This window comes from Vibrio sp. YT-16 (genome assembly GCF_033337405.1).
GTDB lineage: Bacteria > Pseudomonadota > Gammaproteobacteria > Enterobacterales > Vibrionaceae > Vibrio > Vibrio alginolyticus.
On record NZ_JAWOQQ010000005.1, the window covers coordinates 57,672 to 115,342 of the forward strand.

Below are 57,671 nucleotides of genomic sequence, written 5' to 3' on the forward strand. Positions count from 1 at the left end.
CCCATTGCGCTTAGCCACAAGACCGCATGCTCCTGAAGTGTCGAGTTAGTCATTTGCGGAAAGCGCTGTTGGAGACGAATTAAACAAGCCATGATTCCGTCCGACATCAATTGATGGGTGAAGCCAGGACGAATGCGTGTCCATTGACTCATCTCTTGTTGATAGAAGTCGAACAGTTCTCGGATTTGACGCCCCGCCTCTTTTATCAACGCTTCTGGCTCGCCATGTATATGCGCTTCGTCGGCGAATCGGTACCCAGAAACAAAACAAGGTTTGAGGTGCTGCGCTATCTCGCGAATGTTTGGCAACGTGTGGTAACCGTAAATAGAGATGAATGCGACATAAACTGGCTGCCAACAAAGTAAATCCCACGTTCTTGTCAACCAATATGCTTTTCCCGCTTCCGGATGAGCCTCCGAGATTTGCTGGTAAAGGCCTTGGATGATCGGGTTGATATCATTCTCGATATGGATAGCTTCTTGCCCTATCTCGCCGATATCACCGTGTAGGTAAGGTGTAATCTCACTCGAAGTTTGAAACAGTTGCGGGAAAAATTGCTCAGACATGATGGCTTATTGTTGGTGTAGTCATTCTGACACCTTTATACCCAAGCACCAATCGCAATGCAAACTATTATCCTTTGCGTTTTCATAACAAAGAAGCACTCTTAGGGTTAGTTATGAATGTATTTCCGAGTTCTGTGAAGCTGTAAGGTCTGGTTACGTATGCGATGAATAGCAACAAACTCTTAAACCTCTTCGCATTTAACGCTCACATGATCGCAAAAATACACAGCATAAAAACACCCTGATAAAACTGTGTTAACAGTTTCCCTGTGTAGCGTGAGTTATTGCCAATAATTGAATATTGCTGTTTCTTATCCAGCGGATTGTGAACAACATGAAGTATTTTCTTTCTGAATATCGAGACAATACAAAGAGGTAATTTGGCTATGTAGCCCTCTGTTTTGAATAAGGAAATCCACATGTTGTATCTTGAGTTTCTATTTTTGCTCGTGATGCTGTATATCGGCTCACGTTATGGTGGTATCGGCCTTGGGGTCGTATCCGGAATTGGCTTGGTGATTGAAGTCTTCATCTTTAAGATGCCGCCAACCTCTCCTCCTGTCACCGTTATGTTGATCATTTTAGCGGTGGTAACATGTGCTTCCATTCTTGAAGCCGCCGGCGGTTTGAAATACATGCTGCAAGTTGCCGAGCGTGTGCTTCGTAAGAACCCAAAACGCGTCACCCTTATTGCTCCGTTCGTGACTTACTTTATGACCTTCCTACTTGGTACAGGTCACGCGGTTTACTCTATCATGCCAATCATTGGCGACGTTGCGCTTAAAAACGGCATTCGTCCAGAGCGTCCTATGGCTGCCGCTTCTGTCGCGTCTCAAATCGCAATCACAGCCTCGCCAATTTCAGCGGCCGTAGTTTACTACTTGGCGCAACTCTCTGATATTCAACACGAGATCACTCTGCTCTCAATTTTGCTCGTTACTGTGCCTGCAACCTTATTCGGTACGTTGTTGATGTCACTTTACAGCCTAAAGCGTGGTAAAGAGCTAGACGACGATGAAGAATACCAAGAGCGTTTGAAAGATCCTGTGTGGAGAGAAAAAATCCTCAACACAACTGCAACGTCTCTTGATGAAGTACTACCAACAAGTGCTCGTAACTCTGTATTGCTGTTCATTGCATCGATCTTGGTTATCGTCGTTATCGCGATGTGGCCAGACATTCGTACCATCGTAGATGGCTCGAAGCCAATCAGCATGGCCGTTGTGATTCAAATGATGATGCTCTGCTTCGGCGGTATCATTTTGCTTGCGACCAAAACTGACCCGCGCGACGTACCAAATGGCGTGGTATTTAAATCTGGTATGGTGGCGGCGATTGCTATCTTCGGTATTGCATGGATGTCAGATACCTACTTCCAGTACGCTATGCCTCAATTTAAATCCGGCATCGTAGAGATGGTAACCAACTACCCTTGGACATTCGCGCTTGCGTTATTCATTGTGTCGGTTGTGGTGAACTCTCAAGCTGCAACGGCTCGCATGATGCTACCTGTTGGTCTCGGCTTAGGTTTGGAACCTGCGCTGCTTATCGGCTTGATGCCAGCGGTATACGGCTACTTCTTTATTCCCAACTACCCTTCAGATATCGCGACTGTGAACTTCGATACCTCGGGCACAACTAAGATTGGTAAGTGGTACTTCAACCACTCATTCATGTCTGTGGGCTTAATCGGCGTGATTGGTGCGTGTTGCTTGGGTTACTTGCTAGGGCAAATGATCATTCCTTCGTAACTAGCCAAATCAACGATAAATTAGAGGCGAGTCATTGTACATTTTCGTACAGCCTGAGTGACTCGCCTTTCTTTATTGCACTATTAACTACAGCAAGAAATCGTCATCAATCGCTACAAAATTGTCGGCACAATCAATCAGAGTTTGAGATGTAAGTTTAGGTACACCATAAACGGTCACCGTTTTATTGAAGCGCTGCTGAATTCTCTCTACTAGCAGACTAAAGTCTCCATCTCCCGAAACTAGAATCACTTCCTCAACTTCGGGAGCAATTTCAATTGCATCGAGAGTAATACCCACATCCCAATCGCCTTTCGAGCTGCCATCACGACGCTGGATGTAGGGTTTAAGCATCACCTCAAATCCAACACCACGAAGAATATGGTGGAACTGACGTTGCTTGGGATCATTGCTCGCAATAGCATAAGCACGAGCACTTACCACCTCTTTCCCTTGTGTGGCAACATACCAAAACTGGTTGTAATCAAAATTGCTTCGATACGCTTCGCGACAGGTGTAATACACATTCTGTACATCAACCAAAATGGCGATTTTTTGTTTGCTTTCCGAACTCATCTATTTCTACGCTCAATTTATTTGCTGCCTACCCTATGCCAGTTTTGGAAAAAGCACAATGAGCCAATTCCACTAAACTTAACGTATAAAAAGTTATTTGGGTTTCTAGGGGGACTGTCATGGGCGGAAAGTTACTAGTGATACTACTTTCTTGTATCTTGTCATCGACAGCATTTGGTTATCCAGCGCACTCCAAATACTGGCCACATAGAAGTGTGCTCTACTTTGCGCCGGAAAATGATGAATACGTCAAACAATTCTTGCTAGAAACACTTATGAATGAGTGTGAGTTGGAAGACAGAGATGTCGTCACACTTGTCATTACAGAACAAGGTTATACCTTTCCTGCTTGGCTTAAAGAAGAGTTCGACTTAAAAATGCTAGCTCGTCTTTATGAGGTCGAAAAAGGTTCTCATACCGCTATTTTGCTTGGTAAAGATGGTCTAGAAAAGCACCGCTGGGGCGCAGAAACAGACTGGCCGTTTATCAACAACCTCATTGATCAAATGCCTATGCGTAAGCAAGAAATGCAGAGGCAACAAAGCCCCTGTAAAATATAGTCACTTCTGAGCAGTATTACTTTGCGAACCAATCCAACTTGTTGTGAAGTTGAGTCACGCTGCCAACCACAATCAATGCTGGGCTCACGGCTTGCTCTGCCATGATCGATAGCTCGTTCAACTTTCCTTGGAACACGCGCTGCTCTGGGCTCGTACCGTTTTCAATAATGGCGCATGACATCTCAGGATCTAACCCATGAGTGATCAGCTTATCCATAATATGGCCGCTTTGCTTCAAACCCATATAGAACACAAGTGTGTTGTTGGATTGCGCTAGTGAATGCCATTCAATCTCACGACCATCTTTTTGTACATGACCAGTGATAAATTGAACGCTTTGTGCATGGTCGCGGTGTGTTAATGGAATACCAGCATAAGCCGTCGCGCCCGCCGCCGCCGTAATACCCGGAACCACTTCGTATTTGATGCCAAATTCGGCTAGCTCTTCTAGCTCTTCACCACCACGGCCAAAGATAAATGAGTCCCCACCTTTTAGGCGCACAACGCGTTTACCCTCTTGCGCTTTCTGCACCAAGATTTGGTTAATTTGATCTTGAGGCACACAGTGAAAGTCCAATTTTTTTCCTACGTAAATCATCTCTGCTGATGTATGGGCCAACTCAAGAATATCTTTTGATACCAATCGGTCGTACACAACAACTTCAGCCGCTTGAATGGCTTTTAAGCCTTTTACTGTGAGTAAATCAGGATCACCTGGACCTGCACCAACAAGAGAAACAAAGCCGCTGTTTAAAGATGAGTTAACAGTTGTCATATCAACGCCTATCGAAAATTTGGACATAAAAAGTAACACTCAAGTCATTAACTCAAGGTTAAAATCACCCCAAGGAGTTATTACTTTTTATAGCTAAATCAATACAATACTTATCGAAAGTTAAATGAGTTGAACAGCCCTACCTATCATAGGTAGGGCCAGATAAAAGCGGTTTATTTTGCGATTGCAGGCTGTGCTTTTACTTCTTCTTCAGCATTGATAGAAGGCGCAGTTTTAGCGTGAGTTAGGTACAGTGGAATACAAGTCATTACTAGACCACCAACAATGTTACCTAGGATGGTTGGGATAAGGTTGAAGTTCAACCAAGTCGCGATACCAAAATCCGCACCTAGAATCATACCTAGTGGGAATAAGAACATGTTTACTACTGTGTGCTCGAATACTAGTGCGAAGAAGATGAAGATTGGGAACCACATCATTGCTACGCGACCAGACACTGAACGTGCCGTCATGTTGCCGATAACGCCTAGACACACCATTAGGTTACAGAAGATGCCGCGTACGAAACATGTGATCCATCCGTCCATACCCATGTTTTCAAAACCAAGGCTACGCGCCGTAGAAACAGCGACAAATTTCTTCGCTACTGCGTTCAGTTCTAGAGAGAAGTTACCTGTTAGAGAGATAGCCACTAGGTAAGCAACGATCAGAGAACCGATAAGGTTACCCAAGCCTACAAGACCCCAACAACGGAAGATACGACCCCAAGTGATGCCCGGACGGTTAGCAAACTTAGCCAGAGGCGCTAGACCAAAAACACCGGTTACTAGGTCGTAACCCATCACACTTAGAATCACGAAACCAACTGGGAAGACAAGCGCACCCACGATGCCAATACCGGTTTGAACCATAGTGGTAATAGCAACGACAACGGCTAGCGATAGGATGATACCCGCCATAGTACCGCGAAGTAGCAAATCGCGAGTGCTAGTGTTGGTTTTCGCTTCACCCACGTTGATCATGGTTTGAACGAATTCTGCAGGCTTATAATCAGTAGACATGAATGTGTCCTTATCCAAAATTGAAAGTTAAAAAGTTAAAGATTGAATAGAGAAAGGCTTCCCGTTGACACCTGAACGCTGTCTACAACACCTCGCTTCCCTGTTCCCCTGAGTTGATGCTTGGAAAGCCTTTGTCTATTAAATCTAGGTTTCAGTTCATTCCCTCCCCCTAAGAGGAGGGAATGAAAACCAAGCTTACGCAGAGATTTCTACTTCGCCGTTGGTTACACGCGTTTTGTACGCTTTCACGCTAAAACGTTCGTCTTCCATGCACGCACCTGTTGTCAGGTTAAAGCGCTGCTTCTTAAGTGGGCTTGCCACCCAAAGTTCGCCTTGGTGCTCACAGATCAAACCGCGAGAAAGCACGTTTGATTGGAAGAACGGGTCTGTGTTGCTGATCGCCAGCACTTCTTCTGCTTGTGTTGGGCGAAATACCGCAACTTGCTGACCATCAACCAGTGCACAAACACCTGTGCCCGGTACGATGTCGCTGATTTGGCAAATCTTTTCAAATGACATAATCAACCTTCCCTTATGCTTCAGTGATCGCTACGTGTAGGATGTCGCCTTTCGCTTCAGGGTGCTTTTCCGTGAAGGTTGCTGGGCGGTGCTGTTCACGCTCTTGTACAAACACAACGTTGTCATCGCGCTTGTCAGAGTTGATGAAGTGCGCGAAACGAGTCAGTTGTGATTCGTCGTTGATGGTCGCAGTCCACTCACACTCGTACTCGTCTACAAGCTTCGCTACGTCTGCCTCTAGTTGAGAGTTGATACCAAGCTTGTCGTTAACAATCACTTCGCGTAGGTAGTCAACGCCACCTTCCATGTTTTCCATCCAAACTGATGTGCGTTGTAGTGGCGCAGCAGTACGGATGTAGAACATCATGAAGCGGTCGATGTACTTGATTAGTGTTTCTTTATCTAGGTCACTTGCAAGTAGGTCTGCGTGACGAGGCTTCATACCACCGTTACCACATACGTACATGTTCCAACCTGCATCAGTCGCGATAATGCCAAGGTCTTTACCTTGTGCTTCCGCACACTCACGAGTACAACCAGAAACACCGAACTTCATCTTATGAGGGGTACGAATGCCTTTGTAACGGTTCTCGATGTAAGAACCCAGACCAACAGAGTCTTGAACGCCGTAACGACACCAAGTTGAGCCCACACATGTCTTCGCCATACGAAGTGCTTTGGCGTACGCTTGACCTGTTTCGAAACCAGCGTCGATAAGCTTGCGCCAGATCTCTGGAAGATCGTCTTTTTGAGCACCAAACAGACCAATACGTTGAGCACCGGTTACTTTGGTGTATAGGTTGTATTCTGCTGCAACGTTCGCTAGCGCACCCAGTGCTTGAGGTGTTACTTCACCACCCGCCATACGTGGGATAACAGAGTAAGTACCGTCTTTTTGGATGTTACCTAGGAAGTTATCGTTCGTGTCGTGCAGCTTAACCAGTTGTGGCTTAAGAATGTGCTCACCCCAGCAAGAAGCCAAGATAGAACCAGCCAGTGGTTTACAAACTTCACAGCCGTAACCTTTACCGTATTTCTCTAGAAGCTCATCAAACGTTTTGATCTCTTCAATACGGATTAGGTGGAACAGCTCTTGGCGTGAGTATGCAAAGTGCTCACACACGTCGTTCTTCACTTCGATACCAGATTTAGCAAGCTCAGCATTTAGAACAGACGTCACTAGAGGAATACAACCACCACAGCCTGTACCTGCGCCAGTCACTGCTTTGATGTCACCCAATGTATGGTGACCATCAGCAACTGCTTGTGCGATCTTGCCTTTTGTCACGTCGAAACATGAACAGATCACTGCGCTTTCTGGTAGAGCGTCTGCACCTAATGCTGGTTTCTCAGCGCCTGCGTGTGCAGGAAGGATCAACGCATCTGGGTGTTCTGGTAGGTCGATTTCGTTCAACATAAGTTGAAGCAGGTCGCCGTAGTCAGAGGTGTCACCAACCATAACCGCGCCAAGCAGTTTCTTGTTGTCTTTAGAAACGATAAGACGTTTGTAAACTTCTTGTTCTTCGTTCTGGTAAACGTAACTCTTACAGCCTTCAGTACGACCGTTCGCGTCACCGATAGAGCCTACTTTAACGCCAAGAAGTTTCAGCTTCGCAGACATGTCAGCGCCTTCGAATTTGCTTTCTGTGTTACCTAGTAGGTGATCAACGGCAACTGTCGCCATCTTGTAGCCAGGAGCAACAAGGCCGTAGAACATTTCGTTCCAAGACGCACACTCACCAATCGCGTAGATGTTCTCATCAGAAGTCTGACAATGGTCGTTGATAGCAACACCGCCACGAGGTGCCACTTCTAGCTCCATTTGGCGTGCTAGTTTGTCTTGTGGACGAATACCTGCAGAGAATACGATGAAGTCTGTTTCTAGCTCTGAACCGTCAGCAAAACGCATAACGTTGCGTGCGTTTGTGCCTTCTGCCGCAATCTCAAGCGTGTTTTTGCTGGTGTGAACGTTCACGCCCATACGCTCGATCTTTTGACGAAGTTGGTTACCACCAGCAAGGTCAAGTTGCTCTGCCATTAGTTTAGGCGCGAACTCAACAACGTGCGTTTCTACACCCAGTGCTTTCAGTGCGCCTGCTGCCTCAAGACCTAGCAGACCACCACCGACAACAACGCCTGATTTGCTCTTCTTCGCACACGCTTCGATCGCTTTAAGATCTTCGATAGTACGGTAAACAAAACAGTCTTTGCTTTCGTGACCTTTGATAGGTGGAACAAATGGGAATGAGCCAGTAGCAAGAATCAGCTTGTCGTATTGAACTTCACGGCCAGTGCTTGAGTAAACAATGCGGTTTTCACGGTTGATGTTAATCGCGCGTTCGCCGATCAGCATGTTAATACCGTGTTTCTCGTAGAAGCCTTCTTTTACTAAAGAAAGTTCATCTGCAGTATGGTGAGAAAAGTAAGAGGAAAGGTGCACACGGTCGTATGCGACACGAGGTTCTTCACAGAAAACCGTAATGTCTATATTAGACATATCAGCTTTCTCGACTAAGTCTTCAATATAACGGTGCCCTACCATACCGTTACCGATGACTACTAGCTTCAACTTGCTCATTATAATTCCTAAGGGTTAGGTTCTTATCACTGAGCTCATTGTTAATTGTGAAAGAAAATTAATACATGATGTAAATCAATTACAATTTCAAACTACCCTAAAGGGGTAGATGAACGTATTTATCTGACTATTGCGAAATAAAAAGTAATTTATTAACGGATATTGGTAGTTTTAACAAACTGAGATAACCGAAGCCATGCTAGCAACGGACTATACCGTTTTGCTTTTATGAAGTTGGGCTGACCATCGAAACCGAGCACACCTACGATAAATCCTGCTTTTCTTCTAAACGACGCACTCACTTGACTTCACCGTTTCAAGGTGATCAGAGAACAATATCTGAAGTGATTGAAAGATTTAGAAAAATCAAGCTTCACAACAAAAATTTTTTACTAGCTAAGTCGCACTATAAAGACTAAAATCAGGTTTAGTTCATATGGAATAGCGTCCATATGATTGATACCGTAATTGACATATAGAGTGCCGTCCCATTTTTGTGAGGCGGCCTTTTATTTGGGAGTCATAAAATGTCAGAAAACAATTCTATCTACATCTCAAGCTTAGATATGAACCGAATCACGGCCTTGTTGGATAAAATGCCAAACATCGCAGCGGAGCTTGTGGAATTAGAAGCAGAGCTCGACCGAGCAACAGTTCTTGAGCCAGAGCAAATGCCAGATAACGTGGTCACGATGAACTCGACTGTAGAGTTTAAATTTTCAGGTGAAGATAGAACCATGACAAAGACACTGGTTTACCCTTCTGAACTGAAAAGCAGTGATGATATCTCTATTTTCGCGCCCGTAGGCAGTGCACTGATCGGTTTGTCTGTCGGCCAAAAACTTGAATGGCCAATGCCAAATAATCAAGTGAAGACAATTGAAATTGTCGATATCACCTACCAGCCTGAGCGTTGTGGTGCACTAAACCGCTAACCCTCAGTAGTCCCGGTGCAAAGGCCTCCATTTAAGACTTTGCACCAGGAGAGCCCCTCGCTTACCCCCTATTTCCTTCTTTGTTTTCCAAGCATTTACTTTGCAGCTCTTAAGTAACATCACCGATTCTTTATTATTTACCGCATATTCAATACTTATATCTCCAAGCTCAATCATAGAAATTGCAAAGTATTTTTCGTATATTGTCGCTCCGAAAACGACGTAAATTATGCGCAAAATGGAAGAATATCTAACTCGAATTGCCTGCTTAGAAAAAGAAAATGAAGAGCTGAAGCGGAAGAATGCGCGACTACAAGAAAAGTTGAATGCTGCACTCGACAGTAATGGACTGTGTTTGTGGGAGCAGCATATTCCTTCAGGTACTTTGACGATATTCAATATGCAGTGGGGCAAAATGCTAGGTTATCAGCCCCATGAGTTAACCGCGACGGTTGAAACGTGGAAAAACAATCTCCACCCTGAAGATTACGATCTTGCAGTGGGTGCATTTGAAGATCACCTAGCAGGCAAGACCGACCTTTATGAGGTAGTGCATCGCATGATTCATAAAGACGGCAGTGATAGCTGGGTCTACGATCGAGGGCGCATCGTCGAGTATGGTTCTGATGGCGAACCACTACGGATGATGGGTACTCATATCGATATTACAAAAGAAAAGCGTTATGAGCAGCAACTGGCCAAGTTGGCTTCGAGTGATCCATTGACTGGATTGTTAAATAGAAAAGCAATTGAGGAAAACTTTAATCATCAACCTCAAACCGAACCGTCTCAGCAGTCTGCTTTAGTGTTTGTTGATATAGATAATTTTAAAGCAGTTAACGACCAGCTAGGCCATCATACTGGCGACACCCTCCTCATCAATATCGCCAATAGCTTAACAGAGCTTGCGTCAAGCAAGTCTCAAGTTGGACGCATAGGAGGCGATGAATTTGTTATCTTAAACTGGCATTCAAGTCGAGAGGAAATATCCCAACTTTGCAATCAACTCTTAGATTCAATCATTCCAGCGATAAATCAAGACTTACATAAAGTAACGATAGGAATGAGTATCGGTGTTTGTCTCTTTAACAAAGGAAAGCAACCGTTTAATGAAGTGTATCAAAAAGCCGATCACGCAATGTATGAGATAAAGAAAAATGGCAAAAATGGAGTACAATTTTTCAACTTAAAAAGTTGATATCTCTCCATAAATCATCATGTTATGAAATCAATCATTTGCTACAACTTGAACTAACTCAAGATAAATTCTTTATATCTAAGCCAGTTACCGAAATTACCCCTAGGTACTCATAAATTTGGCACGATACAAATAAATCCCCTCCTCTCCTAGCATCAACCCAATAAGCAACTACACTCATTTAACTGATAGATTAATTGCTACTATTATGAAGGGAGTTGTTTTTGATGGATACAAAACAGATTTCTACAGCTATCATAATTTTAGTTCTTTCTGCATTAGTAGTTACTTATTTAAAGTTAACAACGGTATCAAATGCTATCCACAAACCTACAACAATCGGTATATCTAAGACGCCTCTGTCAGCCCCTTTTATCATTGCAGAGCACATAGGTGCGTTTGAAGAAAACGATTTAAACGTCGAACTTATCATGTGCTTTGGAGGGGTCGAATGTTCAAACCTACTTCTAGAAAACCATGTTAATTACGCCACTTTTTCTGAAAGCGTACTGATGTTTAAAAGCTTTGAATACAAAGATTTAGCATTAATCACTTCTTTTGCATCTTCTACGAATGATATTAAGCTGCTAACTAAAAAGCGGTCTGGCATAGAAAGTATAGATAAATTACCAGGAAAAAAGGTTGGTGTAATAAAAAAGAGCGCTAGCGAATATTACTTAGACCTGTTGCTACAGGTAAATGACATTGATTTAGAAAAAGTAGAAAAAATATCATCAACAACGCAGGTTATTATAAATCATTTAATGCAAGGAAACGTCGATGCAATATCTACTTGGGAGCCATACGGATTTATGGCCAAGAATAGAATAAATGAAGAAGTAAAGAACATAGGAATTATTGGCGTGTATAAACTTTACTTTTTGCTTGTATCAAAAGAAATACACATTGAAAAATCAGATCAAGAAGTAATGAAAATAATAAAGTCACTTCATCACTCAATTAACTGGATGGATAAAAACCCTCATTTAACAATGAAAATACTATCACAAAAACTTAACACAACAGTTGAAGAAATATCTTGGAGTTGGGATGATTATAACTTTCGATTAAATTTAACGAATTCTTTATTATTTACATTACAATCAGAAGCTAATTGGGCATTAAAACAAAACTATGTAGAAGGACAGATTCCAAATTACAGAAAAATATTTAAAGAAAGCTATATCAATTCATATTTTGATGGTCTAGATTAAAATGCATCGTTCGTTAAACCACTATTTAGCATCACTATTCAGTCTAAGCGTAATACTATGTATCAGCGTTATAGTATACATAAGCTTCATAAAAATAGAAGATTATAAAGCCAAGAAACAATTAAACCAAATAATGGACATACAAATATCATTAGAGTCATTAAGTAGTTATCTTTGGGCTTACACTCAAAATAGGGGAAAAAACAATTTCACACAATTCATGATTTCTCATAACAAATTAAACGAATTATTATCTCAAAATGAAGATGTTTTATACCTTACTAAAGACCTAAAAAAAATGAATCTCGAACTGTATTTTTTAGTTCAATACGAAAATAATCATTTACTAGACAAAGATCGCCATTATGATTCAGTCGTAAATTATAATAAATCAAATCCTGTCATACAATCCAGAATAAACATTGTATCCCAGGATATGAATAATGAAATAATATATATTTATAAAAAAATACTTAATAATAAGTCTACAAAACTACAAAATTTAAATTATTACACTCAAGCAGGTATTATTTTTATCTCTCTGGTTGTTATGCTATTATGCTTTTATATAAAAATAAAGTTCAAGAGAAGCTTTCAAAGGTTTATAAATGGAATAAAACAATTAAGCAGGTCAAATTTTGACTATAAAATCCCTTCAGAAAATCAATTCACGGAATTTGAAAATCTGTCTTGTTACTTCAATAAAATGGCGGCATTATTAAACCACACAACAATATCAAAATCAAAACTTAAAGAAGAAGTAGAGAATCAAACTTCAGTTCTAAATCGTCAAAAAGAAAGTTTGGTATTTTTGTCTGAGCACGACTCCTTAACTAATATCTACAATCGTCGAGCAATAGAAAAACATTTGATCCAGCTTACGCGTAATTTCAGAGGCAGTGAGAATAGTTTTAGTTTGTTTTTTATAGATTTAAATTTATTTAAGGATATTAACGATAGCCATGGCCATGAGGCAGGTGATGCAGTGTTAAAATCTGTAGCTAGTAGATTATCAAGTATTATCGACGAATCAGACATGGTAGGCCGCTTTGGTGGAGATGAATTTATTATTATTCATCGTTCACACACAACAGGTACGTCTCTGTCTGCATGTGCACTACGTTATATCCAAGAAATAGAAAAAGTAATTCATTTTAAAGGTAAAGAGTTATGCGTCGGAGCTAGCATTGGTATTGCACTCTATCCTGAGCATGGGTCGAATGTACATGAATTATTAACAGCGGCAGACAAGTCTATGTATCAGTCAAAACGTTCTAAAGCTAGCTCGTTCACTATTGTCGACAACAGCAGTTCGCTGTTAAAGAGGCCTATATTTTAATCTAAAGTAGCTGTGGAAACGTTCTACATGCGAATATTCAACGACATCGACCACTGTGGCCACTTACAGTAATAAAGCCGCTTTTATCACATAGCAAAAGCTAAACGCTCTCCAGGCATTGAAGAAAAATAATCCATTGTGAATGGTTAATCCTCCCCTTTTAAACGTCAACTTTCACCACCATATGATAGTTAAGATTCATTAACAGGCTATAACTATCCTATGTCTTTTCCTCGTTTATCTGTTCTGGATTTGGCACCCGTGTCCGACGGAACAAACTTCACCGAAACGTTCGAACGCTCCGTTGAATTAGCTCAATCAATCGAGTCCTGGGGCTATCATCGGTTTTGGATGGCTGAACACCATAACATGCCCGACATCGCCAGTGCCGCAACCAGTGTATTACTCAGTCATATTGGAGCGCACACGAACTCGATCCGTTTAGGTTCAGGTGGAATCATGTTACCTAACCATGCACCACTAGTTATTGCAGAGCAATTCGGAACGTTAGAGGCATTATACCCTGGTCGTATTGACCTCGGATTAGGACGCGCACCAGGCACCGACTACCAAACAATGCATGCATTAAGGCGGGAACCAGAGCATATGGATCCTGACTTTGAAGAGCTGTTGGAGGAACTTAATTTCTTTCTTGGTCCCGTATCTCGAAATCAACCAGTCGCGGCTTATCCAGGTAACAACACATCTCTGCCGATTTGGCTTCTGGGGTCGAGTACATACAGCGCACGTTTAGCAGCTAAGAGAGGCTTACCTTTCGCATTTGCTGCACACTTTGCTCCAGATGCAATGTCTCGTGCTCTAAACTTTTATCGAGATGAGTTTGTCCCATCCGAGCATTTAGCTCAACCCTATGTGATGATTTGTGCCAACGTTATCGTAGCGGATACTCAGTCACATGCAGATTTTCTCGCGACAACAGAGAAGCAAAAATTCTTAAAAATGATTCGCGGCAATCGCGAAAAACTTCGCGCACCAGTGAAAAGTATGGCACCACTATGGTCAGCACAGGAAAAGCTTCACGTTGAAACTCAATTACGTGAATCTATCCATGGTGATCAAACATATGTAAGACAGAAAATTGAGAAACTTTTGGAACGCACTGGGGCAGATGAAATTATGGTAAACACGATGGTGTTTGAACAATCTGAGAAGTTGAGATCCTACAGGTTACTATCGGAACTCATGGACAAGTAAAAGAATGGAGGCGCCTCCCGGAGTCGAACCGAGGTCCACGGATTTGCAATCCGCTGCATAGCCACTCTGCCAAGGCGCCTTTCTGATTTTTTATCTCTGTCACCAAAGATTTTGATGGTGCCCCGGGCCGGACTTGAACCGGCACAGCGCGAACGCCGAGGGATTTTAAATCCCTTGTGTCTACCAATTCCACCACCAGGGCAACGCAATCATGCGATGGGTTAGACACCATCTATCTCGCGACCTTTGCCGTGAGAACGAGGCGTACTTTAACGGATTAATTTATCTGGTCAACAAAAAATTAGTCTTTTTTATTCAAATGGTTAAAAAGACGACTCTAACGAACAAAGGGCGATCATTTTGCTTATTTGATCATCAATACGCTTTGCTTTCGTGCCTTTTAACCTTCTCATTTTATATCAATGAAGAGCCAACAAATCGCGCAAGTTAACAGTATGGGTATAAACTTAACGTGTATTTCAGAGAACAAAATAGCGCTCATCATGTTTCGAAAACCATCATTTCACTTACCCTTACATGCCGACTCCGAACTCGACTTCGTAGTGCCCCACTTCTTCCTTAGTGAATTTGATTATGCACGCTCTCTGGAGCAGGGAGTCATCGAAGACTTAGATCCTGAATTTACACATCAATATCGCGTCACACTGAGGCGCATACGCTCACTATGCTTACTACTTCGCGAACTGCTCCCTCCTTTTGAACAGCGTATTTTGAAACCTCATTTAAAAATAATGATGAAGAAAACAAATAAGCTGCGTGATTTGGACGTATTTATCTTGGGCAAAAAACAATACATTGAAATGCTCCCAAACCACAAATCGTCTCTTGAGCAGCTTTTTGGCTTTATCGAAGCCGAACGTGCTTACGAACAGGCAAAAGTTACGCGTTGGCTAGCTACGGAAGAATACACAACGCACTGCACTTTGGTCAGGAATAGTCTGCTGCGAAGTACGCAACACGAACCAGTGGATAGCAACGTACCTGCGTTACTCTTCGCAAGCCAAAAAATCTACGATCAATTTAAAAAAGTTGATAAAGCACGGCGCAAGAGCTCGGACAAAAGTCGTGACAGCGTGATTCATTCGATGCGGATAAAGTGCAAAGCGCTGCGTTATCTGTTAGAAGGGTTTTCCACGCTCTATCCTTCCCAACAGCACAAAAACAACGTGAAACAACTAAAACTATTGCAAGATAAACTCGGTGACTTTAACGACACTTCAAGTCAAATTGAATTTTTCGCACAACTCAAAGAGACAGCAAATCTCAATAAACAAGATCGTAAGGCTTTGAAAAAGCTAATTAACGTGCTTAGCGAACATCATGCACTCTCTCGCCAAACCATCTTGACGCATTTAAGCCAGTTTGAGTCTTTCATTCGCGATACCAATACACAGAATCTCTACCGACCCTAAATCAAGGTTCACGTATTTTTAATATTCATTAATTACAGTCAACCGTTAGGCTCCACTAAGAAAGATAACGTGAAACCATTAAAACGATACCAATACGAGCGCTATGCGGTGCTTTGTAATCTCGCCTACCCTCGCGTCTTCAGACAAACTCAATATGGATTCGATCCTAATGGGCAACGAGTCATTAGAAATGAACACGGTAAGATTATGATTCGCGTGCTCTGGAGTAAAAAACAGAGTGAAGTGGTCGTAGTGATTAAAGGCTCACACAGTATCAGTGATTGGTTGTTGAACTTCGCGATGTGGACGAGAAGTTGTCGAAGGTTGGGACTAAACTATCGCATTCACGCGGGTTTCTATCATCTGTTGTTCCAAGAAAGTTTACCGAGCCGGAATGAAGATCGGTTAGGGTTGACCGTGATCGAACGCCTCGAAGGTATCGTTGTACCACTTATTCTCAGGGGAAAAAGAATCACTATTACTGGCCACTCTTCAGGTGGCGCGATTGGCAGTGTTTTTGCTGACTATATTGAGAAAAAATACCCCAAAAGCATTAAACGCGTGGTCACTTTCGGACAGCCCGCTGTCGGAGATTGGACGTTTAAGAAACGCTACCGTTTGGGGCACAAAACATACAGGATTTGTTGCGACATCGACATCGTGACCTTTATGCCGCCCGTACCTTTTTTGTATTGGCATGTAGGCAAAATGCTATGGTTATATAACGGGAGAATATACGAGAACACCCCAACGCTCATACGGCTTGGGCGCTCCTTATTTAGTTGGTTAATGCGACCGTTCTCTTATCACTTTATGAGTAAATACATTCGCGACAAAGACTTTTTTGATGAACGCTGAGTTAAACATCCGAAAGGTATGACGTACAGACACCAAAAAGCCGGACTTCGCCGGCTTTACGATTAAGTGGTGATCTACAGAGAGGCGATTTCTTTTTCAAGTTGATATTTGTTATCTGTGACAATTCGCTCTAACACTTCAACACGTCGCTTCAAGTCACCAATTTGCTTGTTAAGGTTATCTTGTTCTTCTCGGCTCATCGTATTACGTTCAGATATCTCCAACGCTCTTACTTCTTTACGATGGTTCAAGATTAACTTTATTATCCCGCCCCCAAATATGGCACCGAACACAATAGCCACAACCAATACATCAGCAATAGATTCCATTCTTTATCTTCCTCTAGATTATGCTCAACTATAAGTTACTCATTTGTCGAATGAATATCAAATAACACATTGATTCATTGAAGAGTTTTATCAAGAATTGCCTACTCTGTATCAAAATCACAGGAATGGATTATTCAACGCCAACCCAAACCGAGACAGATCCGCCGTTTACTGGGAACTCAGCCCAACCATTCGCATCAGTCCAAACTTCTTCAGTTCGGATACCCAACTTGTCTACGTAGCGAGCACTTGGTTTACCCGTATACATCCACTTCGAGCCGCCAGGTCCATCACTCATGATCACGGCCATTGAATGTGGATGCTTTGCATCACCTTCTCGAGTCCAACCAATTACGTCCCAGTGGTCGAGATAAGAATGTTGTTTGCCATACGCATAATCTTTACGCAGTGTTACTAGCTCTTCAATGTAAGGCACTTTGACCATATTGATGTCATGCCCTTTATCACTGTATTGCGCGCCGTAGTAATCTGCATAAAACACGGATGGATAGCCTTCTTCACGCAATAAGATAAACGCGTAAGCGAGCGGCTTAAACCACCAATCAACCGTCGACTCCAAAGCCTGCAAAGGTTGAGTGTCATGGTTTTCTACTAAGGTTACCGCTTTGACTGAATTGTCCTTCATCAGCGTACCATCCATGATTTGACGCATATCGTAGCTACCACCCGATTTAGACGCATTGTAGAAGTTCATATGTAACGGTGCGTCGAATAGAGACATGCTGCCAGAAGTTTTGGTGATAAAGTTATGCAACTGATTAACATCGTAGTTCCAGTACTCTCCGACCGTGAATAGTTCTTTCCCTGTTTTCCAACGTAGGTGATCAATCCATTCTTGCAGGTATTGATATTTGATGTGCTTCACCGCGTCCATTCTAAACCCATCCACACCCGTCATGTTGATATACCACTCGCCCCAGTCTTTCAGCTCTTGCTTCACTTCAGGGTGATCCATGTCTAGATCAGCGTACATAAGGTAATCGTAGTTGCCTTTTTCCGAGCTAACTTCCCAATCCCATGCCTTACCCTCACCTTTGAATTTGAAGATAGCTTTTTCTTCGCCAGCATCGTCCCAATCCACGCCATCAAAGTGGTACCACGTCCAATGAAAGTTTGAGTACTTGTCGTTGCGCCCAGGGAAATCAAACTCTACCCACGCTTCAATCCATTTATCACCAAGTTCAATATTTCGGTTGTTCCAATCTACTCGCTTGGTATCAACCCAAGACTTTCCATCCGCACCGCCGCGATGGTTGAACACCACATCGCCATAAATCTGGATATTGTTTTTATGGGCAGTATTGATGGCGCTTAGGTACTGATCTTTGGTGCCATACTTGGTGCGCACCGAACCTTTTTGATCAAACTCTCCCAAATCATACATATCGTAAACACCATAACCGACGTCGTTGCTGCCACCAGCACCTTTATAGGCGGGCGGTAGCCATAACGCGGTGAAGCCGTTGTCCGATAGTGCCGGCGCGTTGTTTTCAACTTGTGTCCAGAGTGCACCGTCATTTGGCACATACCAATGGAAGTACTGCATCATGGTGCCATTTTGTGCCGCCATTACAGGCGAACTGAGCAGCAAAGTTAAGGGTAAAAGTGTAGGTTTAAGGTTGAATGTTTTCATTATTTTTCTCTCACGTTAAGGACTAGAATCCTCCTTTCTGCATATACGCACCAAGCGATGCTAACTATGACGCTAGCTAGGTTGCTGCCTGTAATACAAAAAGTCCGGATTACAATCGAAGAGAAACTATCACCAATCACACTATACAATTATTGAGTTGTCTAACATTTATAAAATCAATGATTAGCGCGTTAAAAATATTGAATGGTGATCAAAACATGGGAGACTTTAGGAAAGCGCGAAGGGTTACGAAAAGGTGGACTAAAAACGAAAAAAGCCAGTCATTTAAGACTGGCTTTCGAAATAGTGGAGGCGCCTCCCGGAGTCGAACCGAGGTCCACGGATTTGCAATCCGCTGCATAGCCACTCTGCCAAGGCGCCTTTCTGATTTTTTATCTCTGTCACCAAAGATTTTGATGGTGCCCCGGGCCGGACTTGAACCGGCACAGCGCGAACGCCGAGGGATTTTAAATCCCTTGTGTCTACCAATTCCACCACCAGGGCAACGCAATCATGCGATGGGTTAGACACCATCTGTCTCAGCGACCTTTGCCGTGAGAACGAGGCGTACTTTAACGGATTAATTTATCTGGTCAACAATAAATTTTATCTTTTTGATTTAAGTGCTTAAAAAGCGATCTGCCTAGTATATTTGGCATTCAATTAGACCAATAAGCACCCGTTCCCTTTCATTAGCTATAAAGTCATACGCATACTAGTGCCCGAAACTGCTTCGAGGTAAACACGCGACTATCAGCTATGAACGCTGATCTTTTCATCGTTGTAACATCTGTAACAATTTGATTCCCTACTCTTGGCACGACTGCGTACAGAACATCATATTTTGTTACCGATAACTTTATATCGAATGTGGTCGTACCTTTATAAAATCATTGACTTTTTTTATTTTCAAACAAAGCTCAATTCATTATCGAAAATATCAATAAATAATGGTACGTTACACGAGTTGCAGTAATTTAATGGACATATATCACATATAAGGATGTGGTTTACTTTGGCGACACAACATAAGAAAAACAAGGTATATCACTAATGTCTATCAAGAATCTTTCTATAGCGAAAAAGATATCGCTATCGTTTTTACTCATTGCCATCGTCAACATTGCATTTGGTGTGTTTTTATCTACAGAGCTCAAAAGCATCAAATCTGAGCTTTTAAACTATACCGATGATACGCTTCCTGCAATGGAAAGGGTCGATTCGATTCGAGACCACTTGTCTCGCTGGCGCCGAGCTCAATTTGCTGCGTACACTTATGAAGACGCAGACCAAGTCAAAACTAAAATTTCTAACAATATTAGAGAACGCGAAAAGATCACTAGAGAGCTCAACGCTTACGGTGAAACTATCTGGCCTGGCGAAGAGCAGCAAACTTACCAGCGTCTTATGCGTCAGTGGAAAAAGTACTTGGATACTATGGACCAGTACAATGAAGCGATGCTAGCTAACGACAAAAGCAAGGCCCACCCTATTTTGGCGAACTCTTTGTCTGCTTTCGAAGCGGTTGACTCAGAGTTAGGCGAACTAATCCGTCTCCTTAAAGAAGCTATGGACAGCAACAAAACTCATATCCTGTCCTCTGTAAATGGATTGAGTAATTCTTCAATTGCAAGTAACGTGATTATTCTACTGATCATGGTAGGCATGACATACGTGCTGACTCGGCTAATTTGTGGCCCACTTAAACTTGTTGTTGAGCAAGCAAATGCCATCGCGACAGGTGATCTATCAAGTGACATTGACCGTAAAGCAATCGGCAATGATGAGCTTGGTGAACTGGCAGACGCGACCACTAAGATGCAAGATGACTTACGTCAAGTTATCGATAATGTGATTGCTGCAGTTACTCAGTTAAGCAGCGCTGTCGAAGAGATGAACCAAATCTCCGATATTTCTGCGTCTGGTATGAAAGATCAACAGCTGCAAATTACGCACATCGCAACAGCAATGACAGAAATGAAAGCGGCCGTAGCCGATGTTGCTCGTAACACTGAAGACTCAGCGAACCAAGCTAACGAAGCAAACCGCCGCACACAACACGGTGTTCGTGAAACCCAAGGTATGGTTGACGCGATTCAAGAAGTTTCAAACGTAATTGGCGCTGCAGGCGATACCGTAGCAGAGCTTGAACAGCAATCGAATAAAATTAACGTGATCGTGGATGTTATCCGCGACATCGCCGATCAAACCAACCTACTTGCACTTAATGCAGCCATTGAAGCGGCGCGTGCTGGTGAGTCTGGTCGTGGCTTTGCCGTCGTTGCAGACGAAGTTCGAACTCTTGCCGGCCGTACGCAAGATTCAACGAGTGAAATCACTTCGATCATTGAGCAGCTACAATCACTTGCAAAAGACGCAAAATCAGCCACTGAACTTTCTAGAACCAGTATTTCAGAATGTGCAGAGCAAGGTATTCAATCAAAACAGCTGATGAGCGACATTGAGCATTCGATTTCGGACATCTCAGACATGGGTACCCAAATCGCCACGGCTTGTAACCAGCAAGACTCTGTTGCGGAAGAGCTTAACCGCAGCATTGAAAACATACATTTGGCATCTCAAGAGGTCTCGCAAGGTTCGGAGCAAACCGCACAGGCGTGCCGCGAACTAAGCCAGCTATCCATTTCTCTTAAAGATGTAATGAGCCGCTTTAAACTGAGTTAAACTCAGTGGATACCTTAGTAGATACCAAATCAATCCCGATTTGCTTAAATTGAATGTCATCACTGAGGTATATTTAGGTATATATTAAATCACTATCTTAATAAACGCTCCAAAGCACCACTTGGAGCGTTTTACTTCGTCAGGTACTTTCCCCAAGTACTCAATAACATAACCAATACAAAAAACGCGTACGGAGACTTTATGCGCTTAAATAAAACCTTACTATCACTGACTATCGCTGCTGCAATCGCGATTCCTGTAATGCAAGCTACTGCTGCTCCTCTTCAAATTAGCAATACAGCAGCAAAAGCAGAGCAAGTTCAAGGTGCTAACGCTTGGCTAGAAATAAACTTAGGTCAGTTCCGCGATAATATTGAGCAGTTTAAATCGCACATGGATGGCAAAACGAAAATCTGCGCCGTGATGAAAGCCGACGCATACGGTAATGGTATCGCAGGCCTGATGCCGACTATTATCGAGCAACAAATTCCTTGCGTTGCCGTTGCAAGTAACGCCGAAGCACAAACTGTTCGCGACAGTGGCTTTAAAGGCCAACTTATGCGTGTACGCTCAGCGGATATTGGCGAGATTGAAGCCGTAATCGACCTAAATGTCGAAGAGTTGATAGGCACAGCAGAGCAAGCTAAAGCACTGTCTAAACTAGCCGAGAAAGCTGGTAAAGAAATCAAAGTTCACCTTGCTCTGAACGACGGTGGTATGGGGCGTAATGGTGTTGATATGACGACAGAAGCGGGCAAGAAAGAAGCGCTAGAAATCGCTCAACAAGCTGGCGTTAATATTGTTGGTATCATGACTCATTTCCCTAACTACAATGCAGACGACGTGCGCCAAAAGTTAGCTTCATTCAAAGACAGTTCTGCATGGCTGATTAAAGAAGCGAATCTAAAACGCGACAACATTTTACTGCACGTAGCAAACTCTTACACCGCGCTTAATGTTCCTGAGGCGCAGCTTGATATGGTTCGTCCTGGTGGCGTTTTATACGGAGACTTACCAACTAACCCTGAGTACCCTTCTATCGTGTCTTTCAAAACACGCGTGGCATCCGTTCACCACCTGCCAAAAAATAGCACAGTCGGTTACGACAGCAGCTACACAACAAGCAAAGAAAGCTTAATGGCGAACATTCCTGTTGGTTACTCTGATGGTTATCCACGAAAAATGGGGAATACGGCAGAAGTTCTGATCAATGGCCAACGTGCAAAAGTTGCGGGCGTTGCTTCAATGAACACTACTATGGTAGATGTTACAGGTATCAAAGATGTTGAGCCTGGTTCTGAAGTTGTTTTGTTTGGCTCCCAACAAGGCAAAACGATTTCAGCTGCTGAGATGGAAAAACACGCAGAAGTCATCTTCCCTGAACTATACACGGTTTGGGGAAGCGCGAACCCTCGTGTCTACGTAAAATAAACCTATTCAGTTATTCGTAACAGAGCGAAAAAGCGAGCCTCGTGCTCGTTTTCTTTCTTATTTACTAATCTGTACTAGCTCGTGATGTTATCAATTAAACAGAGCTTACTATTTCTGTTGTTTTATTCTCCTTTAGCACTACCAAGCGCGACTCTCTACACTCTGTTTCTTAAAGCCGCTTGGATGGCTCAATTTTATATAGCACTTAGAGTTTGAAAGCCCCTCCAATTGATGTTAAACATGAAGTTTACAAAAGAATAACAAACACACTCGTATGGCACTGCCCCTTTGCCTGCTAGCTAGGTATCTCTATGACAGAAAATACTCAACATCTTCAACGCTCCTCCACTGAGTTGCACGAATTTAATCGGCTTGACGTCTGGAACGGCTTCACCCAACTTTTACCCCTCTCTATGTTCGTGGTCATATTTGGCCTCGCTTTCGGTGTTGCTGCGGTACAGACTGGACTAGATGTATTTCCCACTATGTTGATGAGCACACTGGTCTTCGCCGGTGCTTCACAATTTGCCACGTTAGAAATGTGGGGAGCAGAAGTCCCTCTCATTCCAGTTCTTATTACTGTATTTGCTATTAATGCTCGTCACCTCTTGATGGGAGCTACACTTTATCCATGGTTACGACAACTCCCACCAACAAAACGTTACGGTGTAATGCTGGTAGCATCAGACGCTAACTGGGCAATGGCACTCAATGCATTTGGTAGAAAAGAACCAGGCTTTGGCTTGCTTGTTGGTGGCGGCTTAGCGATGTGGTCTTTTTGGATTGTGGGCACCTGGATCGGCATTTATTTTGGTAGCGCAATCAAAGATCCGGTGGGCCTAGGGCTCGATATGGTTATGGGATGCTTCCTGCTGTCTATGGTGGTGGCCGGGCCGAAAGACTTAAGAATCTTTGCTATTTGGGCCATAGCAGCAGCCTCTTCTATGTTGGCGTATTGGTATTTGCCAGAGAATAGCCACGTAGTGGTTGGCGCCATTACTGGCGGAGTCTTGGGTGCTTGTTGGAAGGAGAAGAAAGCATGAACATCGAAACAACCTTAGGTGGCACACTGCTTATCATTATCGCTATGGCGTTAGTCACGCTCATAACCCGCTGGGGCGGAGTGTATGTTATGTCATTCATTCCAATTAGCGAACGGGTTCAACGTTTCATTACTGCGATGTCAGGCTCCGTATTGGTTGCCCTTTTAGCTCCGCTAGCAGTAGAGGGTGATAACGGTGCTAGAGCAGCACTGTTTTCTACTGCCGTTGTCATGTTCATCGTGAAAAAGCCTCTACCCGCAATCGCAGCAGGCATCATCGCCGCCGCTGCAGTACGTGCTCTTTAGTCGTTGTTTCAAAGCCGATACCAGTCATCAATAAAAGACCCAAAACACAAAGCCCTGATGTCACAAGTGTCATCAGGGCTTATCTTATGCTCATCATTTTAACGATGAACAACGATTATTAATCATGGTGAGACAGCACATTACGCACAGCAGTTACAATTGCGCTTATATTTGTCCATTTTACCAATACCAGGGTTAAAGGTATTGGTTGGGTCTAATTCGTGGTAAAACTTCTGCAACGAGTTTTCGGCTTCATACAAGTGACCCACGTTATGTTCTGCTGGGTATTTGGCACCACGGCTATTGAGGTGCTCAAGCATCAGCTTTTTCATCAACTTCGTGTCAGTCCCTTTTTTGAAAATGTAATCTTGATGGAAGACGTAACACATAAAGTGACCATAATAGAGCGCTTGAACAAGGTTCTTACTTACCTCTTCAGGCAAAGTTTCTAGCCACTCTTCATCATTACGTCGCAAAGCGATATCAAGTGCAACGATGTCTTCTACGTCTTTTCGGTGAATCGTCTCGTAACGAATTGCTGCACCTGCTGCTGCAAAGCGATGTAAATAAGCTTTTTTACCCTCTTCCGGCGTACACTCGAAGAAATCACAGTCGTCTTCAACAGCCCAAACTTCTTTGAGGTATTTTTGTGCTTCAGCAATACCACCATCACTCATTTTCAATACCAGGTGATGCTCATACTTGTCACGGAAATCCAGCATTCGCTCTGGTAAATGTTGTGGGAACAACTTGCTCGCGTAGTACAGAATGGTGTCTGGCAGATATTTACTGACAAACGGGATGCGCTCTAAGAAGTTTTCTACCTTAGCTTTAAGTGCGAACATTTTTGGCAGCTTATCTGTGCCTAACAAGTCGATGGATAAGAACACATCCTTGCCGTACTTCTCTGCCATGTTGAAGATATCTCGATGCAAGTATTCTCCCATCTCAGGCAAGTTATCAAACGTAGATAAGAAGTCTTTTCGCAACTTCGTTAGTTTCGCAGGGTCATTGGTGCCAAGGTAAAAAACCTGCTCTTTTTCGGGTACTGGGTAGCTGTCAACCCGAACGGCAAAAACACCCAACTTGCCAGCACAGCCACTGGCTTCAAATAATCGGCGTTCATCGGCATTAAAGCGAGAAGGAATGTCAGAAGTCACGTCTCGAACACGTTCATCGTATTCTCTGTCTGATGCCATTCGCTCATCATGAATGATCTTCGCTGGGTCAAAGTTCCCTTCTTGCAGGTTTGTTAGAATTTCTTCTGGCGTTTCACCTAATCCTTCAATACCAAGGTGGTTCACCAAATGTAACTGGCCTTGCTTATCGACCTGCGCGTAGATCGCCAGCTCCGTATAAGCAGGACCACGCTTAACTAGCGCACCGCCTGAGTTATTGGCGATACCACCGACCACAGTGGCACCTAGCGATGAAGAGCCGATGATAGAATGCGGTGCTCGGTTCACTGCCTTCAACTCTTTCTCCAAAGAGTGTAAGCTCGCACCAGGCAAGCAAACCGCCTGCTTACCACCATCTAATAAGTGAATCTTCTTGATTTTGGTAATATTGATCACAACCACATCGCGATCATAATCATTACCACTCGGAGCTGAGCCCTCTGTTAAACCTGTTTTAGCCGCCTGCATGATAATGATGCAGTTTGCTTCAACACACTGTTTAATAATCTTCCATTGTTCTAGAAGAGTGTTAGGAAACACGATAGCAAGCGCATTACCACTACCCGAACGAAACCCCGAGCGGTAATATTTCGTTTTAACCTCGTCGGTTAGAACATTTTCTTCCCCCACGATGGTTTTAAATTCTTCAATCAGCTGCTTTTGTTTCATATCCGTATCTCTAGTTATTGTACTTCGCTCACAACACCGCTTAGCGGCAGGCATGGCGTTTGAGCCACTATAAGCAGTCCATTTCTCTGCGTCTATGTCAGGCGGACGAACAATACGTAATCAATAAACAACAAACAAAATAATTCTTTATTTTTCTGTTACTTATCTTTCACATTTGAGAAATTTAACGTAAGAAACAGACCGTTTCTTAAAAGAAACAATAGCAAAACCATTTGTTAACAGTTGTGCGGGGTATCTTGTTATCAATATTAGTGAAGAAAACGAGGAGAAGCGTAAGCTCCTAAATTTAAGAGGACTCTTAGAAATGAAGATGGAAACATAAGCTCAACACCAACATAACGATCGGTGTTGAGTTATTGGCTTAAAATCGATGGTTTTGACTTTGAAAGCTTGTGTATAGATGATCGATAAAGATCTTAATTTTTTCTGGTTGCTGACGAGTGTAAGGGTACACCGCATAAATACCCAAACATTTGGCGGTTTCGTCTTTAAATAACTGAATCAGACTGCCTTGCTTTAAGTCTTCATAAACCAATACACGCGGCACATAGATGATTCCCTGCCCTAACAGCGCCACATTTCTCAATACAGAAGAATTGTTAGTACAGAGGTTACCGTCGACGGTGATTTGATATACCTCGTCTCCATCTTTAAACGCCCACTCATGCGCTCCGGTTTCTTGGTAGGAATAGACTAAACAATTGTGTTTAGCCAAGGCTTGAGGTTGTTTAGGTATGCCATGTTTAGCTAGGTATTGGGGTGACGCGCAAATGATCCAATTTGCATCCACCAGCTTTCTTGCAATCAGACTAGAATCTGGCAACACACCCGTTCTAATTGCCAAATCAAAACGTTCATTCACGATATCGACGAAACGATTATCTAGATCCATATCGATATTGATGTCTGGGTATTTCTGATTAAATTCATTAATCACTTGAGGAAGAATTAATTCACCAGAGATAGTAGGCACCGAAATTTTAATGTGTCCAGATAAGTTTTTACCTAAACCCACAATGGATTCTTCCGCCGTTGCCACCGCTTGATAAACCGCTTTTGCATGAGTAAAAAACGCTCGTCCTGCTTCAGTCAACGTTAGCGTTCGCGTTGTTCGGTAGAGAAGCTGTACACCAAGCTCTTGTTCAAGCTTGGCAATGCGTTTACTGACGACCGATTTAGTCAGTGACATATGTCTAGCGGCAGCACTGAATGAACCTTGCTCGATCAAGTGATAGAAAATGATGTAATCGTCGGTATTTCTCATGCGTCTTCGTCAAATCCTTTGGAAGCCCGTATTGTAAACTGAAATTGGCTGAGGTGCGAAGCATCGGGTCACACTTAATATCAGAAACTCGTGACAGAGATGGGGTTGCTAAGCTCACAGGTAATGAAAAAGAGATGGTGTGAATTTATCAGTCTTCAGATACAAAAAAACCAGCTTTCGCTGGTTTTAAGTTGATGCACTTGGCATCGAGATACCGCCATGGCCATATCTGAATAATTTGGAGCGACACACGAGGTTCGAACTCGTGACCTCAACCTTGGCAAGGTTGCGCTCTACCAACTGAGCTAGTGTCGCATTTATTCTCGAAAGCCATTCACTCTCAAAAGAATAATGGAGGCGCCTCCCGGAGTCGAACCGAGGTCCACGGATTTGCAATCCGCTGCATAGCCACTCTGCCAAGGCGCCTTTTTATTACGCTTCAGGGCTCTACCCCGTTGCGTTGGTGGCTACTTTACGGATTGAGAGAAGATAGTCAAACAAAAACATTTCATTTTCTGTTCGTTTGATTTCTTTTAAGTCAATTCGACCAAAGTTCGATCTTATTGGCTTAAAACGAAGCAATATAAATCTCGCTTTCAGTTCGTTTTGTCCCATGAAACATTAAGGCGTTTAATAGTTGCTGACCCTTTTTAGCAATCTTCCCACAACATTAGGGTGATAAGACCAAGTGTGATCAAACATCGACATTAATGCAGGATTTCCGTATTTCGATAAGCTAATCGCGTGAAAACGGTTTTTCTTCGCTTTGAGCGCATCCACTTTGGCCAGTAACTCGTCTTGTTGTTTTGGCGCGATAAAGTCGGAAATGACTACCATGTCTGCGTTTTTATATTTATCACCGCTCATCAAGTCGATAGATTTAATCAAAGTTGGCTCTAAGTCTGTACCACCATGGAAGCTATAAGTTAGAAAGTCCGCCGCCTCGCGCAGACCATCTTGTTTGGTTAGTTCGTAGGTAATGTGTTCCGTAGAAAAAATAATGACATAGCAATCACGTTGCTCCGCTAGTGCGATTTGCATCAGAGCATAAGCCATGGCTTTGGCGCATTGCTCAGGAAAGCCACTCATGGAACCGGACGCGTCCACACAAACAATGAAGGGGCCTTTTTCGATATCTACCGCTTTATGGTCAGGTCGGTGAGCTTTAACTTTACGTAACGTGCGCGATTTGCCTTGTGTACGATAGTTCATGAGCCGTTTATCAACTAAGTGTTTATAGAACACAACTTCAAGTTCAGGATACGCCAAAAACATCGTTTCGTTGGGAAGTAGCTTATTTAGATCATCGCTTTCGTGAATACCGACAATATCATCCGTCGCCTCATCACTTTTCTCTTCGACCAATTGAAGTTCTTCAGTGGGCGCACGATTTAGTTCAGGATCATTTACTTGCCCCGCCATACGACCGAGTTGCTCCGCAATTTCTTGCAAGCCTTGGTGCTTCTTCAGAAACTCAGCATGGCGCTTCATCACCGTTAAGTCTGTTTTACTCAACTTGGCAGATGCCATATCCCACAGGCGCCCTACACTTTCAGCGTCACCCGACTCCGTGACTTTATCCATATTACGCATGGTTTCCATACGTTGATACAGGTCATTCAGCACCTTTTCTTTATTGGCTTCAAGCTCGCTTACTTGCGCTTGTTTTATTGCATCGGTGAGGCTTTGGTACCATTGGTCACAAAAGTAATGTGGGAACATAGGGTTATTCATCCCTTTGTTCTTTTCCATCATTCGGCGAGCTTGCATGTAAAACGCAGAGTGCCATTCCAGCTTTTTAATCACATCTTCGATGTTTTCAAAAAACGCCTCTTCATCCCAATGAATAACCTCTTGATATAAAGACAGCTCTTGTTGGAAACGCTCTGTCTCACATACCTTGGTGATCCGTTTTTTAACGCTGCCTCGCCACTTTAACAAGTGACCTTTGACCGAAGATTTAACACCTCGGTTTTCTGCCATCATCATGACTTGTGAACGAGCCATCAAATCATTAACTGCGCTATCGATGATGCCGGAGTCGGCCACCATCAGCGCGAGGTTAAGTCCGTCTGCACCTAGCATGTCGTCTCCTTATGAGAAAAACTGATTTAAGTTTTTAAAGCGTTGGATAACTTTTTCACTTTCTGCTTGGATTGATTCAAGTCTCTGACTGACCTGTTGCAGACTCGACTCCATTAGGCGGGGTAATTCAGGATCAACAAAGCTATGCGGAAGCGCATCATGAAAGTTCGCTTTCACCTTACGCATATGGTGTTCTGCCTCACTAAGCTGATTTACGGCTTTTTCGCTCTGCGTTAACCACTTTTGGTAAAGCTCTACATCCAAGCCCTCTTGAGTCACTAGGCTAACCAGAATGCCTCGGTTCGCGATATCACGGATAACTAGGTTATTCGCCACGTCAACGTCAAATCGTAAACGGCACATGTTGGTGTTTTGATTGACGTAACCATACACATCACCGCTTCCCTCTTTAATGACTCGATCTAACTCATCTTTGGGTACATAAACCCAGCGGCTATCACCTTTTTCTGATTCTGAAACCGACATGTTGCTTTGCAAGACCACCAATTTAACTAAGTTAACGGCTGCGCCAACTTTGTACATCTTGGCTTTAGAGGTATCAAAGCGCATGGTTTCTTTGCGCAAAATACCCGTTGCCGCTTCAGACGTTAACGTCATGCGGTAGGCATCTTCAAGTTCATGTTGAACATCAACCAAAGACTCACGGCAGTACTCGATTTCCTGCTCCGCGTCTTGTTGATCAAATGCATGTTTTAAGGCGAACTCTTGAACCACTTCACGTACCACATCTCGCGATTCAGGACTGTTCCATAAACAATCTTGCAGCAGTAGAAGGTCAAGCGGATTGATTTCATCGCGACCATTAAAAAACGCGCTCGCTTTTAACAACTTCACGGCTTTCTTCCAGCGGCGGTCAGAGACATACATGTCGGTATTGGCCACATCACCAAACTGAGCTTCAACTTTGCTTTCTAACATCGTTTTAAGCTGGAAAAGCTTTTCGAATGCATTATCGGTTAGCGTCAATTTGTCGAGCTGTTGTTGCCATTGATGATATTCTTCATCAGTTATCGCTAGGCCTTCTGGTACTTGTGCCTCTTGCGATGTGCCCACAGTCAACATCGACTTAAAGTTTTGTTTATTCTGAATTCGATTCACAAACACACGCACCAACATGCGGTCGTAGAGGGCATCCAATCCACTATCTTCATCGGGTAATTCATTGGAAGCCGATACCAACAGGCGCATTGGCACACGCTCGATATCGCTGCCATTTTTGAATGTTTTCTCATTAACCACTGTCAGCAATGTGTTAAGAATTGCAGGCCCCGCCTTCCAGATTTCATCCAAAAATACGACTTGTGCAGTTGGCAAATACCCTTTAGTTAAGCGAACATAACGGCCGTTGTCTTTTAGCTCTTGGATACTCAGTGGCCCAAACACCTCTTCAGGGGTTGAGAAGCGCGTCATCAGGTATTCGAAGTAACTGCTGTTATCGAACGCTTGGATGAGTCGTTTGGCAATTAAGCTTTTTGCAATACCAGGGGGACCTAAAAGAAAAACACTTTCACCAGCAAGTGCAGCAAGAAGGCAGAGCTTGATCGTATGTTCACGCTCATAAACGCCATCCGTTAACGCTTTCGCCAATTTATTGATGCGTTCTGAGAGAAGCGCTTTTTCGGCATTTGAGGCAAATAAGGTTTGTGTCATACGTTCTCCGGCTGCTGAAGTGGTATTGCGTTAACATTTTTATACACTTGTTACCACTTTGTTACAAATGTATTTTGTCGAATTCCCCTTATAGCAGATGCTTTTCCCCATCTTGACGAAGCAATCAAAGTTTCCATTTATGAGACATTGCTCACTTAAAGTGCAAACGCTTTCGTCGTGTTGCAGTATTTTTTGCTTTTGTTTCCCACCATTTGTGGTTAATGTCGAAAAACGTCAAAAATGCGGTAACAGCTAGGGTTCATAACTGCATGAGCAAGGTAATTCATAAATGGAAGCAAATTTCTCTGATTGAAGAAGACGTTATGCTTCCTACAGGACAGGCAATTACGCACACCACAATCCATCATCCGGGTGCTGCGGTGATTCTCCCTATTACAGCGGAGGGTGAGATTGTCCTTGTCCACCAATTTCGGCCTTCACTTAATAAATGGCTATTGGAACTTCCTGCTGGTACCAGAGAAGGCAACGAAGAGCCACTCTGCTGCGCCAAAAGAGAGTTAGAGGAAGAAACTGGGTTTAGTGCAGAGAAATTCACGTCTCTCGGCCAAGTCACCCCTCTTGCCGGATTTTGTGATGAGATACAGTATCTATTTGTTGCCGAAAAGCTTAACAAAACGAACCGTTACGAGTGCGATGAAGACGAAGTGATTGAGGTCGTCACCTTGTCAATCAAGCAACTCGAAGAAAAGATTGTCGATGGCACGATCACCGATGCCAAAACGATCGCTTGCTTAAGCAAAGCGCGCCTTTGCGGATATATTTAGGACTTTGACCAAGGAGACATTCATGGATTTTCGATCAGATACCGTTACACAGCCCACCCAAGCCATGCGAGAAGCCATGTTTAAGGCCCCCGTTGGGGATGATGTTTATGGTGATGACCCTACGGTCAATGAGCTTGAAAAATTTGCTGCGCAGCTTGCTGGTTTCGAAGCAGCTTTGTTTACCACTTCAGGCACTCAAGCCAATCTGCTCGGTTTAATGGCGCATTGCGAGCGGGGAGATGAATATCTATGTGGGCAACAAGCACATAACTACAAATACGAAGCTGGTGGCGCGGCGGTTTTGGGATCAATTCAACCTCAACCAGTCGAAAATAACCCAGATGGCACGCTACCATTTGATAAACTGGCTGCTGCGATTAAACCAGATGATTGTCACTTTGCTCGCACTAAGCTTCTCAGCTTAGAAAACACAATTAATGGTAAAGTACTACCTCTGTCTTACTTAGCAGAAGCACGTGACTTCGTGAATAAACATAACTTGCAGATGCATCTAGATGGCGCTCGCGTTTTTAACGCAGCCGTTGCACTTGATGTTCCGGTAAAAGAGATCGGTCAGTACTTTGATTCAATGACGATCTGTCTGTCGAAAGGTCTGGCTGCCCCTGTAGGCTCGTTACTACTTGGTAGCAAAGACTACATCGCAAAAGCACGTCGCTTAAGAAAGATGGTCGGCGGTGGTATGCGTCAAGCGGGTATTCTTGCCGCAGCAGGCAAACTTGCCCTTACCGAACAAGTGGAACAGCTAAAACAAGATCACATCAACGCAAAAACCTTAGCGGAAGGTTTAGCAGAACTGCCTGGTTTTTCAGTCAACCCTGAATTTGTTCAAACGAACATCGTGTTCGCGAAGCTTGATCCTCAAGTGGACATAGTAAGTATCGCTGCGAAACTAAAGGAACAAAACATCACGATAACCCCTGGAAATCCAATTCGTTTTGTAACTCATAAAGATATTTCAGCGAAAGACATCGACACTTTCTTATCAAGTATAAAATCTCTACTTTAATTTGATTTTGATCATTGAGCTTCCCCTAAGGGGAAGCTTTATTGTATCGGCATGATTTTTAGCGAATAGATAACCTCCATGCTCAGATTTGTACTTCTAATCTCTTTTATTTTCTCTTCCGCTATCCATGCCGAGCCGTTTGGTGATGCTGATAAAGGTAAAATCAAATCACCTAGCTGTGTCTATTGTCACGGTGTTACAGGCATCGCAACGAACAACACCTATCCAAGCCTTGCTGGTCAAAATACTCAGTACCTTTACAATGCAATGAAATCTTATCAAGCCGGTGAGCGTAAAGGGCCACTTGCAGAAATGATGGCAGCACAGTTAAAAATGTTAAATGATGAAGACCTTCGTGATGTCGCTGCTTTTTATGCAGAACAGACAGAAATCAAGTGATTAGATCACCTGTAGATGTACTATGAAAGCTCGTGAATCATCCAAACTCAACACATATTGAAACATTAACCCAACATTTGACCACAAAACAATCAAATTAACTTCACTTCAAATATTTGATGAATTTATAGTTCAACATAAGCATTAATATTGACTTTTTATTCTATTTTATCGATATTTCATGCTTTATTGAATTTGACGTGAAGTAAGTTATGTCTCACACACATGCGCAACCAGCAGACTCGGTTGCTACCCCTAAGTCGTGGCAGATGCCAGATACCCTCATTTTGATCTTCATTGTTGGTATTCTTGCTGCGATTCTTACCTACTTAATTCCTGCTGGTCATTTTGATAGCCAACAGGTGACCTACATGGTCGACGGTGCAGAAAAAACTCGCACAGTTATCGATCCTTCTTCTTTCTCTTATGCAACCGACGAAAACGGTGAATTGGTTTACAACAAGGTTGGCCTGTTTGCTTCTGGTGGTGGCATTGGTTTGATGAACTTCCCTTTCGAAGGGCTAGTTTCTGGCTCTAAATGGGGCAGCGCGATCGGCGTGATTATGTTCATGTTGGTTATCGGCGGTGCTTTCGGCGTTGTAATGCGCACAGGCACAATCGATAACGGTATCCTGCGCCTTATCGATAAGACCAAAGGTAACGAAGCGCTATTCATTCCAGTGCTATTTTTGCTGTTCTCGCTAGGCGGTGCGGTATTTGGTATGGGTGAAGAAGCCGTAGCGTTTGCGATTATTATCGCGCCGCTTATGGTTCGCCTTGGTTATGATGGTATCACTACGGTAATGGTTACCTATGTTGCGACTCAAATTGGCTTCGCTACTTCTTGGATGAACCCTTTTTCCGTAGCTATTGCGCAAGGCATTGCGGGTGTACCTGTTTTATCCGGCATGACAGTACGCATGGGGTTATGGGCTGGCTTTACGTTAATCGGTATCGCTTTCACAATGATCTACGCCGCTCGTGTGAAGTCAAATCCTAAACTTTCTTACAGCCATCGCACAGACCAGTATTTCCGTCAGCAAGAGCTTGGCAATCAAGATTCTCGTTGGAACCTAGGTGACACACTCGTTATCCTTACGGTTATTGCGACCACGGTGTGGGTCGTTTGGGGCGTAGTCGCTAACGCATGGTACATCCCAGAAATCGCGTCTCAATTTTTCACTATGGGCTTTGTTGTCGCGATCATCGGTACGATTTTCCGCCTGAACGGTATGACGCTAAACTGCGCAGCTGATGCATTTAAAGAAGGTGCAGCTATTATGCTTGCACCTGCCCTGTTAGTGGGTTGTGCAAAAGGTGTATTGTTGATCCTTGGTGGTGGTACAACTGATGAAGCGAGTGTACTGAACTCAATTCTAAACAGTGCTGGCGGCGTGATTAGCGGGCTTCCTGACGTGGCTGCGGCATGGTTAATGTATGTATTCCAATCTATCTTCAACTTCTTCGTCACTTCAGGATCCGGACAAGCGGCACTAACGATGCCTCTACTGGCCCCTCTGGCAGACATTGCAGGAGTTACGCGCCAAGTGGCAGTTTTGTCATTCCAACTTGGCGATGGCTTTACTAACGTTATCGTCCCTACTTCGGCATCTCTCATGGCAACGCTTGGTGTCTGCCGTATCGACTGGGGTGACTGGGCAAAATTCTGCTGGCGATTTATTCTATTACTCTTTACCCTATCAAGTATCGTCGTTATCGCAGCTCATATTATGGGTTTTGCGTAAAACGAAGCCAATTGGTAATTAAGGCGAGACATGTTCTCGCCTTATTAATATTCATGGTATGACGACGCTAAGGTTTTAGATTAGCTCATGGTTTTGGAGTGGTAACTTTAATGGCAACACAATTTCTCGATGACATGATTCAGGGTCATCAAGTGATTCAATCTCTCAATGTAGCAGACCTAAATTCGGGCGAGCATAAGTTTTGGTTTCGCATCGCAACGAATGCTCTCTCTCAGTGGCAACACCTACCTGTGCTAGTGTTCAAAGGTGAAAAACCTGGCAAGAAAATCATGATTACCGCAGGGGTTCATGGTGATGAGTACAATGGTGTGTTAGCAGCGCAGCAAACTGCTCGAGAGCTCATCGGCACTGAAGTCGCTGGTACTGTCACTATTGTTCCAACCGTTAACATGCCAGGTATGCTAAACCACAGCCGTGATTTCTATTCCGCAGACCCTGATGCGTCTCCTGCAAACTTAAACCGCTTTTTTCCTGGTGACCAAAACGGCAATGAAGCCCAACGCTACTTATATGCATTGTGGAATGATTTGCTCAAACCAAATGCTGATTTAGCCATTGACCTTCACACTCAAACCAGTGGTGCGGCCTATCCGCTTTACGTGTTTGCAGATTTCCGAATCGAGCAATCATTAGAAATGGCTCGTCTCATTAATCCTGATGCGATTTTAAATGATCCTGGAGATGCTGGCGTCCTTGAAACGGTTTGGAATAACCACGGTGTCCCAAGCATTACAGTTGAAGTAGGTATGGGGCGATACACCGAGCAAGAGCTCATCAGTCGAACTGTAACAGGCATTTTTAATGTGCTGAAAGAGCATAACATTGTTGAAGGTGATGTGGACACTATTACGTCATGCTTGGAAGGAAACGAAATCGTCAGTGTGAAAGCGACACACGGCGGCTTTGTACTGCCTCATGTCAGTTTGATGAATTTTGTCGAGCAAGGCCAACTTCTTGCGATTCAATACGACAGCTTTGGCGCTGAGATTAAACGCTACACCGCCCCAACAAGCGGCACAGTACTTAGCCACAATATTGAATCTATTCGAGCACCAGGTTCCCTGATCGTTCGTTTGATTAAGTAAACCATAACCGTTTGTTGATAGATCAACCTTTCGACGCTCACTCAAATTTATATAAGCCCCATCACGAGTAATCACAAATGATGGGGCTATATCCATTTTGACCACATTAAGTTACGCGGTAACAAATTACTGTTAAGCGAAATGACAAACTGAGCTCTTAATTAGGAAGCTTCCCCTCTGTCCGCTTTTTCAGCCACGCTGATGAACTTAAAGCTGTCTTTGTTTCTCTTGTTCAACAAAAATGAGCTCGTCTATAGCGAAACCTTTCTCTTTAGCTACGTACTTAAAGCGCTCCACTACTTTCTCATCAACGTTAGGCGTTCTAGACAGTAGCCACAAATAGTCGTGGTTGTAACCGGAAACAAACGCATAGTCATAGTTTTCACCTAGCTCAAAAACAATGTAAGAAGAGTATATTGGCCCAAAAAAGGAAACCTTTAAGTGTCCAACCGTTTTATCTTCAACAAAATAAGCTTTGCCTTCAGCTTCTGACCACTGTCGCTCTTCTTCGGAATATCCACGGTTTATCACCTTAACCCCACCATCCTCGCGAACCTGATACTCAGCGGTAACGTTGGATAAGCCTCGCTCAAATGAATGGTCTAGGCGTGCAATTTCGTACCACTTACCTAGATATGGCTCTAAATCGAAATTATTCACGGGTTCCACCCCATCCGGCTTCGAGGTACAACCAAATAAAGTTGCAAGTGACAAAAGTAAAAATATTTTTATCGATTTCATACAACACCTAAATTTTAATTAGTGATTGATTTTACTCTAGAAGATAACAAATCGATCACTAAGCCGCACCATAGCCCTAATAGGGACACATCACAATTCTTCATCATCAATAGCGCGCTGAACACCGAAACCTCGTCATCTCAGCAAATCGTTAACAAGATTGCTCTATTTTTGACTTACAAGCTGACCATGCTTGTATATTTTGTCAGCATTTAACCCTATGCATATAGAAACTTTGCACAACATAGACATTCGTAGGCATATCACCCTCCTATAATACGTTGCGTTATAGACAGAGGTTATTGTTATGAAATTAAAAACAGTGTCAGTTTGTGCACTTTTGGTGTTACTTGCAGGTTGTCAGCAGGAAAAGCCGAGCGAAACGACACAATTAACGACCTCGGCAGATGTATGTAATGCACAAGGAAACATGCCAGGTGGGTGGAATGAGTTTAACGCGACCCCTGATGCACAAAAGGCAATGGCCTTTGTTTTAAAGAAAATGGACACAATAGCGTCGTTTAAACAAATACTGAATGTTCACGCGCAAATCGTTAGCGGCGTCAACTATGCTATTGAGTTTGAATTGGATGATGGCTCTGTTTGGAACACGATTGTTTATCGCAACCTCGATGGCGAATATGCGATTACCCAATCGCCAAAAGAAGGCCACTTTTGCGAACAGTAGCGACTTAGTCAGAAAGCCCCAACATTAGGGGCTTTTTGATCTAACAGTAGTCACTGAATTAGACAGCGAAGCGACATTGAGATTTAATCGACACCGTTGAACCAAGTCTTGATGGTTCTACATCAATCCTCTGCGCCATTTGTTCTTTCAACTCAGAAACGTGAGAAATAACACCGATCATGCGCCCAGTCTGTTGCAGGTCCACTAGCGTTTGAATAGCAAGATCTAAAGACTCTGGGTCTAAACTACCGAAGCCCTCATCAATAAATAAAGTGTCTAAACGAATACCGCCACTATAGGATTGCACAACATCCGACAAACCAAGTGCCAGAGCAAGCGCTGCCATAAATGATTCACCGCCGGAAAGTGTCGCAACATCACGCGTTTTTCCTGTGTAGCCATCTTCAACCATTAAATCTAAGCCGCGACCCGCAGCACCTTTGAAGCCCTCTGTTTTTCGAGCAAGAATATAGCGCCCTTTACTCATAAGGCTTAAACGTTGGGAGGCCTGAATCAGCACATCATCCAACAGTACACCAAGAACAAAGCGATGTAGGCTAACCCTGCTGCCTGTTTTACCACTAGCAACGTCGTACAACGTACCAAAGACTTTGTATTCTTCTTCTAACTTACTATTTTTCTCATGCAACACGGCAATATCTTTACGAACCTTTTCAAGACGTTCAAATATTGAGCGTGTGGTATCAAGTTGATTCCTTACTTCAATATATTGCGCCTGCAGAGTGGTTAACCTGTCATTAAACAACTCTAAATTAGGCCTTTCAAGATCTTTCAATGCATGATTTAAATCATGTAGTGTTTGCTCAAGCTTGGTTTGTGCCTGTTTGAAGCTGTCTATTTCTTGCTGCCAGGCTTGAAGTTCATCATCTCCCACTCGACTACTTAGATAATGGCTTTCATCCTCAAATTTACTCGCCTGTAGTGCCTCATTCCACGCTAATTCTGCTTGGCTAAGTTTTTGCTCTGACTCAGATAACCACTGCTTGTTCGTCGCTAAGTGACTTTCCGCATTTGATTTCTCCAATATCGCTTGCTGCAAAGCGGTTTGCGCCTTTTCTAAGCCTGTGTTCAAACTCAGAATTTGCTCTTTTGTCAGCAAAATTTCACGTTCAAGCAAGTCAGCGGAACTGTATTTTGGGTCAATAGAAGCTTGTAATTGAGCCAATTGTTCTTGGTTCGCTTCAACGGTTGATTCATTTGCCGCAATTTTATTCTGTAACTCATGAATTTTATTTTCACCCACGACGCAGCGTTGATTAAGCTGTTCAACGTTCCTTTCTATTTTTTCAATATCAATAGCTTGTAGACGTAGGAGTTGAGCATTAAGCGCTTGCAAATCATTTTGAACCGTCGAGATCTCAGATGTAGCATACTCACCCAACTCCTCTTTCAACTGGTTACACTGATTCTGATACTGACTAATGACAACGTTATGTTGTTCTAGCTGATTGCTTAGTTGGTTCAACAAGGTTTGAGCTTCTCGCTCTTTCGCTCTAGCCGCCTGAACTTGCTCTTTTGTCACGGCTTCTTCAACAAACGTTGCGGGGTTAGGATGCGTTTCGCTACCACACACCGGGCATGCTTCACCTGCTTTTAGTCGCTGCGCTAATACTGCTGCTTGAGCGTTGTGCCACTTAAGCTCTATCGTATCAGCGTCTTGTTGACACTGCATATAGCGCTGACTGGCTTCGTTTAGTGACTGCTGCTTACCTACAGTTAGCGCATTGAGTTTAGAGAGCTCTAAAGTAAGATCATGCAGCTTTTTTAGATCCTGTAGCAGCCGTTGTTTTTGTTTTATTTCCGCATCGATGCTTCCAATAAGCGCAACATCAACTCGTGCTTTCTCTAGCTCCTTCTGTCCCTGCTGGGCCTGTAACGTTAACTTATCTTTTAGTTCTATGTACTGTTTTAACGTTGCTTCAAATTGTTGTTTTTGTTGATAACCCGCCGTTATTTTACTTTCCAAATTGTCTTTCTCGACCAACTTGTTTTTCGTACTTTCAAGCTGATACTGCAGTTGCGTTAACTGCGGGACCTTTGCCGCGGCCTCTTTTGCACTTTGCTGCAAGTTTTCTTGTTCTCTCGCAACGACATGAGCTTTTTCGAGACTCTCTTTCAAAGCTACGATTTTTTGCCCAAGCTCTTGCGTTTGAGCTTTTGCATTTTGTAATGAGATATAGGGCAACTCTATCTTATTGGCATTTTTAGCGTTTTCTAATTGCTGTTGACGAGCTTTTATCGAATCTGAGTGTTCTAGATGCAGCTTGAGTGCGCTTTCTGCTTGCTCTCGTTTCGAAAACTCTCCATTCAAGGTTTCCGCTTTTTGCAATTCAGATTTAGCAGTATTGAGCTTATCTAACGCTGCTTGCTCATTCTTTTTATCAGACTCTAATTGCTTAGTTACTTGTTCCAGTTGTTGTAATAGTTCTTGTTCAGAACTCGCTTCTGCAACTTGTAAAGCACCTCGAATTTGATTATCAAATTCGCCTTTCGCTTTACTAATTGCACTCGCTTTATCTTTGAGCGCGTACTCAATTTTTTTATATATGTCAGTTTGAAAGAGCTGGCCAAAAATTTCTTCACGCTCTTTAGAGCTAGCAAGCAACAGTTCTCGGAATTTTCCTTGAGGCAACACCATAACTTGACGAAATTGAGTTTCATTCAAGCCAATAATATTGCTAACTTCAGTTTTAACCTGAGTCGTCTTGCTGGTGATAAGCGTTTCAGTCTCACCGAGTTCATAAAGAGCCGCAGTGTGCTTTTTAATCGTCATCCCTTCACCACGGGCCTTGGGCGCTTCCTGCTCAGGGGATCGAACAACTCGGTATTGTTTGCCGTGTAACGAAAATTCGAGAACTACTTCGGTTGGTAAATCTTGCGCGGATAAGTCACACCGCATCTGAATACCTTGTCGCTCATTACCTGTGGTTTCACCATAAAGGGCGAAGCAAATGGCATCTAAGATCGACGTTTTACCGGAACCTGTAGGACCATTAATCAAAAACAGAGGGTTACGGCCAAGCTTTTCAAAGTCAATGACTTCGGTTTTTGTAAACGGACCAAAGGCTTGCATGGTAAGTTTAATTGGTTTCATCTTTGGTCCCTATTGCTGTGATAATTGCTTAATAATGTCAGTAACAGCTTGCTCTTGCTCTTTAGACAACTGGCTATCTTGCGCCTCAATAAAAAAATCTCGGAACATATCAATTTCGCTTCGCGCCAACTTTGCTTGCGCCATTTCCTGCTCTACCCCAATTAACATGCCAGGTTTCTCAAGGTGTAAAACGTTTGGATACACTGAACGAAGTTTTTCCATTGGGTTTAAAATCGCATGTTTATCCATCAAACGAACTAACAAATAATCTTCATTCTTAGGGTCTGTTTTGCCTTGATCAATAACTTTATCCAGCTCGCCCTCTACAATGCGCATTTCATGAGGAGCCGTAAGATCAATATGCTCTGCAGAAACGAATCCTTTCTTGTCCAGTTCAACTAACGTGAAACCTTTTCTCTGGTTCTGTTCACCAAAGCTATACTTCATGAGAGAGCCAGAGTAACGGATATGCTCTGCGCCTTTCTTTTGAGGCTGATGCAAATGACCAAGTGCGACGTAGTCAAAATCTAAGAAGTGTTCATGACTCACGCGATCAGAGCCACCAATAGATAATGGTCGTTCAGAGTCTGACTCGATAGCCCCATCAACAAAACAGTGACTCACGAGCACGCGCTTTTGCTTAGAGATAAAGCGCTCTTTAATTTGCTCAACAAGCAATTGATGAGCCTCATCATGAGTGGATACCGAGGCTTTGTAGGCAAACCTAACCTGTTCAGGGTCGTTATAAGGCATACCATAAAACGCGACCTCGTCCGCAGAGTCCGTTTTTATGATGATGGGAGTGAGCATCTCTTCAAAGTTGCTAACAATATGGAGACCTGCATTTTTCATTTGCTCTGAGCCGAAACCTAACCTTTCTGCACCATCATGGTTGCCAGATATCAATATCATTGGTGTTTCTAACTCGGTACAAATGCGTTTCACGACTCGATTTAACAGTTCTATTGCAACCGTTGGTGGCACCGAACGGTCATAAATATCTCCCGCCACTACAACCGCATCGACGGGATTGTGTTCAATATAGTTAATCAGTTGTTCGAGTACTGCTTGTTGATCTTCGAGTAGTGATACGTTGTGGAATTGTCGACCAAGATGCCAATCTGAGGTGTGGATAAACTTCATTCGAATTCACTTTCCGCCAATTCTATGAGTAGGCTTGCTTCTGTCAGAGTCCATGTACCGTTTATAAAAAGGAATGCGTCACGGGTGGGATCTCGAACAAGCCAAAACTCAAGTTATTTTATATCGGTAAGGATATCTTGAGTCGAACAGCTTTTCATGTGGTTTGTGTTCTATGGCTGGCTATTTAATCAGAAAGCAAGAAGAACACTGTAAAAACGCGGTGAGCAAAGCTATTTTGAAAAGCAAGCTGCGCCTAGTCATTGTCCAAACATCATTAAAGGGCCAGTTTCGAGTCAATCCCCCATAACATTTGCATCACTAAAACCTCAGCTACTAGAAGGAAAAGCAATAGCCAGACCTATTATTCACTACGCCAATTGTATATTACTCCTACCGCATAGCCATCTGGCTCGATGTCGGCTTGCAACACGTTAAAGTCTGGGCAGGGGCTGCTTCTTTGAAGCTCATCAATCACTAACGCTTTTAAAACGCCGCCACATGCACCCGATCCGCCAAGTTTGATATCAACAAATTGGTACTGAGTATGATCAGTCACCCACGGAGACAAGAATTGCATTGAGTTTAACCATTGCGGTTCTTCCTTATTAACGGATAAATACAATTGACTGAGTGGATGTTCACAACTTACTCCTAATTGCTTAAACACCTTGTCCACGGCGATGCGTTGTTGTTTGGCATCTAAATCAATTCGAACAACATCAGGCACAAGACCTGAATGTCGAAAAAAACACTTGGTTAAAATGATAGAGCTTTGAGGTTTGACATGCCCTTCTACATCGCTCGTAATCTCTATAGCCAATATCCAAGTTGCTTGCGTTTCATTAACTTCACGATTTATCCGATTTAGTGCCATCAAAAATGCAGCTTGGCCATAAGGATAAAAGTAAATTTCAGTATTGACAGTTTGGCCAACGAAAATAGAAAGCTCGCTTATCAATGCTTTAAGCAAGCGTTTGTCTACCGAAGATGGTAAAAGAACACAGAGATTCCCCTTGATATCAGCTTGCTCAAGACTCTCGCGCTCAGAGCGCACGAGGCTTAATATATGCTCATCTATTGATTGAGCAAAGTCTTGGGGTCGGATTTCCTCGGACAATCTAAAAGAATCATCAGCTATCTCGCGAACGGTGTGTGAACGGCCATTAAAGGATAGAAGATGCGTTTGAAATGCGAGTGGCATCTAGCCTCCGATTAAAACCGTAGGCATACCAGATAGAATTTTGCCACCATGAGACGTTGAATCGCCGACTCTCGCGGCTGGTTTACCGTTGATTGTTACGCTAGAAGAACCTGCTGAGATACTATCCGGAGGACCGATACAAATAAGCTTGTCGCCTTGTCTTGCCGCAGGTATCCCGCCAATCGTTACGTTTGGTGAACCAACAACGACGGGACCACCGACATGCGGTATCTTTCCTGTTTTTTTAGGGCAAAGATGAAAGCTGCCCAAAATTGCGGCTGGTTTACCCACTTTAAATCACCTTAGTTCAATGAAATTTGCCCAGCTTTAAGAGCAATAGCTGAGCCGTTAATGGATATTTTATTACCTTTGATATTGATTTCTCCAGAGCTAGACATCTGAATAGAAGCACCACCTACTTTGATCTCGACGCTCTTTCCTGCATTAAAAGACAGTACTTCACCCGTTTCATTCGAAAAGTTTTTACCTACTTTCAAGCTCGCGTTCTGACCAACCTCTTGATTAACATCATTGGTCACTTTTTCGGTTTTACTGTTTTCAACGGCGATATCAACACAGTCTTCAACTAGCATTTGGAACAGTTTTTCAGCATGAAGATAAATGTGCTCTTCACCAGGCTTATCATCGAAGCGCAACTCATTAAAATTGGATGTACCTTTTTGTACAGAGCGTGATTTATAACCACTCTGAGAACTTTGCTCTGGTAAAGCGTAAGGAGGGAGTTGACTACCGTTATATAGTGACCCCGTAACGATTGGTTGATCAGGGTCTCCGTTAACAAACTCGACGATGACCTCTTGTCCGACTCTAGGGTGAAACACCGACCCCCATCCGTTACCTGCAATATTTTGCGCAACACGAATCCAACATGAACTATTTACATCGTATTTACCAACACGGTCCCAGTGAAACTGAACTTTGATACGGCCATGTTTGTCTATGTAAATTTCACCATCTTTGTTCCCCGTAACTACTGCGGTTTGCAAACCTTTCATCTGAGGTTTCGGGTAGTTAACTGAAGGACGCAGGATTGTCTTTGAGTCAACACAACTAAACGAGACTTTGACACCTTGCGCACCGGTCCCACCTTGACCAGTCTGGTTATAAACAGCAGCAGACAAAAAAACAGAAGACAGTACATATTCTTTGCCGACTCGAGATTTATCTTCATGCTTTTTAAACTTGAAGCACTTGCCCACACTGAATGTTCTGCACGTAGCCTCGCCACGACACAAATATGCATTTTGCTGTAGTGCTTCTATTGCATGCGTGTTTCTCAGTGCGTATTGATCATTGCTCTCCATTTCACCCATGTATTCAAAATACTCGCTTCCAGGTACTGTAAAAAAATCACTTTCACCCTTTGCAGTATTTTTAGGATTCGAAGAAGGCTTGAGCATGTTATAGCCTGACTTTTGACTCGCTTTAGTAGTCAGAATTTGCGTTTCATGCCAAGAAGAAATGTGGCTAGATTTCGCCGTACCTGTATCAAAATCGACTAAAAACTCAGTACCCGGCTTATAAAAACTGATGTCATCAAAAATATTGAGCGTATGGGCAGACTTAGTATGTGTAAAACAAAATGATAGCCCCTCCTCCGATAACAGACGTCGAACAAATTCAAGATCTGATTCTTCATATTGTACTTTGTATGTGTATTTAGGATAGGACTTGGTTAACTCAAAACTAAAGGCAACACTATGCTCCGATAGTACTTCAGAGATAATTTCCTTTATATCTTTATGCTGAAATATTCTGCAATTTTTTCGATATTCAGCGAAACGTAATTTAGGCTCTATTAATAATTCTATGTTTTTATAATTTTCGCCTTTATGTGTATTAGAAACCCTTTTCCCTTCTAATCTTGCAGCAGAAACATAACCATGCATATAACGAGGATTTGAAGAAACATCCTCATTATTTTCAAGGGTAATGGTAACTTCCTTACCAATAATTTCGTTTAACTCACTTCGTTGATCATTAAAGTAAGCTTTAGCACGCAATGAAAAAAGTTCTGAGATCTCTTCTCTATACTCAAACGAGTTTAGTATGATGGCATCTTTACCGAATGGCGAAGAAATTCGGATGAAATTGTTATCTTGAGTTGCTCTTTTCATTAAATACTTCTTTCAAAAAAATGCGGAGGAATACTCCCCCGCATGAAAATTACATTTGTTGACCTTTAACACCGCTGTAGCCGTATACCAATGGAGCAGAAGTGTTGTTCTTATCGTCAGTAGGAGTCACTGTCATCATCATTTCTGTGTAAGAAATTGTGATAGTTTCAACTGGACGATCGTCTTGGATAGAAACTGAGTAGTTAGAAATCATCGCATCAGTCAGTTCGATCTTCATGATCTCTTCAACCTTCTCACCCTGCTTAGTAATATGGAAAACCGCTGGTTTACCTTTACCAATCGTCGCTTCTTTAAATAAGTCAGGAGAAGAACGGTCTTGAAGTTTAGTGATAGTCAAATCATATAGACGAGTAGCGCTCGCTTCACGGTCCATCGCTGTACCAGTGTATGATGAGATCTCACGACCTACACTCCAATCTACAGATAGTAGTGTAATCAAATCTTTGTATTGCTCGGCTGTTGCCTCACCCTTAATATCTGCGTATTTAAGATACGTATTAGACTGCATGCTAATCTCCTATAGCATTATTAATTGACATATATCGTAATAATTTAATTATCTGACGTTTGGTGATAATTAGTGATTAATGTATCAAAAACTTCATTTTAAATACGCCCTGTTATATCTTTAAATAAGATTTAATTTAAGCGTTTTTTATAAAAAATAATAGTTAATATGAACCAACTCCCAATTATTATTGAGAGTGTAAAGGATGTTAAACTATTGAGACATCAAGTCCACTAGTTGTACCTTTAACAATAATTTCATCAAACGTCTTATCATTAAGAATTGCATGCAATATTTCATGAGAAATCTTCGGAAGCAATGTATTTTCTATGGTTGTTTGTACCACACGCGCACCACTCCCAGACTCATTGCTATTGTCTACAATATCATTAATTAGTTCCTCATCAAAAAACAGGTCAGCGTTATAGTGCTTACGAATACGAGTCGTAATTTTATCCAACTTTAATTTTGTTATTTCTATCAATACTTTTCTTGATAGAGGCAAATAAGGTAATACATTCACACGCCCTAAAAATGCTGGTTTAAAGTCAACCAACAAATCATCGCGTAAAGCATCTTTTAGTGCTGACGGCTCAGGAGCTAAGTCAGGATCAGAATACAAAGACATCGTCGTTTCGGTCCCTGTGTTCGCGGTCATAATAATAATAGTGTTTTTAAAGTCTATATCTCGACCTTCACCGTCTTTAATTGAGCCTTTATCAAATACCTGATAAAAAATATCTTGAACACCAGGGTGCGCTTTTTCCATTTCATCGAGGAGAATTACACTATAAGGTTTACGTCTAACAGCTTCAGTCAGTACACCTCCTTCTCCATAACCGACATAACCAGGAGGAGAACCTAATAGCAATGAGACTTTATGCTCTTCCTTAAATTCCGACATATTGATAGTCGTGACATTTTCTTCACTACCATACACTTTCTCTGCAATCGCCAAAGCCGATTCGGTTTTACCCACTCCGCTTGGTCCGGTTAGGAGAAATACACCATTTGGTCGTGTCTCATCCGTGAGCTGCGCACTCGCGGTTTTTATCACTTCAGACATGAGCTCTAAAGCGTGATCCTGCCCGACAACTCGCTTACACAAACTTTCTTTCAAACCCAATACTGCTTGGATTTCATCATCCTGAAGTTTACCCAGCGGTATACCGGTCCAATCCGAAATAACTTCTGCGATTAGCGCTTCATTTACATGCGAAAAAACTAACGGCTGTGAGTTAGCGGAAAGGTTATTTTCAAGCTCTTGTAACTTGTCTCTAGCAGTTTCAGAACCCTCCTGGATTATTTGGGTTCTAAGTGACTTAGCTTCACTTACCCATTCTTTTTCTTTTTCCCAAAGTACCTCTAATTCAATAATGTCATTAGATAGCGCATCAATCTCTTTTCGGACACCTTGGAGCTGCACATCAAGAGATGCTCCTAATCGATTCTCTTGGCTAAGATGCTCATACTCAGCTTGCTTTGCTTTAAGTTTGTTTCTTTTCGCATCTAGACCTCCCGGTGTAGATGACTGACTTAACGCAACTCGAGAACAGGCCGTATCCAAAACAGAAACCGCCTTATCTGGCAGTTGACGACCATTAATGTATCGAGCTGAGAGTTGGACCGCTGCATTGAGAGCTTGGTTAGTGATATGAACATCGTGGTGTTGTGCCATTACATCAAGTAAGCCTCGTAACATTTCGATCGCGAGCTCAGGGGCTGGCTCATCAACCTTTACGACTTGAAAACGCCTAGTTAAAGCTGCATCTTTTTCAAAATACTTTTTATACTCTGCCCACGTTGTTGCCGCGATCGTTCTGAGTTCGCCTCTCGCCAATGCTGGCTTCAGAATATTCGCCGCATCACCTTGGCCCGCTTGCCCACCACCGCCAATTAGGCCATGAGCTTCATCAATAAACAATATAATAGGCTGTGGAGCGTCGTTTACTTCCTTCACAAGGTTCTTAAGCCTGTTTTCAAACTCACCTTTCATGCCTGCACCGGCTTGCAGTAACGCCAAATCCAGAGACTTAATTGCCACATTTTGCAGAGCGGGAGGTACATCGCCATCAATGATCTTTTGCGCCAAACCTTCAACAACGGCTGTTTTTCCAACACCAGCTTCTCCCGTAAGAATCGGGTTGTTTTGTCGGCGTCTTAATAAAATATCGATCATTAGGCGAATTTCATTATCTCTGCCAATCACCGGATCTATTTTACCTTCCCTAGCTTGCTCAGTAAGGTCTGTTGTAAATTGATTCAAGGCGGAATTCGCGTTTGACTGCGCTAAGTCATTCGATCTTGATTGAGGCGCATTACTTTCTTTAAAGTTCAATAAGCGAGATGGTTCTATCTTGTTTAGTTCAGGACTAATCGAACCAGCCATGTTGACTAACGTATCATCAGACAAGTAGGCAAATAAAAGATGGATGCACCCCAACTGTTCTTGATTGAATTCAATGGTTGCAGATAACAAGGCATTTTGCATAACAGTCACCGTATGAGCTGATAGCCCAGGCACCGACTGGCATCCTGTTTTGTATTTTTCTAATGCCTTTTGAATATCGGTTTCAACCTTGATTTTATCGACATCAAATTCGTCAAAAACTTCAGAGTAAATATCGTCAGGATGGCGGATAATCATCATTAACCAGTGAGACATTTCAATACTGTGATGAGTTCGGGAGCTTGCCATCGCAGCTGCCTGTTCAAGTGTTTCCTTAGCCTGAGGAGACAATCTTTCGACCAACGCTGAAAGTGAGAGTGAAGCCATTACATTTCCTTTAAATAGTAATTGTTATAGTTCGATCTTTTGTACGTTCGTGTTTTTTAAGCACAGAACCAATACCTAACTGCCCCTGCTGTTTCGATAAACAAGCTTGTGGTAGCAAACTATGTTTGGTGGTGAGCTGCCACTTCAGTTGTTTATGTTTTCCAATCAACTCATAAGCAGCGTTCTTAATGATTTCTATATTGGGTTGGTTAGGAAGCAATTTACTAACTAGCTGTTTATCTTTTGGCAGAAATTCTATTGTTGTCCCCGCGTTGATATTCCATGCTTTCGAACCCAAAGAAGCTCCTAAACCAAGTTGAGCAAACTGCCCTTCAGGCATAGTTCGGGATGCAAGGCGTGTTTGCTCTTCTTTCGTAAGGTGTAACCATTGTCCTTGAAATTCATGAACTTTTACTTGGCATCCAGATAAACATTCAAGAATACTTTTTAGTCCACCTTTACTTCTCATTGGTGAAGCAAACACACCACCATAGTGCAGGGACAGTGAACTCCCTTCCCCAGTTAATGCCGATTTACAGCTTTCTAACGGCGAACGCGCGCCCTGCGCATGCGCACGAGATTGAACTGTCAGCTGACTCAGTTGCCAACATCGATAATAAAGAGATAATAAGCGATGATTGAAAATATCGTAGAAGTCCACCATAGCCGTATCGCCTTCTTTTTGGCGATGTAAAGCTAATTCACTATAGTGCTGGGGAAGCACACCTTGCTCACCCGTTAGGCCTATTAAATTGGTCTCAATCTCTAACTTGCTGTCATCTATATTTTTCAGTTCACAAAGCTGAGCATTTTCAAAACCTAATGATGGATTAACCTTTAAGTTTAGCTTTTCATGCTTCGGTAACGCATCTGTTCCTATTTGCGCCTCTGCTTGCAGAACTTCGTGTTCAATAAGATGAATCGCTTCAAACAATGGATGTTGCTTTAATTCTCGATAAAATTGTTCCGCGCTCATAGCAACACCTTATCGCCAGTTAATGCGGGCCATAGGTGGAAAAACTTTCCCGTGGACTTAAGTCTTATTTCTAACTGCGTAAAAATGTTAATTTCAGCATATTGCGAGAAGTAAACAGATAAAACACTACCTAAGAGAAAGATCTGCTCTTTAGGTAAAATTTGATCAGAAACCGTCAAAATAACTTTTATACCGTGCGCAAATCCAACTTTGCCTTTCTGACTAATTCTTCCTGTAGTAGGCTCAAACTCTAACTTAGTTAAAGCATCGATTACCGCTTTCGTTTCTGCTGTCCCAGAAAATGCATAGAGATTAAGGGTCTGCTTCAAAGTTGCTAAACCATCTTCCTCGGTAAAATGGTTTAAAGTTAAAAGCTTAGTTAACTGCCATCGTGTGCTTTCATCCATTTCTGGCCGAATAGTTTCTGATAAAGAGACTAAACAACGAACAGATTCGAAATTGTCATTTACCTCCGGTAAAGATACTTGCGGCAGCCCACCTCCAAATGGAAGTTTCTGCGCTAAGTTGCGGTTACAGCACTCAGCTTCCACGTACATTAACCAGTTTTCCCGGCTATCCGGGCTGAACAATTGATGTTTTTTATCAACAAAAGAAATGTAAGTTTCTCTACCTGGCTCATCATACCCACCAGCCCAGTTCTTATCCTCACGTCTCATCAACCAATAAATCTCACTAGTGTTCGTATAATGCGTGTGCTCACCAGCGTGATAACATGGCAAATTGTGGTACGTTTTGTTCCAATTTCTCAACGTTACGTCAGAAATTGAGACAACCTCATTACTTTCAGCTTCTTGGTATTGCGGAGACAAGTGGTAATCGTATTCAGTTGGTAGAATACGCTTAGGCTCCATAATACTTTTAAATAAGTTGATTACAGGCACACAACCTACCATTAAGCTTTCTTCGTCCACTTGCTTTGGAAGCCAGTCATCGTTGGTATCAAAGTAAAAATACAGTTCGAATTGCTCTCCAAGATCTAGCTCAGATAATCCAAGTTCGGTGATATCAAAGAACATAAACTTCTCAGGAAAGTGCAAATACTCAACAAGTAATCTTGCTCCTGAAAAGCTTCTTTTACTGTATGGCACAACTTTCTCATCTTCTGAAAATCCCACTTCAGAAAGATGCCTTTTGGTTAAAGGACGAACTTCTTTGCCATCCACAACAACAGATAAACCAATTAGGTTTTGAAACAGCATTTGGTAGAGCTTAAAAGTCAATTGAGATTGACCGTTTAAATAGAAGCGCAGCCGTTCTGCCCCCATTTCACCAAGAGGAGTCTCTTCATCTTGAGCCGTGAGCTGTACTTTCAAAACTGAATGAGCATTGCTTTCCCATCGTGAGCCAACTGGCTTGAAAGGCGCATTTTTAAAAACGCCAGAGGTCACATCAACAGGATACATTCTGACCGGATAACAAGTTCTAAACTCGCACTCATGATATCCAGGAGCACCGATAACAACTCGCTCGCCTTCTTCTACATCAAAATAAGAGGAAGTGGAGTTAGAACAGCTCATTTTAATGACTGACATTGACGGGATTGGGGCGTGAAAATCAGGATATAACTGTCCCATCAAAGACTCTGTAAATTGAGGGTAACTATTGTCTAAGCTTTGTCTAATCCTTGCTGTTAGAAATGCGCAGCCTTCTAACAATCTTTCTACGTGCGGATCGTCAACCTGTTCCTCACTAATACGAAGTCTCGCAGCAATCTTAGGATACTGCTCCCCAAATTCTTGCCCTTTGTGACGCAAATAAGCTAACTCGCGATTATAGTACTTGAGAAACTCTTCACTCATTTTGCTCTACTCAGTTTCATACCTAAATTTACCGGCTCTACTTCAGAATTGAATCGCACTTCATGAATACTGTTATCAATTAAGCAAGTGGCATTTATCTGTAACCTCAATACCCTATCAATAGCGTTTTTCTCGTCTGAAATCTGGACATGAGGGTTCCTTAACCTCGGCTCAAACTCTTTAATTGCATCATGAACGATGTCGCAAAGCTGATTCTGCCCTTCTTGGCTGCTATAGGGCATTGAGGAAAAATCTGGCAGCCCATAATTCAATATTGAATAACGAACCTCTAAAAGATCATCAGGAATGTTTTTCCATCCAATACGACTATTCAGCATCGACTCTAGATCTCTAAGTAAGCTGCTCAACATCTGTTGCTGGCTTGCAGGGAAGTCTTTCTCATCTCGAGTGAGAGGATCACTATCTATCAATTTGTCGAGCAGAGAAACGGTTAAAGACATGATATTTCTACGCTATTTGTTTCTGTTCTAATAATGTAGTCAAATCACAGATTGGAAGCGCTGAATCACCGACTAACCAACATTTTTGACCCAAGCCAACAAAAGATTCTTGCTCACCAATCTGCTTCCAATCCGTTTCTCGACCTAACTTTTGCGCATCGGTCTCTGAGTCAACATATGTCAACGGCATATGGCCTTCGCCTTCACCAAGTCCATCGATATCAAACTCGACAGGTCGCCAAATACTCTCTAACAATGAAGTAGGTGCTTTAACTTCTAGCGTATGGATGCTCGATATGGGTACAAGAAAATAGTTACCTGCTGTAGAAAACAGTTCAATGTAACCACCTAAACGATCATCAATATCTCTAGCATCTTCGTAGTTTGTGCCGTTTACGTTAAACCCTTTAATAGTACGATGCTCTTCAATGCGATGCGATAGACGTGACGCTTCTTCGTACTCTTGATTTCCGAGAGCAAGATTAAATCGAACAAGCTCTTTAGTTAATTCCTCATCACCTATTACTTTGGCACTAGCCGCACCATTGATAAAATCCTTTCTAGCTTGAGCTGCTTTCACTAAATGTCGTAGCTGACTTGCACCAGGCAGATACTCAGGAAACAATTTAATCGATTGCATGAGCTGAGCGTCCGCACGCTCGAAGTCCCCATCAATGCAAAGAAGCTCAATGAAGGAACTTCTCAAGCTCGCATCTTTAGGTGTTGCTTTAATTTCATCAGTTAATTGCTCTAGAGCGTGTTGCAATAGGCCTTGGGACAAAGCATTTTTCCATTGAGTCATTGTTATTTCCTTACACCATGTGCTCTGGTGATAATTCGGTAATTAATTTAATGCTAGATACCATTTGATCGAGTTGAAAATGCGGTCGCAAATGGATAACTGAGTAATAATGTCCAGGAGTTTCTCTTTTCTCTCGAACTGTAATTTTCGCTTCATTTAGGGGATATTTAGCTCGAAGCTCATCAGACGCTTCATCTGATGCGGTAGTGTACTGATGTAACCAGCGTTGAAAGTCACGCTCTAGGCTTTCTGCATCTTGATACCCACCAATTTTGTCACGCCCCATAACCTTGAGATAATGTGCGACTCGCGATACACACAATGTGTATTGCAACATCGATGTCAGTTTTGCATTCGTTGAAATATGCTTTTCTGCGTATTGTTTGGGCTTGTAGAGAGATACATTCGAGGTCATCCCTACCATATCAGTCTCAGGTATTGGAGAAATAGAAATAAAACCGCACTCAGACAATTCTTGTTCTTTTCTCTCAGAGATTTTCAAGTTTAACGGACATCTTTCACGATCATTCTTGCCGTTAACACGCATCTTGCTCCTTGTAGGAGCGACGATAATGCCCTGACTGTAATCGCCTTGTTTAATCCCTCGCATATGCGTGAACCAACCATGTTCCTGAAATGCTCTAATTGATACGGCAGCAAAACAGTACGCACTACTCCCCCATAGCAAATCTCGGTTGGAGTCGTAGATGTGTTCTTGAAAATTGAATTTATCATTCCGCGAGCCATCACTTTTGTATGGCTGACGGAACAAGACGTTAGGTGCAGTCAAACCAATAAATTTAGCGTCATCGTTATCTCTCAAACTACGCCACTTTGCATAATCTTCCTGTTCAAATTGGGCTGCTATATCTCTTATCGCAGAGAGTTGAGCGAAACTATCAACACCAAACATCTCTGGCGATGCAGACATGATAAATGGGCTGAATGCTGCAGCTGCAGACTGAGAGATCTTACTCAACACAGACAGATCTCTATCAAAATAATTTTTACTAGGATCACAGCGAAGCTGATAATCTCCAACCACCACACCAAAGGGTTCTCCCCCTGCCATGCCATATTCATTTTGATAGAGCAACTTAAATAGTGCTGATTGGTCAAACTCGATGGCTTTGAAAGCATCTTTACTGATTTCATTCCATGTCGCCGTTAAAACCTTAACTTTTACAGAGTCCGATGAACGAGAATCAACCTGTTCACATAAATACCTAACTCCAACCCACCCCCTTTCGAGCTGTTGAAACTCAGGATGATGTAATATTTCATTTAGTTGAGATTCTAATAGCTCATCAATGCGGTTAATTGTGTTCATCACACTATGACGAAAGCTGTCCAAATCTCTTGAACGTGTACCTTCTAGCCAAATTCGCGCTGACGCTACAAGATCAGAAGATTCATTGAATCGAGTCAACCACGGGCTATCAAGTTCAGCATAGCCTCCGGTACTGAACTCATGTTTTAGCTTGCTAGGGTCGCGAAAGTTAAGTGACACTGCTAATTCCATCTAGAACATAAAGATTGGTCATGGCTGGCCTTTCGACCAGCCAATTCATTTCTTATCCACCTGACTGAGGGATCTTTGCCACAAGTCGCAAAGATGTGGTCAGTTCTTCCATTTGTAACCAAGGCTTCAGCCATGCTACGGCATTGTAAGAACCAGGTGCGCCAGGAATTTCCTTAACCTGAACACGAGCGTCTGCTAGAGGGTATTTCGCTCTGATCTCTTGACCACCGCCTTCAGAAGCATTGACGTAACCTAGGATCCAGCGGTTCAGCCAAGACTCAACGTCTTCTGCTTCCATAAAGCTACCAATTTTATCTCGGGCCATTACTTTCAAATAATGCGCAAAACGAGATGTTGCCATCATATAAGGTAGGCGGGCAGAAATGGCCGCATTGGCCGTTGCTTCAGGGGATTCATGGTTCGCTGGTTTTTGACAGGTTTGCGCACCAAAGAACACTGCATAGTTGGTGTTTTTGTAGTGACAAAGCGGTAAGAAACCAAGCTTACCAAGCTCCGCCTCACGTCTGTCGGTAATACCAATCTCTGTTGGGCACTTCATATCAGGGTCGCCATCATCACTCATGAAGAAATGCGTTGGCAAGTTATCCACTCGACCGCCGCCTTCTGCACCACGGATGGCAGTACAAAATCCATATTTTGAAAATGCGTCGGTTAACTTAACACCAAGAACATACGAAGAGTTCATCCAACAGTAGTCGTTATGTTCAGCGTTAACAGCAATACCTGAAACAGGATCTACTTCGAACTCTTCAAACCCAAACTCTTCGACTGGAGCGGTAGCTTGTCCGTATGGCAAACGAGCAAGGACTTTTGGCATCGTCAGACTAACGAAGCGCGAATCGGCACTCTCGCGGAACGAACGCCATTGGGCGTATTCTAGTGATTCAAATACCTTATCTAGGTCGCGTGGTTTTGACAACTCAGTCCACTCATCAAAGCCGAATAGTGCTGGTGAAGCTGCGGACAAGAATGGAGAGAAGCCAGAAGCCGCTACATTTGACATTAGGCGTAACGACTCAATATCTTCTGGGTGGTTGGTAAACTCATAGTCTCCAATCAATGCACCATACGGTTCACCACCAGCACTACCAAACTCAGACTCGTAAACCTTTTTAAAGATCTGGCTTTGATCAAACTCAACAGCTTTGCTCAAGTCTTTATGTAGCTCTTTCTTGGTCATGCTCATCATGCGAACTTTCAGAGTAGAGCTGGTCTCTGAATTCATCACTAGATAATTTAAGCCGCGCCAAGAACCTTCGAGTTTCTGTAATTCTGGGTGATGCATTACTTCAGACAACTGATCAGAAATCTGCCTATCGAGCAAATTAATCGCTTCACGAAAAGTTACTGTTAGGTTTTTGTTCCAAGTAACTGTCCCTTTCATTGCTTCTTCAGCGAGCGTTTTAATCAGCTCCTCAGCACGAGAAGCTTCGGTCTGCTTAGTCGCACCAATAGCTTGATCTAAGAATGAAATTGTCTGTTCATTAACAGTTGGATCTAACTGTTTTTCAGCTTCAGTCGTCATTATTCCGCTCCTTCAGTACTGTCTGACTTCGCTTTCTTGCCAAGATCTAACTCGCCTGCAAGTCTTGCCAGATTGTCTGTATTGTTCAAAACATCCTCTAGGATATTTTCAAGCTCTTCTGAGCGGTCAACTTTTGTCATCAAATCACGCAGTTTATTACGCGTTTCCATCAATTGGCGTAGTGGATCAACTTGATTTACGATCGCAGCAGGCTCAAAGTCTTGCATTGATTTAAAGTTTAAATCGACCTCAAACTGTGAATCGTCATTCGCAAGCTTATTCGCAACTTTAAACTTCACCGATGGATTCATTTTTTTGAGTACATCGTCAAAGTTATCTCGATCGATCTGAATAAAACGGCGGTCTTTTAATGGCTTCAACGCTTCTGTGTTTTGACCAGCGAAGTCACCCATTACACCTACAACAAAAGGCAGTTCTTTCTTAAGAGTCGTACCTTCAGTTTCAACATCATAGGTAATGTGGACACGAGGCTTCCGTACTCGTGATAGTTTCGAGTGGATACTCGTCATACCATTCTCCCTTTATTAATTTTCATTTTGTTCTGCTATGCCAACCAAACGGAAGTAGCTTTTCTTTGCATCCCCGTCGGAGATAAGTTCCGCCAGTAACTCCGGCAGAGGCATCCCACACCAACGAATAATCTGTTCGATGGAGTAAGAAACTGGTGAGTGAGGTTCACTCTCTCGGAAGAAATCAGCTACTTGCTGCAATTGTCTAATTGCCTGCTCTCGTGATTTCATGTTTGTCGCTAATAATGCATCACAACTTTGTGAACTTAACGGTTGTTCAGAAGAAGATTCATCAAGATCCTCTAGCTCTTCAAACACGGCTTGTGGTTGATTGAAACGATCTCCTAGAAGGTGCTTTAATGCCGAGTGTATTGATTCAAGTCTTTTTGATATATAAGAGCTAGGAGTCACATCACCGGCCGCTTCGTCTAATCGCTGACTGAATTCATTAAATGATTCTGTAGCGAACTCCAAATCCGTGATTAATTCTTGATAAAACGTATCAGAAGTCGACTTAACCGTAGTTATAATTTCAGATAACTCAACAGCCCCAAGCTCGACTCGATTTCGGCGCTTATCTTCGTCTAAGCGCTCAAGCTCTATAGCTTGCTGATATTCCCAATAGGCATAAGCTTGCTCCACGCCTAAGTCAGTCAATGGTATACAAGCAATTGGAAAAATAAGTGTTCCTTCACTATCGATACCATTGAGGCCAATAATCGCCGATATTCTTGTCTCAATACCATCTTCATCAGGCATTGGGTACAGATCATCCCAAAAGTTCTCAATTAAACTGGTTGCGAGTTTGTAGCCAACGCCCATACCACGAAAACCATACAATCGAGTTAGGGCTTCTATAAGCCAGGCAACAAATTCCAAATCTTTAGACTGATTCGTGAGTATTTCTGGGACATCTTCAATAAATACTCGCCATAAATTACTGTGGGTATAGATACTTTCTTCTTCTATAAGAGCATTACGTTCAGCGTTGCGGGCGGCCATACGCTGATCTTTCAACCGATAGTAAGCAGACTGTGGTGATACATCCTCTCTAGGATCAACACCTGTAGGATTTTCTTGAGATATAGGAGCCAACGCTTGTTCATACCAATCAAACATTTCATTACTCATAAGCTCTCCCTCTTAGAAAGACAGGTATTGTCGCGTCTTCTCTAGTTACTGTTTCGCACTCCGTTTGCGCTTGGCGAACTTTGATCAAAGCACAAGTTACGTTATCACTTGCGCCCCGAACCAAAGCCGAATGCATGAGCGCTAATCCAGCTTGGTTGACTGAGTCTGCATACAATGTCCGATGAATTTCATCACTCGTAAGTTCCTTAGAGAGTCCATCGCTACAGAGTAGAAACTGATCGCCGTCAGCCAACTGCCCTGAAACTTGATCAATAGTGACACTTTCGTCGACCCCAACAGCTCTGGTAATAACATTTGCAAGAGGGTGAGATTCGGCATCTTCAAATGCCAATAAGCCCTGATCCACTAAGTCCATGACTTGACTATGATCACGTGTTTTTTGGACAAAATTACCACTTCTAAGCTGGTAAATTCGGCTATCCCCCACCCAAAGGCAGTGGTAATACCCATCCTGAATAAACAACAAAACAAGTGTTGTTCCCATCGTTTTACCGTCTAAGTGATTTTGTGCGTATTGGTAAATTTCTAAGTTCGCTTCTTGAACCACTCTTCGGATATCATCGATATTAGTATTGGAGACATCCTGCATGTGGCG

48 protein-coding genes and 6 tRNA genes (2 of these 54 cut by a window edge) are annotated in these 57,671 nt (G+C 42.8%); 19 read left to right on the forward strand and 35 right to left on the reverse strand.

Annotation, left to right across the window (positions count from 1 at the left end; genetic code table 11):
• Positions 1 to 566, reverse strand: the 5' portion of a protein-coding gene (locus R7F07_RS10875) for a siderophore ferric iron reductase (protein ID WP_042520969.1). 172 nt of this gene lie to the left of the window's left edge; 566 of the gene's 738 nt are visible here — the first part of the coding sequence; its start codon is at positions 564 to 566; its stop codon lies beyond the left edge, outside the window.
• A gap of 419 nt (positions 567 to 985) precedes the next feature.
• Here R7F07_RS10875 and R7F07_RS10880 point away from each other — a divergent pair, with 419 nt between their 5' ends.
• The gene (locus R7F07_RS10880) at positions 986 to 2,317 is read left to right on the forward strand and encodes an anaerobic C4-dicarboxylate transporter (RefSeq protein WP_005376060.1); all 1,332 of its coding nucleotides are present in this window, start codon (positions 986 to 988) and stop codon (positions 2,315 to 2,317) included.
• Positions 2,318 to 2,404: 87 nt separating this feature from the next.
• On the opposite strand, the gene R7F07_RS10885 is transcribed toward R7F07_RS10880, so the two are convergent.
• Positions 2,405 to 2,893: an NYN domain-containing protein gene (locus tag R7F07_RS10885; RefSeq protein ID WP_005387978.1), complete on the reverse strand. Its 489-nt coding sequence runs from the start codon at positions 2,891 to 2,893 to the stop codon at positions 2,405 to 2,407.
• 119 nt (positions 2,894 to 3,012) lie between these two features.
• On the opposite strand from R7F07_RS10885, the gene R7F07_RS10890 reads away from it, so the two are divergent.
• The gene (locus R7F07_RS10890) at positions 3,013 to 3,453 is read left to right on the forward strand and encodes a DUF4174 domain-containing protein (protein ID WP_005376058.1); all 441 of its coding nucleotides are present in this window, start codon (positions 3,013 to 3,015) and stop codon (positions 3,451 to 3,453) included.
• A 16-nt stretch (positions 3,454 to 3,469) separates the two neighbouring features.
• Here the strand turns inward: R7F07_RS10890 and cobA are convergent, their stop codons facing one another.
• The 4 genes from cobA to nirB all read right to left on the reverse strand — a co-directional run bounded on the left by cobA (position 3,470) and on the right by nirB (position 8,347).
• Entirely contained in the window at positions 3,470 to 4,228 is a 759-nt protein-coding gene (gene cobA / locus R7F07_RS10895) for a uroporphyrinogen-III C-methyltransferase (protein WP_171342948.1), read from the reverse strand.
• Positions 4,229 to 4,401: 173 nt separating this feature from the next.
• A complete protein-coding gene (locus tag R7F07_RS10900; RefSeq protein WP_171342949.1) occupies positions 4,402 to 5,250 on the reverse strand; it encodes a formate/nitrite transporter family protein in 849 nt (282 codons plus the stop codon).
• Between the two features lie 195 nt (positions 5,251 to 5,445).
• Positions 5,446 to 5,769: a nitrite reductase small subunit NirD gene (gene nirD / locus R7F07_RS10905; RefSeq protein WP_005387969.1), complete on the reverse strand. Its 324-nt coding sequence runs from the start codon at positions 5,767 to 5,769 to the stop codon at positions 5,446 to 5,448.
• A gap of 13 nt (positions 5,770 to 5,782) precedes the next feature.
• The gene (gene nirB, locus R7F07_RS10910; protein ID WP_171342950.1) at positions 5,783 to 8,347 is read right to left on the reverse strand and encodes a nitrite reductase large subunit NirB; all 2,565 of its coding nucleotides are present in this window, start codon (positions 8,345 to 8,347) and stop codon (positions 5,783 to 5,785) included.
• Between the two features lie 527 nt (positions 8,348 to 8,874).
• Between nirB and rnk the strand changes: the two genes are divergently transcribed.
• From rnk to R7F07_RS10935, 5 genes are all read left to right on the forward strand, one after another.
• Positions 8,875 to 9,282: a nucleoside diphosphate kinase regulator gene (rnk, locus tag R7F07_RS10915; protein ID WP_005376048.1), complete on the forward strand. Its 408-nt coding sequence runs from the start codon at positions 8,875 to 8,877 to the stop codon at positions 9,280 to 9,282.
• Between the two features lie 238 nt (positions 9,283 to 9,520).
• Positions 9,521 to 10,480 (forward strand): GGDEF domain-containing protein, encoded by a 960-nt coding sequence (locus tag R7F07_RS10920; protein ID WP_025767735.1) that lies wholly within the window; start codon positions 9,521 to 9,523, stop codon positions 10,478 to 10,480.
• Between the two features lie 227 nt (positions 10,481 to 10,707).
• Entirely contained in the window at positions 10,708 to 11,694 is a 987-nt protein-coding gene (locus R7F07_RS10925; RefSeq protein ID WP_318110492.1) for an ABC transporter substrate-binding protein, read from the forward strand.
• A 298-nt stretch (positions 11,695 to 11,992) separates the two neighbouring features.
• Positions 11,993 to 13,033, forward strand: coding sequence for a diguanylate cyclase domain-containing protein (locus R7F07_RS10930; RefSeq protein ID WP_258495931.1), 1,041 nt, complete (start codon positions 11,993 to 11,995; stop codon positions 13,031 to 13,033).
• A gap of 222 nt (positions 13,034 to 13,255) precedes the next feature.
• Entirely contained in the window at positions 13,256 to 14,248 is a 993-nt protein-coding gene (locus R7F07_RS10935) for an LLM class flavin-dependent oxidoreductase (protein WP_005376038.1), read from the forward strand.
• Between the two features lie 5 nt (positions 14,249 to 14,253).
• Here R7F07_RS10935 and R7F07_RS10940 read toward each other — a convergent pair.
• Both R7F07_RS10940 and R7F07_RS10945 read right to left on the reverse strand, forming a co-directional pair.
• A tRNA-Cys gene (locus R7F07_RS10940) sits at positions 14,254 to 14,327 on the reverse strand.
• A 36-nt stretch (positions 14,328 to 14,363) separates the two neighbouring features.
• Positions 14,364 to 14,450 (reverse strand) — tRNA-Leu (locus R7F07_RS10945).
• 301 nt (positions 14,451 to 14,751) lie between these two features.
• Here R7F07_RS10945 and R7F07_RS10950 point away from each other — a divergent pair.
• Together R7F07_RS10950 and R7F07_RS10955 are read left to right on the forward strand one after the other, a co-directional pair.
• Positions 14,752 to 15,681, forward strand: coding sequence for a CHAD domain-containing protein (locus R7F07_RS10950; RefSeq protein ID WP_053308078.1), 930 nt, complete (start codon positions 14,752 to 14,754; stop codon positions 15,679 to 15,681).
• A 69-nt stretch (positions 15,682 to 15,750) separates the two neighbouring features.
• Positions 15,751 to 16,539, forward strand: a complete 789-nt coding sequence (locus tag R7F07_RS10955) for a lipase family protein (RefSeq protein ID WP_005375991.1) — start codon at positions 15,751 to 15,753, stop codon at positions 16,537 to 16,539.
• A 74-nt stretch (positions 16,540 to 16,613) separates the two neighbouring features.
• Here the strand turns inward: R7F07_RS10955 and R7F07_RS10960 are convergent, their stop codons facing one another.
• The 4 genes from R7F07_RS10960 to R7F07_RS10975 form a co-directional block, all read right to left on the reverse strand.
• Positions 16,614 to 16,868 (reverse strand): hypothetical protein, encoded by a 255-nt coding sequence (locus tag R7F07_RS10960; RefSeq protein ID WP_005375990.1) that lies wholly within the window; start codon positions 16,866 to 16,868, stop codon positions 16,614 to 16,616.
• Between the two features lie 130 nt (positions 16,869 to 16,998).
• Positions 16,999 to 18,522, reverse strand: coding sequence for an alpha-amylase (gene amyS, locus R7F07_RS10965; protein WP_171342586.1), 1,524 nt, complete (start codon positions 18,520 to 18,522; stop codon positions 16,999 to 17,001).
• Positions 18,523 to 18,829: 307 nt separating this feature from the next.
• Positions 18,830 to 18,903 (reverse strand) — tRNA-Cys (locus R7F07_RS10970).
• A gap of 36 nt (positions 18,904 to 18,939) precedes the next feature.
• Positions 18,940 to 19,026 (reverse strand) — tRNA-Leu (locus R7F07_RS10975).
• Positions 19,027 to 19,575: 549 nt separating this feature from the next.
• On the opposite strand from R7F07_RS10975, the gene R7F07_RS10980 reads away from it, so the two are divergent.
• The 4 genes from R7F07_RS10980 (at position 19,576) to R7F07_RS10995 (ending at position 23,986) form a co-directional block, all read left to right on the forward strand.
• The gene (locus R7F07_RS10980) at positions 19,576 to 21,207 is read left to right on the forward strand and encodes a methyl-accepting chemotaxis protein (RefSeq protein WP_053303666.1); all 1,632 of its coding nucleotides are present in this window, start codon (positions 19,576 to 19,578) and stop codon (positions 21,205 to 21,207) included.
• Between the two features lie 201 nt (positions 21,208 to 21,408).
• Complete coding sequence (alr, locus tag R7F07_RS10985) at positions 21,409 to 22,638, forward strand: alanine racemase (protein WP_171342585.1); 1,230 nt, start codon at positions 21,409 to 21,411, stop codon at positions 22,636 to 22,638.
• 311 nt (positions 22,639 to 22,949) lie between these two features.
• Complete coding sequence (locus R7F07_RS10990; RefSeq protein WP_017820197.1) at positions 22,950 to 23,681, forward strand: AzlC family ABC transporter permease; 732 nt, start codon at positions 22,950 to 22,952, stop codon at positions 23,679 to 23,681.
• A complete protein-coding gene (locus R7F07_RS10995) occupies positions 23,678 to 23,986 on the forward strand; it encodes an AzlD family protein (RefSeq protein ID WP_017820198.1) in 309 nt (102 codons plus the stop codon). Before R7F07_RS10990 ends, R7F07_RS10995 begins: the two co-directional genes overlap by 4 nt.
• Before the next feature lie 140 nt (positions 23,987 to 24,126).
• Here the strand turns inward: R7F07_RS10995 and dld are convergent, their stop codons facing one another.
• The 6 genes from dld to R7F07_RS11025 form a co-directional block, all read right to left on the reverse strand.
• Positions 24,127 to 25,833: a D-lactate dehydrogenase gene (gene dld / locus R7F07_RS11000; protein WP_065275338.1), complete on the reverse strand. Its 1,707-nt coding sequence runs from the start codon at positions 25,831 to 25,833 to the stop codon at positions 24,127 to 24,129.
• A gap of 382 nt (positions 25,834 to 26,215) precedes the next feature.
• The gene (locus tag R7F07_RS11005) at positions 26,216 to 27,118 is read right to left on the reverse strand and encodes a LysR family transcriptional regulator (protein WP_005375982.1); all 903 of its coding nucleotides are present in this window, start codon (positions 27,116 to 27,118) and stop codon (positions 26,216 to 26,218) included.
• 239 nt (positions 27,119 to 27,357) lie between these two features.
• Positions 27,358 to 27,433, reverse strand: a tRNA-Gly gene (locus R7F07_RS11010).
• 37 nt (positions 27,434 to 27,470) lie between these two features.
• Positions 27,471 to 27,544 (reverse strand) — tRNA-Cys (locus R7F07_RS11015).
• 204 nt (positions 27,545 to 27,748) lie between these two features.
• Positions 27,749 to 29,203 (reverse strand): ATPase RavA stimulator ViaA, encoded by a 1,455-nt coding sequence (gene viaA, locus R7F07_RS11020; RefSeq protein ID WP_033907023.1) that lies wholly within the window; start codon positions 29,201 to 29,203, stop codon positions 27,749 to 27,751.
• Positions 29,204 to 29,212: 9 nt separating this feature from the next.
• Positions 29,213 to 30,874 carry an ATPase RavA domain-containing protein gene (locus R7F07_RS11025; protein WP_318110493.1) on the reverse strand — a complete coding sequence of 554 codons (1,662 nt, stop codon included), beginning with the start codon at positions 30,872 to 30,874 and terminating at the stop codon, positions 29,213 to 29,215.
• Positions 30,875 to 31,143: 269 nt separating this feature from the next.
• On the opposite strand from R7F07_RS11025, the gene R7F07_RS11030 reads away from it, so the two are divergent.
• From R7F07_RS11030 to R7F07_RS11050, 5 genes are all read left to right on the forward strand, one after another.
• On the forward strand, positions 31,144 to 31,659 hold the full coding sequence (locus R7F07_RS11030) for an NUDIX hydrolase (protein WP_171342584.1): 516 nt from the start codon (positions 31,144 to 31,146) through the stop codon (positions 31,657 to 31,659).
• A gap of 22 nt (positions 31,660 to 31,681) precedes the next feature.
• Positions 31,682 to 32,686, forward strand: coding sequence for a low-specificity L-threonine aldolase (gene ltaE / locus R7F07_RS11035; protein WP_005375978.1), 1,005 nt, complete (start codon positions 31,682 to 31,684; stop codon positions 32,684 to 32,686).
• A 78-nt stretch (positions 32,687 to 32,764) separates the two neighbouring features.
• A complete protein-coding gene (locus tag R7F07_RS11040) occupies positions 32,765 to 33,085 on the forward strand; it encodes a c-type cytochrome (protein WP_132936424.1) in 321 nt (106 codons plus the stop codon).
• A 212-nt stretch (positions 33,086 to 33,297) separates the two neighbouring features.
• Positions 33,298 to 34,830: a putative basic amino acid antiporter YfcC gene (gene yfcC, locus R7F07_RS11045; RefSeq protein WP_005387492.1), complete on the forward strand. Its 1,533-nt coding sequence runs from the start codon at positions 33,298 to 33,300 to the stop codon at positions 34,828 to 34,830.
• A gap of 110 nt (positions 34,831 to 34,940) precedes the next feature.
• The gene (locus R7F07_RS11050) at positions 34,941 to 35,936 is read left to right on the forward strand and encodes a succinylglutamate desuccinylase/aspartoacylase family protein (protein ID WP_171342583.1); all 996 of its coding nucleotides are present in this window, start codon (positions 34,941 to 34,943) and stop codon (positions 35,934 to 35,936) included.
• A 207-nt stretch (positions 35,937 to 36,143) separates the two neighbouring features.
• On the opposite strand, the gene R7F07_RS11055 is transcribed toward R7F07_RS11050, so the two are convergent.
• Positions 36,144 to 36,677 (reverse strand): lipocalin family protein, encoded by a 534-nt coding sequence (locus R7F07_RS11055; protein ID WP_017820207.1) that lies wholly within the window; start codon positions 36,675 to 36,677, stop codon positions 36,144 to 36,146.
• Between the two features lie 307 nt (positions 36,678 to 36,984).
• On the opposite strand from R7F07_RS11055, the gene R7F07_RS11060 reads away from it, so the two are divergent.
• Positions 36,985 to 37,365: a cystatin domain-containing protein gene (locus R7F07_RS11060; RefSeq protein WP_005387498.1), complete on the forward strand. Its 381-nt coding sequence runs from the start codon at positions 36,985 to 36,987 to the stop codon at positions 37,363 to 37,365.
• Between the two features lie 58 nt (positions 37,366 to 37,423).
• Here the strand turns inward: R7F07_RS11060 and R7F07_RS11065 are convergent, their stop codons facing one another.
• The 16 genes from R7F07_RS11065 to R7F07_RS11140 form a co-directional block, all read right to left on the reverse strand.
• Positions 37,424 to 40,480, reverse strand: coding sequence for an AAA family ATPase (locus tag R7F07_RS11065; protein ID WP_171342582.1), 3,057 nt, complete (start codon positions 40,478 to 40,480; stop codon positions 37,424 to 37,426).
• A 9-nt stretch (positions 40,481 to 40,489) separates the two neighbouring features.
• A complete protein-coding gene (locus tag R7F07_RS11070) occupies positions 40,490 to 41,623 on the reverse strand; it encodes an exonuclease SbcCD subunit D (RefSeq protein ID WP_171342581.1) in 1,134 nt (377 codons plus the stop codon).
• Between the two features lie 361 nt (positions 41,624 to 41,984).
• Positions 41,985 to 42,824 (reverse strand): NAD/NADP transhydrogenase subunit beta, encoded by an 840-nt coding sequence (locus tag R7F07_RS11075; protein WP_171342580.1) that lies wholly within the window; start codon positions 42,822 to 42,824, stop codon positions 41,985 to 41,987.
• The gene (locus R7F07_RS11080; RefSeq protein WP_005375969.1) at positions 42,825 to 43,115 is read right to left on the reverse strand and encodes a PAAR domain-containing protein; all 291 of its coding nucleotides are present in this window, start codon (positions 43,113 to 43,115) and stop codon (positions 42,825 to 42,827) included. It lies immediately after the preceding gene.
• An 11-nt stretch (positions 43,116 to 43,126) separates the two neighbouring features.
• A complete protein-coding gene (gene tssI, locus R7F07_RS11085) occupies positions 43,127 to 44,962 on the reverse strand; it encodes a type VI secretion system tip protein TssI/VgrG (RefSeq protein WP_005375968.1) in 1,836 nt (611 codons plus the stop codon).
• A gap of 49 nt (positions 44,963 to 45,011) precedes the next feature.
• Complete coding sequence (locus R7F07_RS11090) at positions 45,012 to 45,491, reverse strand: Hcp family type VI secretion system effector (protein WP_005375967.1); 480 nt, start codon at positions 45,489 to 45,491, stop codon at positions 45,012 to 45,014.
• Between the two features lie 208 nt (positions 45,492 to 45,699).
• Entirely contained in the window at positions 45,700 to 48,267 is a 2,568-nt protein-coding gene (gene tssH / locus R7F07_RS11095; RefSeq protein ID WP_064369230.1) for a type VI secretion system ATPase TssH, read from the reverse strand.
• A gap of 10 nt (positions 48,268 to 48,277) precedes the next feature.
• Positions 48,278 to 49,243: a type VI secretion system baseplate subunit TssG gene (tssG, locus tag R7F07_RS11100; RefSeq protein ID WP_053307731.1), complete on the reverse strand. Its 966-nt coding sequence runs from the start codon at positions 49,241 to 49,243 to the stop codon at positions 48,278 to 48,280.
• Complete coding sequence (gene tssF, locus R7F07_RS11105; protein WP_086047345.1) at positions 49,240 to 51,063, reverse strand: type VI secretion system baseplate subunit TssF; 1,824 nt, start codon at positions 51,061 to 51,063, stop codon at positions 49,240 to 49,242. The genes tssG and tssF overlap by 4 nt, the downstream gene beginning before the upstream one ends.
• Positions 51,060 to 51,524: a type VI secretion system baseplate subunit TssE gene (tssE, locus tag R7F07_RS11110; protein ID WP_017635621.1), complete on the reverse strand. Its 465-nt coding sequence runs from the start codon at positions 51,522 to 51,524 to the stop codon at positions 51,060 to 51,062. Before tssE ends, tssF begins: the two co-directional genes overlap by 4 nt.
• 7 nt (positions 51,525 to 51,531) lie before the next feature.
• Entirely contained in the window at positions 51,532 to 52,326 is a 795-nt protein-coding gene (locus R7F07_RS11115) for a type VI secretion system accessory protein TagJ (RefSeq protein WP_005375952.1), read from the reverse strand.
• Positions 52,327 to 52,336: 10 nt separating this feature from the next.
• Complete coding sequence (gene tssC, locus R7F07_RS11120; RefSeq protein WP_104980726.1) at positions 52,337 to 53,848, reverse strand: type VI secretion system contractile sheath large subunit; 1,512 nt, start codon at positions 53,846 to 53,848, stop codon at positions 52,337 to 52,339.
• A gap of 52 nt (positions 53,849 to 53,900) precedes the next feature.
• Complete coding sequence (gene tssC, locus R7F07_RS11125) at positions 53,901 to 55,394, reverse strand: type VI secretion system contractile sheath large subunit (RefSeq protein WP_104980728.1); 1,494 nt, start codon at positions 55,392 to 55,394, stop codon at positions 53,901 to 53,903.
• Positions 55,394 to 55,924, reverse strand: coding sequence for a type VI secretion system contractile sheath small subunit (tssB, locus tag R7F07_RS11130; protein ID WP_005375949.1), 531 nt, complete (start codon positions 55,922 to 55,924; stop codon positions 55,394 to 55,396). Before tssB ends, tssC (R7F07_RS11125) begins: the two co-directional genes overlap by 1 nt.
• A gap of 15 nt (positions 55,925 to 55,939) precedes the next feature.
• Complete coding sequence (gene tssA / locus R7F07_RS11135; protein ID WP_054701384.1) at positions 55,940 to 57,055, reverse strand: type VI secretion system protein TssA; 1,116 nt, start codon at positions 57,053 to 57,055, stop codon at positions 55,940 to 55,942.
• Positions 57,048 to 57,671, reverse strand: partial view of a PP2C family protein-serine/threonine phosphatase gene (locus R7F07_RS11140; protein ID WP_005375947.1) — the 3' portion only. The gene runs 171 nt beyond the window's last position; only the last 624 of its 795 coding nucleotides appear in the window; its start codon lies off the right edge, out of view — the gene reads right to left on this strand; the stop codon is at positions 57,048 to 57,050. The genes tssA and R7F07_RS11140 overlap by 8 nt, the downstream gene beginning before the upstream one ends.

What these genes read in the sequence shown, in the direction of transcription:
- R7F07_RS11115 (WP_005375952.1), bottom strand. Translation starts at nt 52,326, where the DNA reads ATGACTCAATGGAAAAATGCTTTGTCCCAAGGCCTATTGCAACACGCT.
- tssA (WP_054701384.1), bottom strand. Translation starts at nt 57,055, where the DNA reads ATGAGTAATGAAATGTTTGATTGGTATGAACAAGCGTTGGCTCCTATA.
- R7F07_RS10990 (WP_017820197.1), top strand. Translation starts at nt 22,950, where the DNA reads ATGACAGAAAATACTCAACATCTTCAACGCTCCTCCACTGAGTTGCAC.
- R7F07_RS10890 (WP_005376058.1), top strand. Translation starts at nt 3,013, where the DNA reads ATGGGCGGAAAGTTACTAGTGATACTACTTTCTTGTATCTTGTCATCG.
- tssG (WP_053307731.1), bottom strand. Translation starts at nt 49,243, where the DNA reads ATGAGCGCGGAACAATTTTATCGAGAATTAAAGCAACATCCATTGTTT.
- R7F07_RS10995 (WP_017820198.1), top strand. Translation starts at nt 23,678, where the DNA reads ATGAACATCGAAACAACCTTAGGTGGCACACTGCTTATCATTATCGCT.
- rnk (WP_005376048.1), top strand. Translation starts at nt 8,875, where the DNA reads ATGTCAGAAAACAATTCTATCTACATCTCAAGCTTAGATATGAACCGA.
- R7F07_RS10960 (WP_005375990.1), bottom strand. Translation starts at nt 16,868, where the DNA reads ATGGAATCTATTGCTGATGTATTGGTTGTGGCTATTGTGTTCGGTGCC.
- yfcC (WP_005387492.1), top strand. Translation starts at nt 33,298, where the DNA reads ATGTCTCACACACATGCGCAACCAGCAGACTCGGTTGCTACCCCTAAG.
- R7F07_RS10920 (WP_025767735.1), top strand. Translation starts at nt 9,521, where the DNA reads ATGGAAGAATATCTAACTCGAATTGCCTGCTTAGAAAAAGAAAATGAA.
- R7F07_RS11070 (WP_171342581.1), bottom strand. Translation starts at nt 41,623, where the DNA reads ATGAAGTTTATCCACACCTCAGATTGGCATCTTGGTCGACAATTCCAC.
- R7F07_RS10925 (WP_318110492.1), top strand. Translation starts at nt 10,708, where the DNA reads ATGGATACAAAACAGATTTCTACAGCTATCATAATTTTAGTTCTTTCT.
- tssC (WP_104980728.1), bottom strand. Translation starts at nt 55,394, where the DNA reads ATGACGACTGAAGCTGAAAAACAGTTAGATCCAACTGTTAATGAACAG.
- nirB (WP_171342950.1), bottom strand. Translation starts at nt 8,347, where the DNA reads ATGAGCAAGTTGAAGCTAGTAGTCATCGGTAACGGTATGGTAGGGCAC.
- cobA (WP_171342948.1), bottom strand. Translation starts at nt 4,228, where the DNA reads ATGACAACTGTTAACTCATCTTTAAACAGCGGCTTTGTTTCTCTTGTT.
- R7F07_RS11030 (WP_171342584.1), top strand. Translation starts at nt 31,144, where the DNA reads ATGAGCAAGGTAATTCATAAATGGAAGCAAATTTCTCTGATTGAAGAA.
- tssC (WP_104980726.1), bottom strand. Translation starts at nt 53,848, where the DNA reads ATGGAATTAGCAGTGTCACTTAACTTTCGCGACCCTAGCAAGCTAAAA.
- tssB (WP_005375949.1), bottom strand. Translation starts at nt 55,924, where the DNA reads ATGACGAGTATCCACTCGAAACTATCACGAGTACGGAAGCCTCGTGTC.
- R7F07_RS11040 (WP_132936424.1), top strand. Translation starts at nt 32,765, where the DNA reads ATGCTCAGATTTGTACTTCTAATCTCTTTTATTTTCTCTTCCGCTATC.
- R7F07_RS11075 (WP_171342580.1), bottom strand. Translation starts at nt 42,824, where the DNA reads ATGCCACTCGCATTTCAAACGCATCTTCTATCCTTTAATGGCCGTTCA.
- R7F07_RS10880 (WP_005376060.1), top strand. Translation starts at nt 986, where the DNA reads ATGTTGTATCTTGAGTTTCTATTTTTGCTCGTGATGCTGTATATCGGC.
- R7F07_RS10885 (WP_005387978.1), bottom strand. Translation starts at nt 2,893, where the DNA reads ATGAGTTCGGAAAGCAAACAAAAAATCGCCATTTTGGTTGATGTACAG.
- alr (WP_171342585.1), top strand. Translation starts at nt 21,409, where the DNA reads ATGCGCTTAAATAAAACCTTACTATCACTGACTATCGCTGCTGCAATC.
- tssE (WP_017635621.1), bottom strand. Translation starts at nt 51,524, where the DNA reads ATGTCTTTAACCGTTTCTCTGCTCGACAAATTGATAGATAGTGATCCT.
- dld (WP_065275338.1), bottom strand. Translation starts at nt 25,833, where the DNA reads ATGAAACAAAAGCAGCTGATTGAAGAATTTAAAACCATCGTGGGGGAA.
- R7F07_RS10935 (WP_005376038.1), top strand. Translation starts at nt 13,256, where the DNA reads ATGTCTTTTCCTCGTTTATCTGTTCTGGATTTGGCACCCGTGTCCGAC.
- ltaE (WP_005375978.1), top strand. Translation starts at nt 31,682, where the DNA reads ATGGATTTTCGATCAGATACCGTTACACAGCCCACCCAAGCCATGCGA.
- R7F07_RS10930 (WP_258495931.1), top strand. Translation starts at nt 11,993, where the DNA reads ATGAATCTCGAACTGTATTTTTTAGTTCAATACGAAAATAATCATTTA.
- R7F07_RS11050 (WP_171342583.1), top strand. Translation starts at nt 34,941, where the DNA reads ATGGCAACACAATTTCTCGATGACATGATTCAGGGTCATCAAGTGATT.
- tssF (WP_086047345.1), bottom strand. Translation starts at nt 51,063, where the DNA reads ATGAGTGAAGAGTTTCTCAAGTACTATAATCGCGAGTTAGCTTATTTG.
- R7F07_RS10950 (WP_053308078.1), top strand. Translation starts at nt 14,752, where the DNA reads ATGTTTCGAAAACCATCATTTCACTTACCCTTACATGCCGACTCCGAA.
- viaA (WP_033907023.1), bottom strand. Translation starts at nt 29,203, where the DNA reads ATGCTAGGTGCAGACGGACTTAACCTCGCGCTGATGGTGGCCGACTCC.
- R7F07_RS11065 (WP_171342582.1), bottom strand. Translation starts at nt 40,480, where the DNA reads ATGAAACCAATTAAACTTACCATGCAAGCCTTTGGTCCGTTTACAAAA.
- tssH (WP_064369230.1), bottom strand. Translation starts at nt 48,267, where the DNA reads ATGGCTTCACTCTCACTTTCAGCGTTGGTCGAAAGATTGTCTCCTCAG.
- tssI (WP_005375968.1), bottom strand. Translation starts at nt 44,962, where the DNA reads ATGAAAAGAGCAACTCAAGATAACAATTTCATCCGAATTTCTTCGCCA.
- R7F07_RS10980 (WP_053303666.1), top strand. Translation starts at nt 19,576, where the DNA reads ATGTCTATCAAGAATCTTTCTATAGCGAAAAAGATATCGCTATCGTTT.
- nirD (WP_005387969.1), bottom strand. Translation starts at nt 5,769, where the DNA reads ATGTCATTTGAAAAGATTTGCCAAATCAGCGACATCGTACCGGGCACA.
- R7F07_RS11005 (WP_005375982.1), bottom strand. Translation starts at nt 27,118, where the DNA reads ATGAGAAATACCGACGATTACATCATTTTCTATCACTTGATCGAGCAA.
- R7F07_RS11055 (WP_017820207.1), bottom strand. Translation starts at nt 36,677, where the DNA reads ATGAAATCGATAAAAATATTTTTACTTTTGTCACTTGCAACTTTATTT.
- R7F07_RS11090 (WP_005375967.1), bottom strand. Translation starts at nt 45,491, where the DNA reads ATGCAGTCTAATACGTATCTTAAATACGCAGATATTAAGGGTGAGGCA.
- R7F07_RS11060 (WP_005387498.1), top strand. Translation starts at nt 36,985, where the DNA reads ATGAAATTAAAAACAGTGTCAGTTTGTGCACTTTTGGTGTTACTTGCA.
- R7F07_RS10900 (WP_171342949.1), bottom strand. Translation starts at nt 5,250, where the DNA reads ATGTCTACTGATTATAAGCCTGCAGAATTCGTTCAAACCATGATCAAC.
- R7F07_RS11025 (WP_318110493.1), bottom strand. Translation starts at nt 30,874, where the DNA reads ATGACACAAACCTTATTTGCCTCAAATGCCGAAAAAGCGCTTCTCTCA.
- amyS (WP_171342586.1), bottom strand. Translation starts at nt 18,522, where the DNA reads ATGAAAACATTCAACCTTAAACCTACACTTTTACCCTTAACTTTGCTG.